The organism is Pseudomonas sp. 22085 (assembly GCF_052045815.1).
Lineage (GTDB): Bacteria > Pseudomonadota > Gammaproteobacteria > Pseudomonadales > Pseudomonadaceae > Aquipseudomonas > Aquipseudomonas glycinae.
Window position 1 is genome coordinate 122,403 of sequence record NZ_JBQEQA010000015.1, and the last position, 46,715, is coordinate 169,117.

Annotated in this window: 44 protein-coding genes (1 of these 44 only partly in view); 22 read left to right on the forward strand and 22 right to left on the reverse strand. The window is 62.1% G+C overall.

Annotated features, from left to right (window positions below; translation table 11 throughout):
- From holA to leuS, 3 genes are all read right to left on the reverse strand, one after another.
- On the reverse strand, positions 1-120 hold the beginning of the coding sequence (gene holA / locus ACTJK7_RS19480) for a DNA polymerase III subunit delta (protein ID WP_085655002.1). Its footprint begins 918 nt before the window's first position; the window shows 120 of its 1,038 coding nt (coding positions 1-120); the start codon lies at positions 118-120; its stop codon lies off the left edge, out of view.
- A gap of 39 nt (positions 121-159) precedes the next feature.
- Positions 160-765, reverse strand: coding sequence for an LPS-assembly lipoprotein LptE (locus tag ACTJK7_RS19485; RefSeq protein ID WP_064382174.1), 606 nt, complete (start codon positions 763-765; stop codon positions 160-162).
- Between the two features lie 87 nt (positions 766-852).
- Positions 853-3,459 (reverse strand): leucine--tRNA ligase, encoded by a 2,607-nt coding sequence (leuS, locus tag ACTJK7_RS19490; protein ID WP_197870060.1) that lies wholly within the window; start codon positions 3,457-3,459, stop codon positions 853-855.
- Between the two features lie 254 nt (positions 3,460-3,713).
- Between leuS and ACTJK7_RS19495 the strand changes: the two genes are divergently transcribed.
- Positions 3,714-4,037, forward strand: a complete 324-nt coding sequence (locus ACTJK7_RS19495) for a hypothetical protein (protein ID WP_039771843.1) — start codon at positions 3,714-3,716, stop codon at positions 4,035-4,037.
- 105 nt (positions 4,038-4,142) lie between these two features.
- Entirely contained in the window at positions 4,143-4,922 is a 780-nt protein-coding gene (locus tag ACTJK7_RS19500) for a YdcF family protein (protein WP_108563330.1), read from the forward strand.
- A gap of 35 nt (positions 4,923-4,957) precedes the next feature.
- On the opposite strand, the gene lnt is transcribed toward ACTJK7_RS19500, so the two are convergent.
- The 5 genes from lnt to miaB form a co-directional block, all read right to left on the reverse strand.
- Complete coding sequence (gene lnt, locus ACTJK7_RS19505; protein WP_064382171.1) at positions 4,958-6,481, reverse strand: apolipoprotein N-acyltransferase; 1,524 nt, start codon at positions 6,479-6,481, stop codon at positions 4,958-4,960.
- 14 nt (positions 6,482-6,495) lie between these two features.
- Positions 6,496-7,335, reverse strand: a complete 840-nt coding sequence (locus ACTJK7_RS19510) for an HlyC/CorC family transporter (protein WP_007909641.1) — start codon at positions 7,333-7,335, stop codon at positions 6,496-6,498.
- Positions 7,336-7,340: 5 nt separating this feature from the next.
- Complete coding sequence (ybeY, locus tag ACTJK7_RS19515; protein WP_007958682.1) at positions 7,341-7,835, reverse strand: rRNA maturation RNase YbeY; 495 nt, start codon at positions 7,833-7,835, stop codon at positions 7,341-7,343.
- Positions 7,828-8,832 (reverse strand): PhoH family protein, encoded by a 1,005-nt coding sequence (locus ACTJK7_RS19520; protein WP_064382170.1) that lies wholly within the window; start codon positions 8,830-8,832, stop codon positions 7,828-7,830. The genes ybeY and ACTJK7_RS19520 overlap by 8 nt, the downstream gene beginning before the upstream one ends.
- 228 nt (positions 8,833-9,060) lie before the next feature.
- Positions 9,061-10,389, reverse strand: a complete 1,329-nt coding sequence (gene miaB / locus ACTJK7_RS19525) for a tRNA (N6-isopentenyl adenosine(37)-C2)-methylthiotransferase MiaB (RefSeq protein WP_011336083.1) — start codon at positions 10,387-10,389, stop codon at positions 9,061-9,063.
- Between the two features lie 132 nt (positions 10,390-10,521).
- Here miaB and ACTJK7_RS19530 point away from each other — a divergent pair, with 132 nt between their 5' ends.
- Positions 10,522-10,851 carry a DUF1820 family protein gene (locus ACTJK7_RS19530; RefSeq protein ID WP_027617776.1) on the forward strand — a complete coding sequence of 110 codons (330 nt, stop codon included), beginning with the start codon at positions 10,522-10,524 and terminating at the stop codon, positions 10,849-10,851.
- Between the two features lie 98 nt (positions 10,852-10,949).
- Here the strand turns inward: ACTJK7_RS19530 and ACTJK7_RS19535 are convergent, their stop codons facing one another.
- The 4 genes from ACTJK7_RS19535 to ACTJK7_RS19550 form a co-directional block, all read right to left on the reverse strand.
- Positions 10,950-11,504 carry a tetratricopeptide repeat protein gene (locus ACTJK7_RS19535; RefSeq protein ID WP_047296791.1) on the reverse strand — a complete coding sequence of 185 codons (555 nt, stop codon included), beginning with the start codon at positions 11,502-11,504 and terminating at the stop codon, positions 10,950-10,952.
- A gap of 226 nt (positions 11,505-11,730) precedes the next feature.
- Positions 11,731-13,014: a glutamate-1-semialdehyde 2,1-aminomutase gene (hemL, locus tag ACTJK7_RS19540; RefSeq protein ID WP_064599654.1), complete on the reverse strand. Its 1,284-nt coding sequence runs from the start codon at positions 13,012-13,014 to the stop codon at positions 11,731-11,733.
- Between the two features lie 10 nt (positions 13,015-13,024).
- Entirely contained in the window at positions 13,025-13,648 is a 624-nt protein-coding gene (gene thiE, locus ACTJK7_RS19545; RefSeq protein ID WP_064382166.1) for a thiamine phosphate synthase, read from the reverse strand.
- 24 nt (positions 13,649-13,672) lie between these two features.
- Positions 13,673-14,470: a hydroxymethylpyrimidine/phosphomethylpyrimidine kinase gene (locus tag ACTJK7_RS19550; protein ID WP_039771996.1), complete on the reverse strand. Its 798-nt coding sequence runs from the start codon at positions 14,468-14,470 to the stop codon at positions 13,673-13,675.
- Positions 14,471-14,774: 304 nt separating this feature from the next.
- Here ACTJK7_RS19550 and ACTJK7_RS19555 point away from each other — a divergent pair, with 304 nt between their 5' ends.
- From ACTJK7_RS19555 to ACTJK7_RS19570, 4 genes are all read left to right on the forward strand, one after another.
- The gene (locus ACTJK7_RS19555; protein ID WP_440780325.1) at positions 14,775-17,123 is read left to right on the forward strand and encodes a 7TM diverse intracellular signaling domain-containing protein; all 2,349 of its coding nucleotides are present in this window, start codon (positions 14,775-14,777) and stop codon (positions 17,121-17,123) included.
- Positions 17,124-17,218: 95 nt separating this feature from the next.
- The gene (locus tag ACTJK7_RS19560; RefSeq protein ID WP_108563326.1) at positions 17,219-18,868 is read left to right on the forward strand and encodes an acyl-CoA dehydrogenase family protein; all 1,650 of its coding nucleotides are present in this window, start codon (positions 17,219-17,221) and stop codon (positions 18,866-18,868) included.
- A 192-nt stretch (positions 18,869-19,060) separates the two neighbouring features.
- Positions 19,061-20,560 (forward strand): AMP nucleosidase, encoded by a 1,500-nt coding sequence (gene amn, locus ACTJK7_RS19565; RefSeq protein ID WP_199912990.1) that lies wholly within the window; start codon positions 19,061-19,063, stop codon positions 20,558-20,560.
- A gap of 72 nt (positions 20,561-20,632) precedes the next feature.
- Positions 20,633-21,268: a pseudouridine synthase gene (locus ACTJK7_RS19570; RefSeq protein WP_108563325.1), complete on the forward strand. Its 636-nt coding sequence runs from the start codon at positions 20,633-20,635 to the stop codon at positions 21,266-21,268.
- Here the strand turns inward: ACTJK7_RS19570 and ACTJK7_RS19575 are convergent.
- Together ACTJK7_RS19575 and ACTJK7_RS19580 are read right to left on the reverse strand one after the other, a co-directional pair.
- Positions 21,263-21,472, reverse strand: a complete 210-nt coding sequence (locus ACTJK7_RS19575; RefSeq protein WP_003228500.1) for a DUF2788 domain-containing protein — start codon at positions 21,470-21,472, stop codon at positions 21,263-21,265. The genes ACTJK7_RS19570 and ACTJK7_RS19575 overlap by 6 nt on opposite strands.
- Positions 21,473-21,578: 106 nt before the next feature.
- Positions 21,579-22,058, reverse strand: coding sequence for an Lrp/AsnC family transcriptional regulator (locus tag ACTJK7_RS19580; protein WP_007909658.1), 480 nt, complete (start codon positions 22,056-22,058; stop codon positions 21,579-21,581).
- 455 nt (positions 22,059-22,513) lie between these two features.
- Between ACTJK7_RS19580 and ACTJK7_RS19585 the strand changes: the two genes are divergently transcribed.
- Complete coding sequence (locus tag ACTJK7_RS19585; protein ID WP_236196054.1) at positions 22,514-23,563, forward strand: DUF6515 family protein; 1,050 nt, start codon at positions 22,514-22,516, stop codon at positions 23,561-23,563.
- Here ACTJK7_RS19585 and ACTJK7_RS19590 read toward each other — a convergent pair.
- Both ACTJK7_RS19590 and ACTJK7_RS19595 read right to left on the reverse strand, forming a co-directional pair.
- Positions 23,557-24,453 (reverse strand): cation diffusion facilitator family transporter, encoded by an 897-nt coding sequence (locus tag ACTJK7_RS19590; protein ID WP_108563323.1) that lies wholly within the window; start codon positions 24,451-24,453, stop codon positions 23,557-23,559. The genes ACTJK7_RS19585 and ACTJK7_RS19590 overlap by 7 nt on opposite strands.
- A gap of 15 nt (positions 24,454-24,468) precedes the next feature.
- Entirely contained in the window at positions 24,469-24,888 is a 420-nt protein-coding gene (locus tag ACTJK7_RS19595; protein WP_108563322.1) for a polyribonucleotide nucleotidyltransferase, read from the reverse strand.
- A gap of 361 nt (positions 24,889-25,249) precedes the next feature.
- On the opposite strand from ACTJK7_RS19595, the gene hrpB reads away from it, so the two are divergent.
- On the forward strand, positions 25,250-27,769 hold the full coding sequence (hrpB, locus tag ACTJK7_RS19600) for an ATP-dependent helicase HrpB (RefSeq protein WP_440780328.1): 2,520 nt from the start codon (positions 25,250-25,252) through the stop codon (positions 27,767-27,769).
- Between the two features lie 3 nt (positions 27,770-27,772).
- Here hrpB and ACTJK7_RS19605 read toward each other — a convergent pair whose 3' ends face one another.
- A complete protein-coding gene (locus ACTJK7_RS19605; RefSeq protein ID WP_007958716.1) occupies positions 27,773-28,687 on the reverse strand; it encodes a LysR family transcriptional regulator in 915 nt (304 codons plus the stop codon).
- A gap of 239 nt (positions 28,688-28,926) precedes the next feature.
- Between ACTJK7_RS19605 and ACTJK7_RS19610 the strand changes: the two genes are divergently transcribed.
- The 5 genes from ACTJK7_RS19610 (at position 28,927) to ACTJK7_RS19630 (ending at position 34,855) form a co-directional block, all read left to right on the forward strand.
- Positions 28,927-30,420, forward strand: a complete 1,494-nt coding sequence (locus ACTJK7_RS19610; RefSeq protein ID WP_440780329.1) for an aldehyde dehydrogenase — start codon at positions 28,927-28,929, stop codon at positions 30,418-30,420.
- A 32-nt stretch (positions 30,421-30,452) separates the two neighbouring features.
- A complete protein-coding gene (locus ACTJK7_RS19615; protein WP_323150539.1) occupies positions 30,453-31,823 on the forward strand; it encodes an aspartate aminotransferase family protein in 1,371 nt (456 codons plus the stop codon).
- Between the two features lie 416 nt (positions 31,824-32,239).
- A complete protein-coding gene (locus ACTJK7_RS19620; RefSeq protein ID WP_236196058.1) occupies positions 32,240-33,217 on the forward strand; it encodes an ABC transporter substrate-binding protein in 978 nt (325 codons plus the stop codon).
- 10 nt (positions 33,218-33,227) lie between these two features.
- Positions 33,228-34,031, forward strand: coding sequence for an ABC transporter permease (locus tag ACTJK7_RS19625; protein WP_007958721.1), 804 nt, complete (start codon positions 33,228-33,230; stop codon positions 34,029-34,031).
- Positions 34,019-34,855, forward strand: coding sequence for an ABC transporter ATP-binding protein (locus tag ACTJK7_RS19630; RefSeq protein ID WP_085612572.1), 837 nt, complete (start codon positions 34,019-34,021; stop codon positions 34,853-34,855). The genes ACTJK7_RS19625 and ACTJK7_RS19630 overlap by 13 nt, the downstream gene beginning before the upstream one ends.
- 2 nt (positions 34,856-34,857) lie before the next feature.
- On the opposite strand, the gene ACTJK7_RS19635 is transcribed toward ACTJK7_RS19630, so the two are convergent.
- Both ACTJK7_RS19635 and ACTJK7_RS19640 read right to left on the reverse strand, forming a co-directional pair.
- Positions 34,858-35,934 carry an endonuclease/exonuclease/phosphatase family protein gene (locus tag ACTJK7_RS19635; protein WP_440780330.1) on the reverse strand — a complete coding sequence of 359 codons (1,077 nt, stop codon included), beginning with the start codon at positions 35,932-35,934 and terminating at the stop codon, positions 34,858-34,860.
- A gap of 74 nt (positions 35,935-36,008) precedes the next feature.
- On the reverse strand, positions 36,009-36,683 hold the full coding sequence (locus tag ACTJK7_RS19640; RefSeq protein WP_108563717.1) for a YciC family protein: 675 nt from the start codon (positions 36,681-36,683) through the stop codon (positions 36,009-36,011).
- A 178-nt stretch (positions 36,684-36,861) separates the two neighbouring features.
- Between ACTJK7_RS19640 and ACTJK7_RS19645 the strand changes: the two genes are divergently transcribed.
- The 3 genes from ACTJK7_RS19645 (at position 36,862) to ACTJK7_RS19655 (ending at position 38,883) form a co-directional block, all read left to right on the forward strand.
- A complete protein-coding gene (locus tag ACTJK7_RS19645) occupies positions 36,862-37,620 on the forward strand; it encodes a DUF2076 domain-containing protein (RefSeq protein ID WP_108563316.1) in 759 nt (252 codons plus the stop codon).
- A 137-nt stretch (positions 37,621-37,757) separates the two neighbouring features.
- Positions 37,758-38,237 carry an NYN domain-containing protein gene (locus tag ACTJK7_RS19650; RefSeq protein WP_007958730.1) on the forward strand — a complete coding sequence of 160 codons (480 nt, stop codon included), beginning with the start codon at positions 37,758-37,760 and terminating at the stop codon, positions 38,235-38,237.
- Positions 38,238-38,277: 40 nt separating this feature from the next.
- Complete coding sequence (locus ACTJK7_RS19655; RefSeq protein ID WP_108563315.1) at positions 38,278-38,883, forward strand: 3'-5' exonuclease; 606 nt, start codon at positions 38,278-38,280, stop codon at positions 38,881-38,883.
- A 164-nt stretch (positions 38,884-39,047) separates the two neighbouring features.
- On the opposite strand, the gene ACTJK7_RS19660 is transcribed toward ACTJK7_RS19655, so the two are convergent.
- Positions 39,048-39,500 (reverse strand): Lrp/AsnC family transcriptional regulator, encoded by a 453-nt coding sequence (locus ACTJK7_RS19660; RefSeq protein WP_064382148.1) that lies wholly within the window; start codon positions 39,498-39,500, stop codon positions 39,048-39,050.
- A gap of 164 nt (positions 39,501-39,664) precedes the next feature.
- Between ACTJK7_RS19660 and yedA the strand changes: the two genes are divergently transcribed.
- Both yedA and ACTJK7_RS19670 read left to right on the forward strand, forming a co-directional pair.
- Entirely contained in the window at positions 39,665-40,615 is a 951-nt protein-coding gene (gene yedA, locus ACTJK7_RS19665; protein WP_085655030.1) for a drug/metabolite exporter YedA, read from the forward strand.
- 52 nt (positions 40,616-40,667) lie between these two features.
- Complete coding sequence (locus tag ACTJK7_RS19670) at positions 40,668-42,008, forward strand: DEAD/DEAH box helicase (RefSeq protein ID WP_221615898.1); 1,341 nt, start codon at positions 40,668-40,670, stop codon at positions 42,006-42,008.
- Between the two features lie 51 nt (positions 42,009-42,059).
- Here the strand turns inward: ACTJK7_RS19670 and ACTJK7_RS19675 are convergent, their stop codons facing one another.
- Together ACTJK7_RS19675 and ACTJK7_RS19680 are read right to left on the reverse strand one after the other, a co-directional pair.
- Entirely contained in the window at positions 42,060-43,319 is a 1,260-nt protein-coding gene (locus tag ACTJK7_RS19675) for a TIGR03862 family flavoprotein (RefSeq protein WP_440780331.1), read from the reverse strand.
- 175 nt (positions 43,320-43,494) lie between these two features.
- Positions 43,495-44,415, reverse strand: a complete 921-nt coding sequence (locus ACTJK7_RS19680; RefSeq protein WP_011336057.1) for a histone deacetylase family protein — start codon at positions 44,413-44,415, stop codon at positions 43,495-43,497.
- 82 nt (positions 44,416-44,497) lie between these two features.
- Between ACTJK7_RS19680 and ACTJK7_RS19685 the strand changes: the two genes are divergently transcribed.
- The 3 genes from ACTJK7_RS19685 to ACTJK7_RS19695 all read left to right on the forward strand — a co-directional run bounded on the left by ACTJK7_RS19685 (position 44,498) and on the right by ACTJK7_RS19695 (position 46,633).
- Entirely contained in the window at positions 44,498-45,067 is a 570-nt protein-coding gene (locus ACTJK7_RS19685) for a GNAT family N-acetyltransferase (RefSeq protein WP_108563314.1), read from the forward strand.
- Between the two features lie 106 nt (positions 45,068-45,173).
- Positions 45,174-46,043, forward strand: a complete 870-nt coding sequence (tesB, locus tag ACTJK7_RS19690; protein ID WP_039771793.1) for an acyl-CoA thioesterase II — start codon at positions 45,174-45,176, stop codon at positions 46,041-46,043.
- Complete coding sequence (locus ACTJK7_RS19695) at positions 46,040-46,633, forward strand: HAD family hydrolase (protein ID WP_108563313.1); 594 nt, start codon at positions 46,040-46,042, stop codon at positions 46,631-46,633. The genes tesB and ACTJK7_RS19695 overlap by 4 nt, the downstream gene beginning before the upstream one ends.
- Positions 46,634-46,715: the final 82 nt, after the last annotated feature.

A 46,715-nucleotide genomic window follows, 5' to 3' on the forward strand; every position in this document is an offset into this window, starting at 1 on the left:
AGCGGAGCGAATGGCGTCGGCGGCCTCCTGACACAGCAGCGGATCATCGCCGCTGATGATGTAGACCGGCGCGAGGGCGCCTTGCAGGTGTTTGCCGAGTTGGGCGGGAGCGAGCTTCATAAGAAACGGCGAACGGGGCGCCTGAGCGCCCCGTACGTCTTACTGCTGCGGCAGTTCGAGCGGCGACTGACGCGGGGTTTCCGCTTCAGCCTTCTGCGCCGCTTCGAGGGCGTCGGCCTCTGCCTTGGCCCGAGCGTTGGCGGTCTGCTGCAGGGCATCCAGCTGAGCCGGAGTCAGCTGTTGCAGGCGCAGCATCATGCGCTGTACCAGCTCGCGGCGTGTCTCGTTGCGTGCATCGTTGGCTTCCTGGTCGGAACCCACCAGGTTGTTGCCGTCGTGGATGAACACTTTCTGCACTTCAAGCTTGTCGCTTTTGAGCAGCAGGTTCTTGTCGCCACGGATGTCGTAGCTGAGCACGGTATTTACCTGATACTCGCCAGTACGACCGGCGCCCGCGTAGCTGAGGATGCGCTGGCTTTCCTGCTCATCGGACAGGTAAAGCTTGTACGGCGCACCGGAAACGACCTTGACGCCGCTGGCCTCCAGCACCTGACGCAGTTGCGTCACGGTTTCGCCGTAGGCGTTGCGGGCGCTCAGATCAAGTTCCTTGATCGTCAGTTCGGTGGTGCCGGTACCACGCAGCTGGAAACCGCAGGCGCTCAACAGGACGGCGAGGCCCATCACCAGCAGATTGCGTTTGATCATTGTGTTGCTCCCCTTGAAACCATGTGGGCCGACTCTGTGGCCCGAAAGGTTTTACTGGGCGTCAGGCACACCTGACGCCCGATCCAATTAGCTGGCGACGATATTGACCAGTTTCCCGGGCACTACGATCACTTTGCGAATCGTCAGGCCGTCAACGAAACGCAGCACGTTCTCGTTGGCGCGGGCTGCCGCTTCGACTTCTTCACGGGTCGCGGCAGCCGGCATTTCGATCTGGCCGCGCAGTTTGCCGTTGACCTGGATGACCAGTGTCAGGCTGTCCTGAACGAGTGCGCTTTCATCCACCACTGGCCAGCCGGCGTCGATCACAGGATCGGCGTGGCCCAGTTGATTCCACAGTTCATGGCAAATGTGCGGGGTGATCGGAGCCAGCAACAGCGTAACGGCTTCCAGACCTTCCTGAACCAGCGCGCGATCCTGTTCAGTGGATTGTGCTGCTTTTTCCAGCACGTTCATCAGCGTCATCACCTGGGCGATGGCGGTGTTGAATTTGTGGTTCTGGCCAACATCGTGGCTGGCCTGCTTGATGGCCTGGTGGATCGCGCGACGAACGGCTTTCTGCTCGTCGTTCAGGCCGGCGATGTCCAGTTTGCCCGGCAGGCCCTGAGTGACGTGAGCCTGAGCCAGACGCCAGACGCGCTTGAGGAAGCGGTGCGAGCCTTCAACGCCGGAGTCGGACCACGCGGCGCTCATGTCGGGCGGCGAGGCGAACATCATGAAAAGGCGGCAGGTGTCCGCGCCGAACTGGTCGATCATCGATTGAGGGTCGACGCCGTTGTTCTTCGACTTGGCCATTTTCTCGGTGCCGCCGATTTCCACCGGCAGACCGTCGGTTTTCAGTCTGGCGCTGGTGACGTTGCCCTTGCCGTCGCGTTCGAGATCGACGTCCGCCGGGTTGAACCAGGTGTAGGCGCCGTTGGCTTCGCGGCGATAGTAAGTCTCGGCAATCACCATGCCTTGAGTCAGCAGGTTCTTGAACGGCTCGTTGGAGCTCACCAGGCCTTCGTCGCGCATCAGCTTGTGGAAGAAACGCGCGTACAGCAGGTGAAGAATGGCGTGTTCAATGCCGCCGATGTACTGATCCACCGGCAACCAGTGGTCGGCCGCGGATTTTTCCACCAGACCGCCTTCGAAGTGCGGCGAGGCGTAACGGGCGTAGTACCAGGACGACTCGACGAAGGTGTCCATGGTGTCGGTTTCACGCTTGGCAGGCTGACCGCATTTCGGGCAGGTGCACTCGTAGAACTCGGGCATGCGCGCCAGCGGCGAACCGGCGCCGTCCGGCACCACGTCTTCCGGCAGGACGACCGGCAGCTGGTCTTCCGGCACCGGCACGTCACCGCAGGCGTCGCAGTGAATGATCGGGATCGGGCAGCCCCAGTAGCGCTGACGGCTGATGCCCCAGTCGCGCAGGCGGAACTGGGTGCGCGAGGCGCCGAGGTTTTTCTTGATCAGCGCGACTTCCATGGCGTCGAACGCGCCAGCGAAGTCCAGGCCGTCGAATTCGCCGGAGTTGATCAGCGTGCCGTGCTCGCCGTAGGCGTCTTGCCAGGGCGCCGGGTTGGTGTCACCGGAGCTGGTGCGCACCACGGATTTGACCGGCAGGTTGTACTTGTGGGCGAATTCGAAATCGCGCTCGTCGTGCGCCGGCACAGCCATGACCGCGCCGTCGCCGTAGTGCATCAGCACGTAGTTGGCGACCCACACCGGCAGTTTTTCGCCGGTCAGCGGGTGCTCGACGAACAGGCCGGTCGGCAGGCCTTTCTTCTCTTGAGTGGCGACGTCGGCTTCGGCGACGCTGCCGCCCTTGCATTCGGCGATGAACGCTTGCAGCTCAGGGTTGTTTTTCGCGGCAAGAGCAGCCAGGTGGTGCTCGGCAGCCACGGCGACATAAGTCGCGCCCATCAGGGTGTCCGGACGTGTGGTGAAGACTTTCAGGGTGCCGCTTTCGCCGATCGAATCGACGTTGTACGGGAACTGCACTTCCATCCCGCGCGACTTGCCGATCCAGTTGCGCTGCATGGTCTTGACCTGCTCAGGCCAGCCGGTCAGTTCGTCGAGGCTCTCCAGCAGTTCATCCGCGTAGGCGGTGATCTTGAAGTAGTACATCGGGATTTCGCGTTTCTCGATCAGCGCGCCGGAACGCCAGCCGCGACCGTCGATCACCTGCTCGTTGGCCAGTACGGTCTGGTCGATCGGGTCCCAGTTCACGGTACCGTTCTTGCGGTAGATCACGCCTTTTTCGAACAGGCGAGTGAACAGCCATTGTTCCCAGCGGTAGTAATCCGGTTTGCAGGTGGTGACTTCCCGCGACCAGTCAACCGCCAGACCAAGGCTGCGCAGCTGGGATTTCATGTAGGCGATGTTTTCGTAGGTCCACTTGGCCGGGGCCACGTTGTTCTTCATTGCGGCGTTTTCCGCCGGCATGCCGAAGGCGTCCCAACCCATCGGTTGCAGAACGTTCTTGCCAAGCATGCGCTGGTAGCGGGAGATCACGTCGCCGATGGTGTAGTTGCGCACGTGCCCCATGTGTAGCTTGCCGCTGGGGTAAGGGAACATCGACAGGCAGTAGTAAGTCTCCTTGCCTGGTTGTTCACTGACTTCAAAGGACTTTTGCTCGTCCCAGAACGATTGGGCGGCGGCTTCGATTTCACGGGGCTGATATTGTTCGTGCATGGCTACTTTTGTACTGGATAGGGGTGGCCTAATCCTCTTCAATGCGACGTCCCGGGCATGTCGGACGAGCTGGAAGTGGAGTTACAGGAAGCGCCGTAGCATACATGACCGCGCTTGGCCTAGGGAAACCCTGATTGCAGCCGTTTGACTGGCCGAAATCGCGGCGAGGGCCGTTGGTCGCGGCGCGCAGCCGGTTTGTGCAGCGAAGCTAAGCTCTAACTGGGGAGTGAGTCTTATCTTCAATGAGGTGAGGGATGGTGGAGTCACAGCAAAAAAACGTTACCAAGCCCGAGTTGTACGAACGGTTGATCGATCGTCTGGGGATGGCCCTGGACGCGGCAAAAACCGCTGGCCGGCTGCGCGACGAGCGCCCCCTGGAGCTGGAATTGCGTGGCTTGAGTCCCGCCGAGTTCAAACTGGTCAAGGCCTATCTGGATCGCAGTGAGCGTGAAACCCACGGATACCTGTCACAAGCAGTGAAACAGCTCGATGCTGCCCATTCGGCCAAGGTCATCTGGCTCAAGGACAAGGCACCCGGCAGAGATGCCGTCAAAGTGCGGACTCTGCAGGCCAAGTAAACGCATGGCAGGTCAAAAAGCGGATCTTTTTCAACGGGATCCGACCCTACTGGTTGTCGCGGTGTATCAACCCACTTAGGCTTCGGGCATCTTTGGAGATGCTCGATGCCTTTTCGTTATTTCATTAAACAACTTCTGTTGCCGCCAGGCGTTCTCTTGTTGCTGCTGCTCGTCGCCTGGTGGCTGCGACGTTCGCGGCCGCGACTGGCCGGGCTGTGCTTTGCCCTGGGTTTTGGCGGCTTCTTGCTGATGAGTCTGCCGGTGGTCGTGCAATGGGGAGCCAAGGCCCTGGAGCGCGAGCCGCCGCTGGCGCGGGATTCATGGGCAAGTCTGGCGCAACGCGCCGATGCGATTGTGGTGCTGGGCTCCGGTCGCGAGCGCGGCGATCTGGCCTGGGGCGAAGATCAACCGACCGGTGTCGGGCTTGAACGGCAGCGTTACGCGGCGCGACTGGCCAAGGCCTCGGGGTTGCCGATTCTGACCAGCGGTGGCCTGCATTACGGTACGCCGCCGACCGAAGCCAAACTGATGGCCGATTCGTTGCGCGATGACTTCGGTGTGACGGTGCGCTGGCAGGAAGGGGAGAGCCGCACCACGTGGGAGAATGCTGCCTTCAGCGCCAGGATACTGTTGCCCGAAGGCGTCAAACGCATCGTGCTGGTGACTCAGGCCTGGCACATGCCGCGTGCGGTGTGGAGCTATCAACAGGCCGGGTTCGAAGTCGTGCCGGCGCCGGTCGGTTTCCTCGGCACGGACAATGCGCGACCGTTTGGCGGCTGGCTGCCGGAATTCAAGTCGATCTGGCAAAGCGGGCAGTTGATGAACGAGGCGGTGGGGCAGATCGGCTATTCGCTGTTCTACCGAGGGGGTGACAGCATCGATTGATCACTCCCGCGCTGAACGCGGGAGTGAGCGGGTTTTCAGAGGGTCTTGGATATCCGGTTGGTCATCAGCGCCCAGCCAAACAGCACCACGCACAGGATGATCAGCGGCCACGAGCGCCATTGCAGGTACGGTGTGAGGTCATGCATCGGCACCACTTCGCCGTACAGCACGCCCTGTTCGAACTGCGGGATACGCTCGGTGATCTGCCCGAAAGGGTTGATCAGCCCGGTCACGCCGTTGTTGGTCGCGCGAATCATCCAGCGCCCGGCTTCAAGTGCACGCATCTGCGCCATTTGCAGGTGTTGCAGGGGGCCGATGGAGGTACCGAACCAGGTGTCGTTGCTGATCGTCAGCAGCAGATCGCTGCGTGCCGCCAGGCCAGCGGCGAATTCCGGATAAACCACTTCGTAGCAGATGAATGGCGCGATCTGATACCCCTTGGCCTGTAATAACGCCTGATCGGAAGGGCCACGGGCGAAGTCGGACATCGGCAGGTCGAAGAATGCGATCAGCCCGCGCAGGATGTCCTGCAGTGGTACGTACTCGCCGAACGGCACAAGCTTCTGTTTGAGATAAGTGCCATCGCCTTCGCCGACCACAGTGATGCCGTTGAAGAAGCGTTTTTCGTGACGGACCGTTTCTCGGATCGGCACACCGGTGATCAGCGCCGATTTACGCTCGGCGGCGAAGTTGCCCATCATGGTCAGGTAGCCCTCCGCGGACTCCTTGAGCACCGGCACGGCGGTTTCAGGCCAGATCAACAGGTCGACCGGTTTGGAGCGGAAACTCAGGTCGCGGTACAGCGCCAGCTGCGCGTTGAGCTCGGCCGGGTCCCATTTCATGCTTTGCGCGACGTTGCCCTGGATGGCGGCAACGGTGAGAGGCGCGCCGGCCGGGCTGGTCCAGGCATGGCCCTTGAGCGCAATGCCTGCCGCCCATGGCCCGATCAGCAATACCAGGCCGGCAGCGATGAAGACTTTGCGGCGGGTTTGCAGCAGGCGCGGTGCGTTGTAGATCAGTGCAGCGGTCAGCGCGAGAACGAACGACACCAGCCACATCCCGCCCACTGGCGCGAGTCCGGCCAGTGGGCCGTCAAGCTGGCTGTACCCGGAATACAGCCACGGGAAACCGGTGAGGAACCAGCCACGGAAAGCTTCCTGGCCGACCCACAGCGCCGCAAACGCCAGTGCGTCAGCCACCGGCGCCTCGTTACGCCGCAACCAGCGTGCCCACAGCCAGGCGGGCAGGGCGAAGAACCAGGCAATCGCCGCCGTGAAGATCAGCATCAGGAAACCGGCCAGCAGCACCGAAGCGCCGCCGAAATGGTGGATGCTGTAATAGATCCAGCTGGTGCCGGCGCCGAACAGGCCGAAACCGAAGCACCAGCCACGGCCCAGCGCCTGGCGCGGGCTCAGCTCGCGCAGGCCTGCATAGAACAGGCCGACTGCCAGCAAGGCCAGCGGCCAGAGATCGAACGGTGCCAGCGCGAAGGTGGTGATTGCACCGGCCGCCACGGCCAGCAGATTACCGGGCCAGCCGGGGCGGGTTGTCCAGCGCATTTCAGTCCTTAAATTTACCGGGCGATTGGCGTGAGTCGCAGCAAGTGAATCCGACGGCTGTCGGCGTTCAGGATGCGGAAACGATAGGCGCCGATTTCAGTGATTTCGTTGCGTTTTGGCAAGTGCCCGAACGCGCTCATCACCAGCCCGCCGACGGTGTCGAACTCGTCGTCGGAGAATTCGCTGTCGAAGAACTCGTTGAAGTTCTCGATCGGCGTCAGGGCCTTGATCAGGAAATCACCGCTGGGCAGCGGCTTGATGTAGCTGTCTTCTTCGACGTCGTGCTCGTCTTCGATGTCGCCGACGATCTGCTCGAGCACGTCTTCGATAGTCACCAGACCGGCCACGCCACCGTATTCGTCGATGACGATGGCCATGTGGTTATGGTTGGCGCGGAATTCACGCAACAACACGTTCAGACGCTTGGACTCCGGCACGAACGTGGCCGGGCGCAGCAAGTCCTTGATGTTGAAGCTGTCGCCGTTCTCCTTGAGGATCAGCGGCAGCAGATCCTTGGCCAGCAGCACGCCCATCACGTCGTCATGGCTTTCGCCGATGACCGGGTAGCGCGAGTGGGCCGAGTCGACCACGGCAGGGAGGAATTCGCGGGGAGTCTGGGTCGCCTTGATGCTGATCATCTGCGAGCGCGGCACCATGATGTCGCGAACCTGCAGGTCAGCCACCTGGATGGCGCCTTCGACGATGGCCAGCGCTTCGCTGTCCAGCAGTTTGTTCTGATGTGCATCGCGCAGCAGCTCAAGCAGCTCCTGGCGGTTCTTCGGCTCGTGGGCAAAAGCCTGGGTCAGTTTACCCAGCCATGACTTTTGCCCGTTGCTCGATCGATCTTCGCTCATAGCGATTACTCTGAATCCTTTGTTGTAACAGTAGGGGATGTTTCGGTTTCGTCGTCCGCGTACGGATCGGGATAACCCAATTCGGCAAGCAACTCGCGTTCCAGTGCTTCCATTTCCTCGGCTTCCTCGTCATCTATATGGTCGTAACCAAGCAGATGCAAGCAGCCGTGAATGACCAGATGTGCCCAGTGAGCCTTTAGTTCCTTGCCCTGTTCGGCGGCTTCGCGCTCGACCACCGCCACGCAGATCACCAGATCGCCCAGCAGCGGAATATCGAGAAACTCGTCGGGCACTTCGGCGGGAAAGGACAGGACGTTGGTCGCGTAATCCTTGTGCCGCCAGGTGTGATTCAGTTCGCGGCCTTCTTCCTCGTCGACCAGACGAATGGTCATTTCCGAGTCGGCTGTGCGCTGGCGCAGGGCCAGTTCGCACCATTGGCGGAACTCGGCTTCGGTCGGCGCAGACGCTTCGGTCGCGATTTGCAGGTCAAGCTCAAGCATCGTGGCGAGTATCCTTTGGCGCTTCATCGGCCAAACGCGTCTCGAAGCGCTCGTAGGCTTCGACGATGCGTTGCACCAACGGATGGCGCACCACGTCTTTGGGCTGGAAGTGGGTGAAGCTGATGCCCGGCACATCTTTCAGGACTTCGATGACGTGATGAAGTCCGGATTTGGTGCCGCGCGGCAGGTCGACCTGGGTGATGTCGCCGGTGATCACGGCCGTAGAGCCGAAACCGATCCGGGTCAGGAACATCTTCATCTGCTCGACGGTGGTGTTCTGGCTCTCGTCGAGAATGATGAAGCTGTTGTTCAGCGTGCGACCGCGCATGTAGGCCAGCGGCGCGACTTCGATCACCTGACGTTCGATCAGCTTGGCCACGTATTCGAAACCGAGCATTTCGTAGAGCGCGTCGTAGAGCGGGCGCAGGTACGGGTCGATCTTTTGCGACAGGTCGCCGGGCAGGAAGCCGAGTTTTTCACCCGCTTCGACCGCCGGACGAACCAGCAGGATGCGCCGGATCTGCTCGCGCTCCAGCGCATCGACGGCGCAGGCGACAGCCAGGTAAGTCTTGCCGGTACCGGCCGGGCCGATGCCGAAGTTGATGTCGTTGCCGAGAATTTCCTTCACATAGCGCAACTGATTCAAGCCGCGTGGGCGAATCATGCCTTTCTTGGTGCGCAGGGCGACGGAGGCTTCGGCGGGGGCGGGGTTGTCCAGTTGCTCGACGGCCGATTCCTGGAGGAACAGGTGAACCGTATCCGGCGACAGCTCTGAACCCTTGGTTTCCCGGTACAGGCGGCGAATCAGGTTTTCCGCGGAAGTGGTGTGCTTGGGTTCGCCGATCAGCTCGAACTGATTGCCGCGGTTGCGGATCTCGATGGCCAGGCGCTGTTCGATCAGCCGCAAGTGCTCGTCGAACTGCCCGCACAGATTGGCGAAGCGGCGAGCCTCAAAGGGCTCGAGGATGAAACGATGTGGTTCGATGGGTGCGTTCAAGGTCGTATTTAGCCGCCCTGGGGCAATTGGGATGAATTGAAGGATAACGCCAGCGGCGTGGGTGCGAAAGCTCTTAAATGGATGAGCCTGTTCTCAAGAACAATGCAGGCCACTGTGGGAGCTGGCTTGCCAGCGATGAGGCCATCAGCCCCGACCAATATGTCGCCTGTCGTACCGCTATCGCTGGCAAGCCAGCTCCCACAGAATTCTCAGTGTTTCTGATATTTGTTACTGGATCAGCGAGCCGCGCAGCGAGTGCGGTTGCGCCGCGTCGATGTGGACGTCGGCGAACTGGCCGATCAGGGTCGGATTATCGCAGCGGAAGTTGACGATACGGTTATTCTCGGTGCGCCCTTGCAGCTCGCCCGGGTCTTTCTTCGAATAATCTGTCACCAGAATCCGCTGGACCGAACCGACCATTTGTCGGCTGATCTCGAACCCTTGCTGGTTCAAACGGTGCTGCAAGGCGTTCAGGCGTTCTTTCTTCAGTTCTTCCGGGGTGTCGTCGGCCAGATCGGCGGCCGGGGTGCCCGGGCGCTGGCTGTAGACGAACGAGTAGGAAAAGTCGAAACCGACGTCGGCAATCAGCTTCATGGTCTGTTCGAAATCTTTCTCGGTTTCCCCCGGGAAACCGACGATGAAGTCCGAACTGATGCAGATACCCGGCACGGCGGCGCGCAGTTTGCGCAGCTTGGATTTGTACTCGAGCGCCGTGTGGTTGCGTTTCATCGCGGCCAGGATCCGGTCCGAACCCGACTGCACCGGCAAGTGCAGGTGCTTGACCAGTTCCGGTACTTCGGCGTGGGCCTGGATCAGGCTGTCGGAGAATTCCAGCGGGTGCGAAGTGGTGTAGCGGATGCGGTCGATGCCGTCGACCGCCGCGACCACGCGGATCAGTTCGGCCAGGTCCGCCAGGCGACCGTCGTGGGTCAGCCCGCGATAGCCGTTGACGTTCTGCCCCAGCAGGGTCACTTCACGCACACCGTTTTCGGCCAGGTGGATGATCTCGGCGATCACGTCGTCGAACGGTCGGCTGACTTCTTCGCCACGGGTGTAAGGCACCACGCAGAACGTGCAGTACTTGCTGCAGCCTTCCATCACCGACACGTAGGCGCTCGGGCCGTCGATGCGCGGCTCGGGCAGGTGGTCGAACTTTTCGATTTCCGGGAACGACACGTCGACTTGCGGCAGCTTGCTGATGCGCGCGGCGTCGATCATTTCCGGCAGGCGGTGCAGGGTCTGCGGGCCGAACACCACGTCGACGTACGGGGCGCGATCACGGATCGCCGCACCTTCCTGGCTGGCCACGCAACCGCCGACGGCGATCACCATGTCCGGGTTGGCCAGTTTCAGTTCGCGCCAGCGTCCGAGCTGGGAATACACCCGGTCCTGGGCGCGTTCGCGGATCGAGCAGGTGTTGAGCAGGATCACGTCGGCATCTTCGGCGCGCGCCGTGACTTCCAGGGCCTGGTGTTCGCCCAGCAGATCGACCATGCGCGAGCTGTCGTACTCGTTCATCTGGCAACCGTGGGTTTCAATGTAAAGCTTCTTGGCCATGGAATAGGGTCGTCACGTGGTTCAAAGAACCGCGCATTATAGGGAACATGTCCTCAGGTTCCTACCGCTGTGCGTCCGGTGGCTATGCTATAGTTCGCGCCCTCATTTTTACCCCGATGTCGTCCGCCCGCCATGACCAAACGCGAAGCTCCAATCTACAAGGTGATTTTCCTCAACCAGGGCCAGGTGTTCGAAATGTACGCCAAGCAGATCTATCAAAGTGATCTGTGGGGCTTCCTGGAAGTGGAAGAGTTCGTCTTTGGCGAGCGCACGCAAGTGGTCGTCGACCCGAGCGAAGAAAAGCTCAAGGCGCAGTTCGAAGGCGTGGTGCGCAGCTTTGTGCCGATGCACTCGATCGTGCGCATCGACGAGGTCGAGCGTCTGGGCACGCCGAAGATCAGTGAAGCCCGTGGCGGCGTTGGTAACGTGATGCCGTTTCCGATGCCGATGCCTGAGAAGTAAAACCGGACTTTATGAAAGTGATCGTTCCCATGCTCTGCGTGGGAATGCCGCCTTCGACGCTCCGCGTCGGTGACGCAAAGAGCGAGAGCTATCGTTAGTCAGGGAAGGGGCGAAAACGGCGTACGCCCGTCGGCGTTCTGCAGTTCCATCAGGTATTTACGGAAAATTTGCCCGAGCACCTGGGTCGCGGTTTCCAGGTCTTCGCGGGACATCTTTTCGGACACTTCGTCGGCGGTGTCGAGCGCGTCTTCGGCGCCGTTGACCGCCGCCATCTTCAGCACGATGTAGGCCTGAATGTTGTTGGCCTGCACGCCTTCACCGTGGAAGAACATGGTGCCGAGCTTGAATTGCGCCTGGGCATGGCCTTGCAGCGAGGCCTTTTCGAAATAGCTCAAGGCTTGATTGAGGTCGCGCGGCGCGTTCTTGCCGTCGTAGTAGAACTCACCCAACTCGTATTGCGCTTGCGCATCCCCCTCATCCGCCGCCTTTTGGCAGGCAGCGAGGGCCTGCGTGACATCTTGCGGCTGAGTATTGAGGGTGCAGCGACCCATCGCCGGGATCAACAACGAGTTGCCGCCTGCTTGTGCATGTGCGAGCAGCGGCTGAAGGAGCAACAGGCAGCCCAAGGCAAGGGTGCGGCCGGTGCGGTTCATGGGAATCGACTTACCTCTGAAGGGCGCGCGGACCCGTCGAGGGATCCAATAAGCGCGCATTATGAAATAAGCAGGGCCATCCTTACAAAGTCTTTACTCGATTTTCTGCTGCGCGGGAAATATATCGCCCACTTTATGGGAGATTTTTGGCAGGCGTGTCGGAAAAGGCGCGCGGATGTAGGAGAACGCTGACGCTGGCAATGGCCAACGTCAGCGGCAGGGCGTTTTATTTCAATTTAGCGAAGGCGCGTTCGGCGGCGTCGAGGGTCAGTTTCAACTCGGCTTCGCCGTGGGCGATCGAGGTGAAACCGGCTTCGAAGGCGCTCGGTGCCAGGTACACGCCACCTTCCAGCATCAGGTGGAAGAAGCGGCCGAACAGCGCCGCATCGCTGGCCATCACGTCTTCAAACGTCACAATGTCGTCGGCACCGCTGAAGTACAGACCGAACATGCCGCCCGCCTGGGTGGTCACGAACGGAATGCCGGCGGCATCGGCGCGCTGTTGCAGGCCGTCGAGCAGGCGCGTGGTGTAGTCGGTCAGCTCGGCGTGGAAACCCGGACGGCTGATCAGGCGCAGGGTGGTCAGGCCGGCGGCCATTGCCAGCGGGTTACCCGACAAGGTGCCTGCCTGATAGACCGGGCCCAGCGGTGCGATGCGCTCCATGATCGAGCGCTTGCCGCCGAAGCAGCCGACCGGCATGCCGCCACCGATGATCTTGCCGAAGGTGGTCAGGTCCGGGGTTACGCCGTAGTAAGCCTGGGCGCCGCCGAGGGCGACGCGGAAACCGGTCATCACTTCGTCGAAAATCAGCACCACGCCGTGCTTGTCGCACAGGCTGCGCAGGCCTTCGAGGAAACCCGGCGCCGGCGGTACGCAATTCATGTTGCCGGCCACGGGCTCGACGATGATGCAGGCGACGTCCTGTCCGACTTCGGCGAGCATTTTTTCAACCGCGTCGATGTCGTTGAACGGCAGGGTCAGGGTGTGTTTGGCGAACGCTGCGGGTACGCCGGCAGAGCTTGGTACGCCCTGGGTCAGCGCGCCGGAACCGGCCTTGACCAGCAGGCTGTCGGAGTGACCGTGGTAGCAGCCTTCGAACTTGATGATGCTGTCGCGGCCGGTGAAACCACGGGCCAGACGGATTGCACTCATGGTCGCTTCGGTGCCGGAGCTGACCATGCGTACCATCTCCATCGACGGCACCAGCGAGCAGACCAGGTCGGCCATCTCGGTTTCCATCGCGGTCGGCGCGCCGTAGGACAGGCCGTGCTGCAACTGGTTGCGCACCGCATCCAGCACGTCCGGGTGGCTGTGGCCGAGGATCATCGGGCCCCAGGAACCCACGTAATCCACATAACGCTTGTCGTCTTCGTCAGTGACGTAGGCGCCTTCGGCGTGCTTGAAGAACAGCGGCGTGCCGCCAACGCTCTTGAACGCGCGCACCGGCGAGTTCACGCCACCGGGAATGTGTTTCTGGGCGTTGGCAAACAGAGTTTCGGAACGAGACATGATCGGGCTCTCAGACTTTTAGTAATTCATTGAAGGCGCGGGCGCGGCGGGTCACTTCGGCGCTGCTGTCGGCGCCGAACAGGCCATGGACCACGGCCAGCAGATCGACACCGTGGGCCACCAGCGGCGCGGCGTTGTCGAGGGTGATGCCGCCGATCGCGCAGATCGGCAGGTGCAGGGTGCGCTTGGCGTCGTCGAGCAGATCGAGGCTGCAACTCGGTGCACCGGGTTTGGTATTGGAATTGAAGAAGCGACCGAAGGCGACATAACTCGCGCCCTCTTTGGCGGCCTGTTCGGCCAGTTCAAGCTGTGCGTGGCAGGTCGAACCGATAATTGCTTTCGAACCGAGCAGGGCGCGGGTTGGCGACAGCGGGCCGTCGGTCTGGCCCAAGTGCACGCCGACGTTCAAACGCGCGGCCAGTTCGGCGTCATCGTTGATGATCAGTTGCGTCTTGTAGCGTTCGCACAGATCGCGCAGGGCTTCGGCCTCACGCAGACGGCGGGCTTCGTCGCTGCTCTTGTCACGGTATTGCAGCAGGGTGACGCCGCCTTCCAGCGCCGCCTCCACGTAGGACAGAAACTTGCCGGCCAGCAACTGGCTGTCGGTGATGGCATACAGGCCACGTAGTTTCATCGCGCAGACCTCAGGCTCGAAACATCAGGAACAGAAATCCAGCGGCAGGCGACGCGGCACGAACTGGCCTTTGCCCAGTTGTTCGGCATCGCGCAGGGTGCGCCAGGTGTAATCCAGCGCGGTACGCACCGCGCTGGCAAGGTTTTCGCCCAGTGCCAGGCGGCCGGCGAGGGTACTGGCCAACGTGCAGCCGGAGCCGTGATAGCTGCCCGGCAGGCGCTGGCACTTGAAGGTTTCGCGCAGGCCGTCGCGGCTGTACAGGCGATTGTGGATTTCGGTTTCGTCGCCGTGACCGCCAGTGATCAGCAGGTTCTTGATGAACGGCAGGAGTTTTTCAGCGCACTCGTCCGCGGTGCCTTCCGGCAGTTCGGCAAGGATCCGGGCTTCGGGAAGGTTGGGGGTGGCGATGATCGACAGCGGCAGCAGGCGTTCGCGCATGGCGTAGCCGACTTCGTCCTTGCCCAGGCGTCCGCCGCCGCCGGCACGCAGCACCGGGTCGCAGACCACTGGCAAGTGCGGGTGCGCCTGAAGCAGTTCGACGACGGTGTCGACCATTTCCAGGGAACCGAGCATGCCCAGTTTCACCGCCGCGACTTCGGAGTCGTTGAGCACGGCATTGGCTTGGGCCAGTACCCACTCACGGTCGAGGACGCGAAAGTCAGTGACGTTGACCGTGTCTTGCACGGTCAGGGCGGTGACGGCCGGAGCCGCATGGCAACCCTGAGCGAGCAGGGCTTCGATATCTGCCTGCAAGCCGGCGCCACCACTGGGATCGTGGCCGGAGAGACAGAGGACAACGGGGCGTGAGCTGTAGATATTCATGGTGCGCGAGCTTACCACCAAACCTGTTTTTCGGGTGTTGTGGCGCAGCGCGCGGCCGATGACATGGGTACGGGGAACGGCATCGGTTGTCACAATCTGACCGAGTCAACAGCTCTAGCCCGGCGTTCTGCTCTGGAACGCCCGTTCTAGAGCCTTTGTAGGAAAAATTTCCATGGTGCTCAATGGCCATCAACGGCTATGCTAGAGTGGATCCAAACCAATAACAGGTAATACCGGTTTTACGTCATCTCAAAGGGAATGGGGGGCTTCCTGACACAACCGGCCAAGCCACGCTGGGGCTTCAATGCGCTATTTGTTGATGATGTTGTTCTGTTTGCCCCTCCTGGCAAACGCCGTCGAATTCGACGAGTTCACCCAGAGCCTCCCGCTGGGTCGATCCCTGCAAGTGTTCGAAGACCCGAGCGGTCAGGCGAGCATTGCCGACGTCCGCGCGCAAGCCGCCGCCGGAAACTTCAAACCCCATGATAAAGCCACGCTCAATGCCGGTTATTCGCGCTCGGCGTTCTGGCTGAAGATCGACCTGCATTACCGCCCGACCAACCCGTCGGCGCAACGCAGCTGGCTGCTGGAACTGGCGTATCCGCCGCTCGATCATCTCGACCTGTATCTGCCCGATGCGGCCGGTGACTATCGTCTGGTGCGGCAGACCGGGGACGCCTTGCCGTTCGCCAGTCGTGAGATCCGCCAGAACAATTACCTGTTCGACCTGGCGTTCAAGCCGGATCAGCAACGAACCGTTTACCTGCGGTTGTCCAGCGAAGGCTCGATCCAGGCGCCGGTGACGTTGTGGTCGAGCACCGCGTACCTCGAAGACCAGCCGGTGCGCCTGTACGTGCTGGGGGTTATCTATGGCGTGCTGCTGGGGATGCTGGTCTATAACCTGTTCATCTACCTCAGCGTGCGCGACACCAGTTACCTCTATTACATCTTCTATATCGCCTCGTTCGGCCTTTATCAGCTGTCGGTCAATGGCGCGGCGGTCGAGTATTTCTGGCCGGACAATCCATGGTGGGCCAACGCCGCCACGCCATTTTTCATCGGTTGCGCGGGGCTGTTCGGCAGCCAGTTCGCCCGCAGTTTCCTGCAGACCAGGAACCACAGCCGCTGGCTCGATCGCCTGCTGATCGCTCTGATCGTTTTTGGCGCCGTGGTGATCGGCCTGTCGTTGATGACCAGTTATGGTCTGGCCCTGCGCTTGGCGACGACCCTGGCCCTGACCTTCACCGTAGTGATCTTCGCCGCCGGGATCCTGGCCTGGTGGCGCGGCCTGCGGGTGGCGCGTTATTTCATCATTGCCTGGTCGGCGTTCCTGATCGGCGGCATCGTCAACACCATGATGGTGTTGGGCCTGCTGCCGAATGTGTTCCTGACCATGTACGCCAGCCAGATCGGTTCGGCCATCGAAGTGGCGCTACTGTCACTGGCGCTGGCCGACCGCATCAACGCCATGCGCGAACAACAGGCGCAGACCTTGTTCGACGCCGGCCAGAAACTTGAAGTGCTGAACCAGCAACTGGCCCACAGCAACAAGCTCAAGGACGAATTCCTCGCGACCCTCACTCACGAACTGCGTACGCCGATGAATGGCGTGATCGGCTCGCTGGAGCTGATGCAGACCGTCGAACTCGATCCGGAACTGGAGCAATACCAGCAGACCGCCGCCGGTTCAGCGCGGGACATGATGCGCATGGTCAACGGCATCCTGACCCTCACCGAATTGCAGGCTGGCAAGCTCAAGGCAACGGCGGGCAGTTTCAGCCTGCGCGGGGTGGTCGAGGCGTTGCGGATGCAGTTCGATGGCAACGCTTCGAGCAAGTCGCTGGACTTCAAGGTCGACGTGCAGCCGACCCTGCCGGATCGCCTGCATGGCGACAGCGCCAAACTCGCGCAATGCCTGGAATGCCTGCTGGACAACGCGATCAAGTTCACCCGCGTAGGCGGCCTCGCCTTGCGGGTCACCGGCAAACCGTCGACGGACAATCGGCTGGCGCTGTCCTTCGCGGTGATCGACACCGGCATCGGTTTTACCGATCTGGGCGAGGCCACGCTGTATCAGCGGTTCTTCCAGCTCGACGGTTCGATGACCCGCGAATACGGTGGGCTGGGCGTCGGTCTGGCGATCTGCCGTCAATTGGTGGAATTGCTCGGTGGCAAGCTCACGCACCGTTCCGAACCGGGGAGTGGCAGCCGCTTTCAACTGGATGTCGAGTTTGAGTTGCCGGAAGTGGAAGCCGTGCCCGCGTTCAGCCGCGACACCGTGCGCGCGCCGCAGGATTGCACCGTTTTGCTGGTGGACGACAACAGCGTCAATCAATTGGTGATGCGCGGCATGTTGCTCAAGCTCGGTTTCCGGGTGCGCACCTCCGACCACGGCGCGGCGGCGCTCGACTGTTTGCAGCGCGAGCGCTTCGATGCGGTGCTGATCGATTGCCAGCTGCCACCGCTCGACGGGGCATCGCTGTGTTGCCAGATTCGTGAACTGCCGGGATGCGCCCATCTGCCGGTGTTCATGATCGCGCTGGGGGCGGATCGGGAGCATTGCGCGTCGGGTGGCTCGATCGACTATCTGAGTAAACCGGTGAAATTCGAGGATCTGCAGGTTGCGATGCAGCGACGGGTGTTGAGTTGCTGACAGGGTGAAAGCGCCGGCAATTAGGCCGATATGACACTTTGATCGGTTCCGGGGCGGTGCTTAACTGAAGCTCTGGCCGATCAAGGAGCCCCGTCATGAACCTGCATCAGTTCGCCGAAACCCACGAAGTCACCAACCAGCCACCGTCGCTGGACGGCACCAACCTGTACCGCATTGACCTGCCATTGCAGGAGTGGTCGCGGCGGTTCGGCGCCGGCTGGGCCGAGTCGCGGATCGATGCTTACGGCGCGCTGGCCGGCGGGCCGCTGATGGAGGCCGGATTCCTCGCCAACCAGAACAAACCGGTGTTCGCCAGCCATGACCGCTACGGTCATCGCATCGATCTGGTGGAGTTTCATCCGGCGTATCACGAGCTGATGCGCACCGCCATTGAGCATGGTCTGACGTCGTTACCCTGGGCTCATCCACAGGACGGCGCCCATGTCGCCCGCGCATCCATGAGCTATCTGCACAGTCAGGCCGAGGCCGGCAGTGGTTGCCCGTTGACCATGACCTTCGCCAGCGTGCCGGCGATGCGTTTGCAGCCGAATCTGGCCGAGCAATGGCTGCCGAAAATCCTCGCCACCGAATACGACCCGCGCAATGTCGGCATGGCCCACAAGGCCGGCGTCACCATCGGCATGGCGATGACCGAGAAACAGGGCGGCACCGACGTGCGCGCCAACACCACCAAGGCTTATCCGGTCGGCGCCAGCGGCCCGGGCCAGGCCTATGAATTGGTGGGCCACAAGTGGTTCTGTTCGGCGCCAATGTGCGATGCGTTTTTGACGCTGGCACAGACCGACAAGGGTTTGAGTTGCTTTCTGCTGCCGCGCCATCGCCCGGACGACACGCGCAACCAGTTCTACATCCAGCGTCTGAAGAACAAACTCGGCAACCAGTCCAACGCTTCCAGCGAAGTGGAGTTCCGTGGTGCGCTGGCGTGGATGGTCGGTGAGGAAGGGCGCGGTGTGCCGACCATTATCGAGATGGTGGCCATGACCCGTTTCGATTGCATGGTCGGCTCCAGCTCGCTGATGCGTCAGGCGCTGACCCAGGCCAGCCATCACTGCGCCCATCGCAAGGTCGGTGGCAAACTGCTCAGCGAACAACCGCTGATGCAGAACGTGCTGGCCGATCTGGCGCTGGAAAGCGAAGCCGCGCTGGCCCTGAGCCTGCGCATGGGCAAGGCGCTGGATCATCTCGATGACCGCCATGAAGCGCAGTTCGCCCGACTGGTGACAGCGGTGGGCAAATACTGGATCTGCAAACGTGCGCCGGGAATGATCAACGAAGCCGCCGAATGCATGGGCGGTGCTGGCTATGTCGAGGAGAGCATCCTGCCGCGGCTGTACCGCGAGGCGCCGGTGAACTCGACGTGGGAAGGCTCCGGCAATGTGCAATGCCTCGACGTGTTGCGCGCCTTGTCGAAAGAGCCGGGCGTGCTCGATGTGTTGTTCAGCGAGTTGGGCGACGGTCATGGCGACAAGCGACTGGCCGCGCACATTCAGCAATTGCAGGCGCAGTTCAAGGACACCAGTGACATTCAGTACCGCGCTCGGCAACTGACCGAAGACATCGCTTTGGGACTGCAAGCGAAGCTGCTGCTGGAGGCCGGGAATTCGGCGGTCAGCGATGCTTTTATCGCCAGTCGCCTGAACGGTGGCGGGCGGGTCTACGGCGCGTTGCCGCGCGGGCTGGATGTCGAAGCCATCGTTGCCCGCTCTACGCCGCAAGGTTTCTGATCCAGATCGCCCGGACACAACAAAACCCTGTGGGAGCTGGCTTGCCAGCGATGACGGCCTGTCAGTCAACTTTGATGTTGAATGTGATGGCCTCATCGCGGGCAAGCCCGCTCCCACAGGGATCTTCATTGTTTGAAAGATTAGGGTGAACCCACAACGCCACTGTTTCCGTGACGCCACGATGCAGGCAAGATGAAGCTCTGCAAGTCAGAACACAGGAAGCTGATCGTGACCGAAGCGTTTATTGTCGTTCAAACCGCCGAACAGGCCGTGGATCGTCTCGCCGAGCTGCATGAGCGGGCCACCACGGCGCTGAACTCGGCGCTCAAGCGTTATCTCAAGGATCGCGTCGAGCCCGACGCCGAGCAACGTGCCCTGTTCCGTTATCCCGAACTGCGTCTGACCTACCACTGCCAGGGCGAAGTCCCGCAGACCACCCGCGCCTACGCCAAGGTGCAGTTGCCGGGCACCTACAGCGTGACCGTCACCCACCCGGCGGCGTTTCGCAAATACCTGCTCGAGCAGCTCACGCCGCTGATGCATGACTTCACCGTGACCGTCGAAGTCGGGGTCAGCGAGCAGAACATTCCGTACCCGTACGTGGTCGAGCAGGGCGATGAACTGGCCGGCTCCGGCGTCACCGCTGCGGTACTGGCGCGGGTGTTTCCGAGTACCGACCTGTCCGCCGCCACCGATGGAATCGCCGATGGCCTCTACGACTGGGAAAATACCGATCCGCTGCCGCTGGCGCTGTTCGATGCGGCCCGCGTCGATTTTTCGCTGCGCCGTCTGGTGCATTACACCGGCAGCGACTGGCGCCATGTGCAGCCGTGGATTCTGTTGACCAACTACCACCGTTACGTCGACCAGTTCATCGTCCATGGTCTGGAACAACTGCGCCGCGACCCGCGTTTCGTGCGCATGGTGTTGCCGGGCAACGTGATCATCGAAAAAGGCATGGATCACGGCGAAGCCTCGGCGATTGCCGCCGGCGTGGTCTGGCACCGCTACCAGATGCCGGCCTATCACCTGATCGCCAGCGATGGCCACGGCGTGACCCTGATCAACATCGGTGTCGGCCCGTCCAACGCCAAGAACATCACCGACCACCTGGCCGTGTTGCGTCCGCATTGCTGGCTGATGATCGGTCACTGCGGCGGCCTGCGTCAGTCGCAGACCATCGGCGACTACGTGCTGGCCCACGCTTACATGCGTCGCGACGGGATTCTCGACCGCGTAGTGCCGCCGAACATTCCGATCCCGGCCCTGGCCGAGGTGCAACTGGCGCTGCAACAAGCGGCGGCCAACATCACCGGGGAAAAAGGCGAAGAGCTGAAGAAGCGCCTGCGCACCGGCACTGTGCTGACCTACGATGACCGTAACTGGGAATTGCGCTGGGCTCAGGAACGACCGCTGATCAACCTGTCCCGCGCCGTGGCCGTGGACATGGAAAGCGGCACCATCGCCGCCCAGGGATATCGCCTGCGGGTGCCGTACGGCACGTTGCTGTGCGTTTCGGACAAGCCGCTGCACAGTGAAATCAAGCTGCCGGGTTCGGCCAACGCGTTCTACGAACGTGCGGTCAGCCAGCATTTGAAGATCGGTATCGAAGCAGTGGATCTGCTGCGCACCGAACTCAATTCGCTGCACTCGCGCAAACTGCGCAGCTTCGACGAACCGCCGTTCCGCTAACGGTTTGTCGTGGTCATTTGGCGGTCGGGGCACTAGCATTAGCAGCCCCGACCGTTAGATGTTCTTTTCGCCATGTCCCGTCCCCAACGTCCACCTTCCCGCCGCCCCGGCGCGAAGCCAGCTTCTTCAGCCCCGCGCCGTGTCGCCAAGGCACCGCCCGCTGAGCCGAAGCTGATCCTGTTCAACAAACCGTTCGATGTGCTGACGCAATTCAGCGACGGCGAAGGGCGGGCGACGCTCAAGGATTACATCGACGTTCCGGGCATTTATCCGGCCGGACGGCTGGACCGCGACAGCGAAGGTTTACTGCTGCTGACCAACGACGGCCAGTTGCAGGCGCGGATCGCCGACCCCAAGCACAAGCTGGCGAAAACCTATTGGGTGCAGGTCGAAGGCGTGCCGACGGCCGAGCAGTTGCAGCGTCTGCGCGACGGCATCGAATTGAATGACGGCATGACCTTGCCCGCGCAAGCGCGGCAACTGGATGAGCCCGAGCTGTGGCCGCGCAATCCGCCGGTGCGCTTTCGCGCAACCATTCCGACCACCTGGCTGGAACTGGTGATTCGCGAAGGGCGCAACCGCCAGGTGCGGCGGATGACGGCGGCGGTCGGGCTGCCGACGTTGCGGCTGGTGCGGGTCAGGATTGGTGACTGGACGATCGAAGGGCTCGATCAGGGCCAGTGGAAAGAAGTGCCGGCGCGCTTATAAGGCGCCGGACTCGATCAGGCCTATCACCACGCTCTTGATGATGAACGCGGCCACGCCCAGGCCCAGCACGAAGAACAGAATGAACGAGCCAAAGCGCCCGGCCTTGGACTTCTTCGCCAGATCCCAGACGATGAAACCCATGAAAATGATCAGGATGCTGACCAGACCGGTCATCATCCATTCTTCAAATACTGCTGGATCCATCGGGCATCTCCGGCGCTACGCGGCTGAAAGGGCGGCCGGGAGTATACGCCAGCGGCGAACGACGCAGCATTGACCTGCGTCGGTGTGCCGCAGTCATTCGTCGATTTCAGCTGCGCAGATGAGTCAGCGGCAATTCAGTGCTGTTGAGCACCTGATTCAACACAAAGCTTGAGCGCACGCTGGTCACGCCTTCGATCCGGGTCAGATGCCCCAGCAGCAGCTTCTGATAATGATCCATGTCCGGCACCACCACTTTCAGCTGATAGTCGGCATCCACGCCGGTCACCAGGCTGCATTCCAGCACCTGCGGCAAGGTGCGGATCGCCGCTTCGAAATTCTCGAAACGCTCCGGCGTGTGCCGGTCCATGCCGATCAGCACGTAGGCGGTCAGGCTCAGGCCAAGCATCTTGCGATCGAGCAGGGCGACCTGACGGGAGATGTAACCGTCGTCCTCCAGTTGCTTGACCCGGCGCGAGCACGGGGAGGGCGACAGACCGATGCGCTCGGCCAGTTCCTGGTTGGAGATGCGGGCGTCGCGCTGCAATTCCGCCAAAATACTCAGGTCGTAACGGTCGAGTTTGCTCATCAAACGGTCCTTTGTCTTAACTATTGCGGCGGATTATCTATCCAGGGTTAAAAATTGCGCAAGTGATGTTTATTTGAGCAATCTTCGCAATCATCTGTCGCGGCTCCGGGCCTATTCTTATCACCAGAATCACTGCTCGGTAACACAGTCCAATGCGGCCCGCCCAATCCGGCCCGCCGCGGCCGCCACCCCCACCGGGGTCGTGCCGGCCCCCGAGCTGCACACTGTCCAGAAGACGGCGTGAGGTGAGCCGACGTCAAAAGCGTCGAGCCAGGACGAAGTTCTCTAGAAGGGAGGCCGACGGGTCTCCCTTTTTTCTTGCCCGCGATTTGGCCCCTCTCGCTCAATAAATAAATGACGTGACTGATAACCTGTAGCAGAACCCGGTGTGCCCATCCCCGGTCTTAGCTACAAGCCCTCTTAATTTCAGGCGCTAGTGCGCAGTGAGGAATTTCATGAAGTCGCGCATCTGGCGTCTGGCCAGTGTTGGTTTGCTGTGTATGAGTGTCGGTGCGCAAGCGCTGGCGGATGAGCCGCAGAATCGCGGCCCCGACGGCGGCGGACGCGGGCCGGAGCATCAGGGCAACAATCAGGGGCATGGCGGCGGTGATCAGCAGCGCGGCCAGAACAATCCGCAGCGGCAGAACAACGACATCATTCGTGGCGACAACAGCCGCCAGTTCGAGCACAACGGGCAGCAGAATCACGGCCAACCGAACAACGGCCAGTGGCAGAACCAGAACCAGCCACGTCCGGCCTATAACCCCAACCCGGTGCGCCAGCCGCCACCGCCGCCGCAATTGCCGGCCAACGATCTGCCGATCCAGCCGCGCCCCGACACCGTGCGCCAGACCCAGGAACCGCGTCAGGGTTACTACCGCGACGAGCGCCCGCAGAATGGTTATCACCAGAACTGGCAGACCGGCAACCGCCCCAACGACAACCGCTGGCCGGGTCGCCCGGATGGGCATGGCAACGGCTGGGGCCCCGGCCCGCAATACCGGCCGGGCCATGTGATCGATCGTTTCCCGGATCGTGACTACCGCGTGCCGTATCGCGGCCAGGACTATTTCTACTCCGGCGGCTACTGGTATCGCCCGCAAGGCCCGCGCTACATCGTGGTTCAGCCGCCACGCGGGATTCGCATCCAGTACCTGCCGGATTACGCCCGTGAAGTGTGGATCGGCGGTTCGCTGCTGTTCCTCGCCGCCGGTTCGTACTACGCCTATCAGGAAGCAACGCAGGATTACGTGGTGGTCGAGCCGCCGGTACAGCAGCCACCGCAGCCGACCGGCAATGGTTATGACGTGGAGGCGTATCCGGCCAACGGTCAGTCACCGGAGCAGGTTCAGCGCGATGGTTACGAGTGCTATCAGTACGCGGTGCAGCAGAGCGGCTTCAATCCGCGCACCGCGACTTATCAACCGGCGCCCGAAGTGGTGCAGGCCTACCGCCAGGCCCAGGGCAATTGCCTGAGCAGTCGCGGTTATCAGGTCAACTACTGAGCCCGAGCGGCTTTGACCACTTCCTGCGGGTCGGCGTGAACCAGCACTTCGGCCCGTGGGTAGGCTTTGTGAATGGCATCCGCCGCCTGATCGCTGATGCCGTGGGCGACTGACAGCGTCAGCTCCCCCGGCAATTCCAGGTGCAACTGCACGAACCAGTGATTGCCGGAAATCCGCGTACGCAAATCATGCGCGCCCAATACGCCCGGCACGCCGCACGCCAGTTCGAGCATGTGCTGACTGACATCCGCCGGCAGTTCTTCATCCATCAGCACCGAAAAGCTTTCCCGGGCGATCTGGATTGCGCTCCACAGAATGTATGCCGCGATCCCCAGACCAAACCAAGCATCCAGTTGCTCGAAACCCAATCCGGCCAACACCAGCGCAATCAGAATGCTGCCGTTGAGCAACAGGTCCGAACGGTAATGCAGCGAATCCGCCCGCACGGCGTTGGAGCCGGTCTGCTTGATGACCCGATGCTGCAACATCAGCAGCGCCGCCGTCAGCACCAGGGAAAACACGATCACCCCGATGCTCAGCCATGGCGCACCAAGCGGCTCGGGATTTTTCAGGCGCTCATAAGCCTGAAACGCGATCAGCACCGCACTGCCGCCAATGAACAGCGCCTGCGCCATGCCCGCCAAGGACTCGGCCTTGCCGTGGCCATAACGATGATCGTCATCCGCCGGGCGCAACGCGTAATGCACCGCCAGCAGATTGAGCAACGAAGTGACGCCATCGAGGGCCGAGTCGGTGAGGCCGGCGAGCATGCTCACCGAACCGCTCAGCCACCAGGCGATGGCTTTGGCGATGATCAGCGTACAGGCCACCGCCACCGAGGCGCGGGTCGCCAGCCGCAGCAGGCGGGCGTGTTCGGGGCTTGTGGTCATGGGTGCGTCAATTCCTTATGCGGCAGGTTGCAGGCCGAACATCGCCAGTTGCTGGGTGCTGCCTTTGTGCTGGATCAGGCGCGGGTCGTCCAGCGGCAGATTGCGGCCCAGCTCGGTTTCGAGAATAGCCTGCAACTTCAGGTTATCGACCTGGCCGTCCGGGCCAATGGCTTGCTTGAGCCTGGCCGGATCGACCTGCGCCGTGTGGCCCGGTTCGAAGTAGATCGCGCCGGTGGCGAAGTCCACGGCAAACGCAATCACGCCGGGAAGGATATAGAACAACAGGCCCACGGCATCGAGCACGGCGATCGCCGGGTCGATCTTGCCGTCGATCTGGCCGCGCCGGTCGGGATAGAAAATCGAACCGCACGCGGTGATCTGAGTGAGCAGGGTGGTAACCAGTACACCGCCGATCAGGCGAAAAGGTAAGCGCATGGGAATCTCCTGAGTCATCTGTTAACGAAGCGTCATCGTGTGAAGTTAAGACCCTGACGAACGCTCAGCAGTTCGCCGTTATACTCGCGGCGGCAGGGCGTGCCCACAGTAAATTGCGGCCCCGTCTCACCCCTATCGAAATACGTTGAGGATTGAAGTTGTTTTCTCCAGATCCATACCGCGTGATGGCTACCGAATTCTCTCGGGGTTCGGCCCTCCGGGCTAAAGCTGTGAGCGCGCCATGCTGCGTTGCGGGACTTGGTAAGGAAACGACCCTTACCTGCGTCCCGCGCCTTGCCTGGCACGCTCACAGCTTTAACGCGACTCGCAATTTACTGTGGGCACGCCCTGGGGAGCCAGCATGATTTCTTTGCCGATCGACGAAGTTTTACCCGCCCTGCGTGAAGCGTTGGCGACACGCCACGAAGCCGTGCTCGAAGCACCACCCGGCGCCGGTAAAACCACCCGCGTGCCCTTGGCCCTGCTCAATGAAGCATGGCTGAACGGGCAGACCATTCTCATGCTCGAACCGCGTCGACTGGCCGCGCGCGCAGCGGCGGAACGGCTGGCCAGCGAGCTGGGCGAGAAGGTCGGTGAAACCGTCGGTTATCGCATTCGTCTCGACAGCAAGGTCGGCCCCAATACGCGCATCGAAGTGGTCACCGAAGGCATTCTCACCCGGCGTTTGCAGGACGACCCGGCGCTGGAAGGCGTGGGCCTGCTGATCTTCGACGAATTTCACGAACGCAGCCTCGACGCCGATCTGGCGCTGGCCCTCAGTCTGAACGGTCGCGAGCTGTTTCGAGCTGAACAACCGCTGAAGATTCTGCTGATGTCCGCCACCCTTGAAGGCGAACGCCTGGCCGGGCTGCTCGACGACGCGCCAATCCTGCGCAGCGAGGGCCGGATGTTCCCGGTGACGATGCGCTGGGGCCGGCCGTTCCAGCCCGGCGAATACATTGATCAACGCGTCACGCAAACGGTGCTCGAAGCGCTGCACGATGAAACCGGCAGCCTGCTGGTGTTCCTGCCGGGGCAGGCGGAAATCCGACGTGTCCATCAACAACTGGCGGACGCCATCGGTGAGCGCAGCGACGTGTTGCTCTGCCCGTTGCACGGCGAACTCGACCTGAATGCCCAGCGTGCCGCCATCGACCCGGCGCCGGCAGGCCAGCGCAAAGTGGTGCTGGCCACCAACATCGCCGAGACCAGCCTGACCATCAACGGCGTGCGTGTGGTGATCGACGCCGGGCTGGCGCGAGTGCCGCGTTTCGATCCGGGCAGCGGCATGACCCGCCTCGATACTCAGCGCATCTCCAAAGCCAGTGCCACCCAGCGCGCGGGCCGGGCGGGGCGTCTGGAACCGGGCGTGTGTTATCGCCTGTGGTCGCAGGATCAGCATGAACAATTGGCAGCTTATGGCAGTGCGGAAATTCTGTCGGCGGATCTTGCGGGACTTGCCTTGCAACTCGGACGCTGGGGCGTGGCGCCGAGTGATCTGATCTGGCTGGACGTGCCGCCGGCCGCTGCTTATGCACAGGCTCAGGACCTGTTGCAGCGCCTCGGTGCACTGGACGGTGAAAGCCTCAACCGTCACGGGCAGGCCATGGCTGAATTGCCGGCGCACCCGCGCATCGCTCATTTGCTGTTGCGCGGTCAGGCGCTGGGTCTGGCGAACATGGCATGCGATGTTGCAGCGCTACTCGGTGAACGCGACATTTTGCGCGGTGCGGGGGCGGATCTGCACAGTCGTCTGGTGTTGCTGTCCGGCGAAGAACGCGCGGCACGTGGTGCTCAGGGCGGCGTGCAGCGCGCCCGGCAACTGTCGCGGCAATATCGCGGCTACCTGCGTGGGCAACCGAGCGAACCGGTCGCCGACCCGGATCACCCGCGCTGGCTCGGCGCCCTGTTGGCGCTGGCCTACCCGGACCGCGTCGCTCAGCAGCGGCGTGCCGGTGGTGCCGAATATCGTTTGGCCAACGGCCGTGCGGCGCTGTTCGCCGAAGCCGACAGCCTGATGAAAGAACCGTGGATCGTGATCGCCGACCTTGGCAGCCGTCAGGGCCAGCGTGAGGAACGGATTTATCTGGCGGCAGATTTCGATCCGGCGCTGTTCGATTCGGTGCTGGCCGAACAAGTGCACAACGTCGATCAACTGGACTGGGACGAGCGCGAAGGCGTGCTGCGCGCCGAGCGTCAGCGCAAGGTTGGCGAACTGATCCTCAGCCGCGAGCCGCTGACCGGTCTCGACGAAAACGCCCGCAGTCAGGCGCTGGTCAATCTGGTGCGGCGCAAGGGGCTGGAGCTGCTGCCGTGGACCCCGGAACTGCGCCAGTGGCAGGCGCGAGTCGCGTTGCTGCGTCAGCTCGACCTGGACGCCAAGGGCGACAGCCAATGGCCGGATGTCAGCGACGCCACGCTGCTGAAAACCCTTGAAGACTGGCTGATGCCGTACCTGGGCAAGGTCTCGCGCCTCAGCCATTTCGCCAACCTCGACCTGTCGAGCATCGTCCGTAATCTGTTGCCATGGCCGCTGCCGCAACAGCTTGACGAACAGGCACCGCATCACCTGAGCGTGCCGTCGGGCTCGTCGATTCGCCTCGACTACAGCGAGCAACCACCGATTCTCGCCGTGCGCTTGCAGGAGCTGTTTGGCCTCGCCGACACACCGCGCATCGCCGGCGGCCGGCAAGTGGTCAAGCTGCACCTGCTGTCGCCCGCACGGCGTCCGGTGCAGGTCACGCAGGATCTGGCCAACTTCTGGCGCAGCACTTATGCCGAGGTGAAGAAGGATTTGAAGGGACGGTATCCGAAACATTACTGGCCGGATGATCCGCTGGTGGCCGAAGCCACCGCGCGGGCCAAGCCGCGCGGTACATAAGGGTCAGCGACTGGCCTTCGCGGTCAGCTGCTCCCGACAATAATCGGCAAACAACTGCGCCGGTTTGGTCAGTTGCCCGCGTTTGAGCCATGCCGCTACCAGTCCTGAACCGGTGACATCTTCGACGATGTCCACGCACACGACTTTCTTGCCGTCGTAGGTGCATTCCGAGTGCGGGCGGGTCACCAGGATCGAGAAGCCGAAGCCCTGGCCGACCATGCCGCGCACCATTTCGATCGAGGGCGAGCTGAACTCGATGCGTGGCGACAGCCCGAGTTCTTCGAACAGGCTGACGAAGTAGGTGCGGCTCGGTTGCACGTCCAAAAGGATCATCGGTTCCAGGCACAAGTCCCGCAGCGAAACCTGCTTGAGCTGGGCGAAGCGGTGATCCGCCGGGAGCAGGGCGTAAGGCCGTTGGGCCGGCATCAAGGGTTCGGTTTCGATGGTGGCGTCGAGGTCGTGCTTGTACAGGATTGCCAGGTCGAAGGTACCCGAAGTCAGGCCTTGCACCAGTTCCTGTTGTTCGCCGTCGCGGATGCGGATCTTCACCCCCGGATACAGCGCCGAGAAGCCGGCAATCAGTTGCGGCAGGTACAGCGGCGCGACCGTTTCAAAACAGCCGATATCGATCTGCCCGGCCACCACGTCGTTGTCGGCGAGGGCGTTCTGTTCGAACTCTTTGGCCATGCGCAGCAGTTCCTGGGCCTTGCGAAAGAACCGTGCGCCGCTCGGTGTCAGGGACACGCCCTGAGCGTGATGGCGGATCAGCAGTTGCACGCCGAAGCTGTCTTCCAGCCCCTTGATCGCCGTGGAAATTGCCGGTTGCGCGATGTACAGCTTGCGCGACGCTTCGGCGACGCTGCCGCATTCGACGGTGGTGATGAAGTATTTCAACTGACGCAGGTTGTAAGCGGCCACGGTGAACCTCAAAGCGAACGGATTGCACATCCAAGCAATTTGTACGCCGCCGGCCTCCGTTCTGTCGGCGGTTTTTTTGTCCCTGAACAATAGCCCCATACGCGCGTGAAGGGGCCCTCGGCTGGTTACCTTTTTTATTGTCTGCGAAGACATTTTTACTGGTTTTAGCGCGCACGGGCCTGAGCGACTATCGACCCCACACTGTTCTCAGAAGAATAAAGGTCCAAGGAGCAACCACCGTGTTCGAGCTTGCAGACTGGCAGCGCAAGGCCGCTGAATTGAGCTATCCGTACCAGGCCGTGATCGACGGAAAATTGCGTGCGGCGCAGTCGGGACAGACATTTGCCGCGATTGACCCGGCCACCGGCCAACTGCTGGCAAACGTCGCCGCTTGCGGTGAAGAGGATGTCGATGCGGCGGTGCAGAATGCGCGGCAGGTGTTTGAAGCTGGCACTTGGGCCGGGCGTTCACCGACCGAGCGCAAGCAAGTGCTGCTGCGGCTGGCGGATCTGATTCTGGCCAATCGCGAAGAGCTGGCGTTGCTCGATTCGCTGAACATGGGCAAACCGGTGATGGACGCTTACAACATCGACGTGCCGGGCGCCGCCGGGGTGTTCCGCTGGTATGCCGAAAGCCTCGACAAGCTCTACGATCAGGTTGCGCCGAGCGCGTCGAACGTGCTGGCGACCATCACCCGCGAAGCGCTGGGCGTGGTCGCCGCCGTGGTGCCTTGGAATTTCCCGCTGGACATGGCCGCGTGGAAACTCGCCCCGGCGCTGGCGGCGGGCAACTCGGTAATCCTCAAACCCGCCGAACAATCGCCGTTTTCCGCGTTGCGTCTGGCTGAGCTGGCGTTGGAAGCCGGGCTGCCGGCCGGCGTGCTGAACGTGCTGCCGGGGCTCGGCGAACAAACCGGTAAAGCCCTGGGCCTGCACCCGGATGTCGATTGCCTGGTGTTCACCGGCTCGACCCAGGTCGGCAAATATTTCATGCAGTACTCCGCGCAGTCGAACCTCAAACAGGTGTGGCTGGAATGCGGCGGCAAGAGCGCCAATCTGGTGTTCGCCGACTGCCAGGATCTGGATCTGGCGGCGCAGAAAGCCGCGTTCGGGATCTTCTTCAATCAGGGCGAAGTCTGCTCGGCCAACTCGCGGTTGCTGGTGGAACGCTCGATTCATGACGAGTTCGTTGAACGGCTGAAGGCCCAGGCCGAGCGCTGGCAACCGGGGAATCCGCTGGACCCGGCAAGTGCGGCCGGGGCGATCGTCGACACCCGTCAGACCCAAAGCATCCTTCGTTTCATCCATCAAGCCGAGCGCGAAGGCGCGACCCGCGTCTGCGGCGGGCGGCAACTGAGTTTCAACGGCTCGGACAACTTCATTCAGCCAACGATTTTCACCGACGTGCAGCCGCACATGACCCTGTTTCGCGAAGAAGTGTTCGGCCCGGTGCTGGCGGTGATGCCGTTCGATGATGAGGCCCACGCCTTGCAACTGGCCAACGACAGCGTCTACGGTCTGGCGGCCTCGCTGTGGACCGATGATCTGCACCGCGCGCACCGGGTGGCGCGGCAATTGCGAGCCGGTACGGTGTCAGTCAACAGCGTCGATGCGCTGGACGTGACCGTGCCCTTCGGCGGCGGCAAGCAATCGGGTTTCGGCCGCGATCTGTCGCTGCACTCGTTCGACAAATACACCCAGTTGAAAACCACCTGGTTTCAACTGCGCTCATGACAGCCGCTCACAACAAGAAAGGAGATCCGGCGATGACCACCTCACGTGAAACCCGCGACTACCAGGCCGCCGATGCAGCGCACCACATTCATGCGTTCGTCGACCAGAAGGCCCTCAACGACGAAGGCCCACGGGTGATGGTGCGTGGTGATCGCCTGCACCTGTGGGACAACGATGGTCGGCGTTACCTCGACGGCATGTCCGGGCTGTGGTGCACCAACCTCGGTTACGGGCGCAAGGATCTGAACGCGGCGGCGAGCCGGCAACTGGAGCAGTTGCCGTACTACAACATGTTTTTCCACACCACCCACCCGCAGGTGATCGAGCTCTCCGAGCTGCTGTTCAGCCTGCTGCCGGGGCACTACAGCCACGCGATCTACACCAACTCCGGCTCCGAGGCCAACGAGGTGCTGATCCGTACCGTGCGCCGTTACTGGCAGGTGCTGGGCAAGCCCGAGAAGAAAATCATGATTGGCCGCTGGAACGGCTATCACGGTTCGACCCTGGCCGCGACGGCCCTCGGCGGCATGAAATTCATGCACGAAATGGGCGGGATGATTCCTGACATCGCGCACATCGACGAGCCGTACTTCTTCGCTCACGAAGGCAACCTGACGCCGGCTGAATTCGGCCTGCGGGCGGCGCAGCAACTGGAAGCGAAGATCCTCGAACTGGGCGCGGACAAGGTCGCCGGGTTCATCGCCGAACCGTTCCAGGGCGCGGGCGGGATGATCTTTCCGCCGGAAAGCTACTGGCCGGAAATCCAGCGCATCTGCCGCCAATACGACGTGCTGCTGTGCGCCGATGAAGTGATCGGCGGCTTCGGTCGCACCGGCGAATGGTTCGCTCACGAGTACTTCGGTTTCGAACCGGACACCCTGTCCATCGCCAAGGGCCTGACCTCCGGATACATCCCGATGGGCGGGCTGATCCTGTCGAAGAAAATGGCCGACGTGCTGGTGGAGCGGGGCGGTGTATTCGCGCACGGCCTGACCTATTCCGGGCACCCGGTGGCGGCGGCGGTGGCGATTGCCAACCTCAAGGCCCTGCGCGATGAAGGCGTGGTGACGCGGGTCAAGGACGATATCGGCCCGTACCTGCAACAGTGCCTGCGCGAGGTGTTCGGCAATCACCCGCTGGTGGGCGATATCCAGGGCACGGGCATGGTCGCGGCGTTGCAACTGGCCGAAGACAAGGCCACGCGCAAGCGCTTTGCCAATGAGAACGACATTGCCTGGCGCTGCCGTACGATCGGTTTTGAAGAGGGGGTGATCATTCGCTCGACACTGGGGCGGATGATCATGGCGCCGGCGTTGATTGCCAGTCGTGAAGAGATTGACGAACTGGTGGGCAAGACCCTGAAAGCGGTTGATCGTACGGCGCAGGAATACGGTCGCCTCTAACTCCCCAGATCGCTCGTTCCGTGTCCTGATCGTTCCCACGCTCTGCGTGGGAATGCCTCAAGGGACGCTCCGCGTTCCAGCTCTCGAATGGGACGCAGAGCGTCCCGGGCTGCATTCCCACGCGGACGGTTCGACGCCTCGACGTGGGAACGATCTCCGCCAGACTTTTTTCCAATCTGCACCCACCTCGGGCATCCCCGCCCGACGCGCCCTTTCGCGGTGCGCACTACCCAGTTTTTTCATCGTTCGCGTCTAACTATTTCCTCGTTTTCCTGACGCCAAGCCTGGGTCAACATCGATTTCGCCAGCCAAGGCATTGCCCGCCAGAGTCCAGCAGAGACCGCAGCGTGCATCCGCGCCGACGAGGCTGGGCGTACTGCCCATGACAACTAAATCAACAGCGTTGGGAGTGCTCCATGAACAAGTCCTTGTTTACCCGTCTTGCAGGTCCTCTGGCGATTTCCGCCCTCACCGTCACCGCCGCCCAGGCCGGCACCTTGTCGATCGGCCACACCACGTGGGTCGGTTACGGCACCCTGTATCTGGCCCAGGATCTGGGCTACTTCAAGGAAAACGGTCTGACCGTCGAATTGCCGGTGGTCGAAGAAGCGTCGATGTACATGGCCGCCCAGGCGTCCGGGCAATTGTCCGGCTCGGCCTCGACCATCGACGAAGTGCTGAAGTACCGCCCGCAGTTCTGCTTCAAGGCCGTGGCCGCGCTGGATGACAGCCATGGCGGCGATGGCGTGCTGGTCGGCAAGAACGTGAAGAGCCTGCAAGAACTCAAGGGCCAGGCCGTGGCCGTCAACGAAGGGTCGACCTCGCAGTTCTGGCTCTCGTACCTGCTGAAAAAGAACGGCATGAGCATGAGCGACATCACCGTGCAGAACATGACCGCTGACGATGCCGCCACCGCGTTCATCGCCGGTCGTGTGCCGGCCGCCGTGACCTGGGAGCCGCATCTGTCGATGGTGCGCGACAAGCAGCAGGGCAAGGTGCTGATCGACAGCAGCAGTACGCCGGGGGTGATCGTCGATGTGGTGGCGCTCAACTGCACGGTGATCGAGAAGCAGCCGGAGGACGTCAAGGCGCTGGTCGCCGGCCTCTACAAAGCAGTGCAGTTCACCAAGGACCATCCACAGAAAGCCTACGAAATCATGGCCAAGGGCGTCGGCGGTTACCTGTCCGATCCGAAGGAACTGGCCGCCGCCGCGCAAGGCGTGCGCTTCTACGATCAGGCCATGAGCGAAAAACTCCTTGGCTCGCCGGGCAAGCCGGGTGACAGCGCACCGCTGATCAAACTGGCCAACGAAACCGCCAGCGAATTGCAGGGCAAGCCCTACAACGTCAGCAACGACGATCTGGTGGATAACCGTTTCGTCAGCCCGCTCTAGGAGACTGCTCATGTTCAAGCGCAATTCATGGCTGAGCCGCTGCATCACGCCGAAGACCGGTTTGCCGGTGCCGGTGGTGTGGAGCGCCAGCGGTCTGGCCTGGGTGTTGCTGGTCGGCCTGTGGGCCGGGTTGTCCTACGGCGGCATCGTGCCGGGGATGTTCCTGCCCACACCGGGCGCGGTGGTTGAAGCCGCGGTGCGCCTGAGCCGCGACGGCACCCTTGGCCAGCATGTGTGGGCCAGTGTCGAAGTGGTGATGGTCGGTTTCATCGTGTCGTCGCTGGTGGCGGTGCCGCTGGGTTTGCTGATGGGCAGCTTTCGCATCGTCCAGGCGTTCCTCGAACCGCTGGTCAATTTCATCCGCTACCTGCCGGTGACCTCGTTCGTGCCGCTGTTCATCCTGTGGATCGGTATCGGTCTGGAGCAGCGGGTGTCGGTGATCATTTTCGGCGTGTTCTTCCAGCAACTGGTGATGATCGCGGATGTGTCCAAAGGCATCTCCAAGGACTTGATCAACGCCTCCTACACCCTCGGCTCCAACCGGCGTGACGCAGTGCTGCATGTGATCGCCCCGGCGTCGCTGCCCGGTGTGCTCGACACCCTGCGGGTGACCATGGGTTGGGCCTGGACCTATCTGGTGGTCGCCGAACTGGTCGCCGCTTCCAGTGGCCTCGGTTACTTGAGCCTCAAGGCCATGCGCGGCTTTCAAGTCGATGTGATTTTTCTCGCCATCGCGATCATCGGCCTGCTCGGCCTGGTCACCGATCAACTGTTCCGCTTCTTGCGTTTGAGGATTGCCGCATGGGCTCAGTAACCGCTGCCAACCGTCGTTTCATCGAGCCGGTCGCTGCACCGGCACTCGCTGCGCCAAGGTTGCAGGTGGACAAGGTCAGCCTGCGCTACACCAAACCCGGTGGCGGTACATTCACTGCGCTGGAAGAGGTGTCGTTCGAGGTGCCGGATCAGCAGTTCGCGGTGCTGGTCGGGCCGTCGGGCTGCGGCAAGTCGAGCTTGCTGTACCTCACCGCCGGCCTGGCCGAGCCGACTTCCGGCGAAATCTACGTCGGCGGCCAGCAAGTTCAGGGTCCCGGCGCGGATCGCGGGATGGTGTTCCAGAGCTACACGTTGTTCCCGTGGCTGACGGTGCGGCAGAACGTCGAATTCGGCCTCAAGCGTCGGGGCATGCCGGCGGCGCGGCGCAAGGAAATTGTCGATCACTATGTCCACGAAGTCGGCTTGTCAGGATTTGCCGACAACTACGCCAAGCAACTGTCCGGCGGCATGATGCAGCGGGTGGCGATTGCCCGGGCATTGGCCAACGATCCGCAGATCCTGCTGATGGACGAACCCTTCGGCGCCCTCGACAGCCAGACCCGTCTGCAAATGCAGCAGCTATTACTGCGGGTGTGGGGCAACAGCAAGAAAACCGTGCTGTTCGTCACTCACGACATCGACGAGGCGATCCTGCTCGGCGACCGGGTGTACGTGATGGGCGCCAGGCCTGGGCGGATCAAGCAGATTCTGGATGTGCCGATCGAGCGCCCACGCACGCTGGACATGGTGATGGAGCGCTCGTTCATCGACATGAAGCGGCAGATCTTCGGGCTGTTGCACGACGATCTCGAAGAGGCTCATTGAGGTCAGTTGGGTGGCAGGAGGAACCGCGCAATGACCGGCAAATGATCGGAAATGCGCAAGGTGTCGTCCTGCCGCACCGTGGCTTCGACCCGTTTGATCTTCGGACTGTAGAACAGGTAATCGACCGTGCGGTCCGGGCCGTTGAGGCCGGGGTCGTTGGGGTAATGGGTCAGCCACTTGGCGCGGTCGATGCCGCTGGCTTCGTTGTTGGTCGGGATCATCGGGTATTTGTCCCACAGCACATGCAGCGCACTGTCGGCGGAGTATGGCGTGCGCTGCTCGGTGGGCAGACGCCGGTACTGGCCGAGCGGCAGCAGGTTGAAGTCGCCACCGATGAGCCACGGCGTGCCGTGGCTTTCGTGTTTGTCGAGAACCTTGGCCACCGCTGTCACCTGCGCTTGCAAGGTGTCGTCCGGTTGGGTGGCGCGATCCAGATGGGTGTTGAACACCACCAGTTGCCCGCCATCGCTGAGCGGCAGGGTGGTGGCGAGCAGGGCATCTTTCGGCTGGAACTGACGGCTGATGAGGTTCGCCGGCTGCACCGGCAATTGCAGGCGCTCGGCGTGTTCGATGCGGAAGCGGCTGAGGGTGGCGAGTTGCCGGCCGACGCTGCCGAAGATGTGCGGATCCGGGACGAAATCGGCCTTCCAGTCGAAGGCGTGGGCGCTGCACGGGTAGAGGTCGGTCAGACGCTCCTGCAACAGCTTGAGCTGGTTCTGATAGTCGCTGGCCTTGGCGCCGTCATCCAGTTCCTGCAACAGCACCACGTCGGGCTGTTCGTCGCGGATCACCCGCGCCACCTCATCGAGGCTGAAGGCCATGTCTTCCGGAGTCGGGGCTTCGTCGTCGCCTTGCGCCAGGTCATTCCAGAACACGTAGCGCTTGCCGGCCAGGTATTGCACGTTCCAGGTCATGACCTTCAGGGCCTGGCCGGGCACCAGCGTCGGCGGTTGACCGGTGCAGCTGACCGGCAGGGTTTCCCGGGCGTCGGGGCGCCAGGTCAGGCTGTAGATCAGCGTGCCGATCAGGGCGAGGGCGAGCAGTACGGGCAACAGGATGTAGCGCAGTAGACGGGTCATGGCTCGGCTTATAGCGATACGGAAGTGGTCCCGAGCATACCCGAGACCCATCGATCACCCCAAGCTCGGTGCAGTCAGACTATTCCGTCACGTTTGTCGGGCAATTCGCTGATCAGCATGAACAGGCGGAACAGCACCACGCTGGTGAACAGTTGCAGGAAGCTGTGGCCGCTGTCGATCAGCACCGCGATCAACGGATTCTGTGGATCCGGATAAACCTGCAGGGTCAGGCCCTTGAGCAGCCACAACGGCCCCATCACACACAGGATGCACACCAGAATCCGCAGAAAATGCCCACGGCTCAGGCGCAGACTCTCCTTCATCGCCTGCAACGGACCGTAACCGCGCAGCACCAACAGGTATTCACCGAAGGCCAGAGTGACCATCAGCCACAGCCCCGGCAGGAAATACAGCGACAGCCCGAGCAGGATCAGCAAGGTGTTCAGCGCAGTGAGCACCGCGAAGCGCGGCCACAGGCGAGCGGCCATTGCCAGCAGGTCGAGGGTTTGCGGGGATTCGCCACGGGTGCGGCCATCGAGAAACAGAATCAGCGCGGCGGTGTACAGCGGATACACCAGCAGGCCGACGATCACGCTGATGGCCGAGTAACCATCCGGGTCGCTGGCATGGTCGACCACCTGTTGCAGCGCGGCTTCGAAAATCACCAGCGGCAGACACAACTGGACGATCCGGCCCAGATTGCGTTTGAAGAAATACAGGGAGTCGCGCAGCACATCGAAGGCATTCATCAGTCGGTATCGCAGGTCAAAAACAGTGGCCCACTTTAACCGATGATCCGTTTCGCTGCGCAAACGTAAACGTTCGGTAAAGGTCATTGAAACATTCTGTTGCTGCCTCCATTACAGAGGTGCGCCTTCTCCGACGTGGAGGAGGGCAACGTTATCCCCGGCAATCTACGAGGTCGCCATGAACAGCGAAGAACAAACCCTGATCGATGGACTGTTTTCCCGGCTGCAACAGGCCGAAACGGAGGCAGCCCCGCGCGACGCCCAGGCCGAGGCGCGGATCAAGGAACACCTGACGCGCCAGCCGGCCGCAGGTTATTTCATGACCCAGGCGATTCTGGTGCAGGAGGCTGCCCTCAAGAGCCTCGACGAACAAAACAAACAACTGACTCAACAGGTCAAGCAATTGCAGGCCGAACTGCAATCGGCCAAGGCGCAGAGCGCGCCGCCGGCCTCCAGCGGTGGTGGCTTCCTGTCGAGCATCTTCGGTGGCAGCAGCTCGCGCCCGGCGCCGACCCAGAGCGCCCCGGCGTCCACCGGCGGCTGGCGTGAGCCGGCACCGCAGCAGAACTTCGGTGCGCCCGCGCCACAACAGAACTTCGGCGCGCCACCTCCGGGTTATGGCCAGCAACAAGCGGCCCCGGCAGCCGGCAGCAGCTTCCTCGGCGGCGCCCTGAAAACGGCGGCCGGTGTGGCCGGTGGCGTGATGCTGGCGCAAGGCATCAGCAGCCTGTTCCATCACAACCAGCAGCCGGAAGAAATCGTCGAAGTCATCAAGGAAGAGCCGGCCCAGGTCAACGACCAGAGCAACAACGGCTGGGGCGATGACCAGCGCATGGCCAACAATGACTCCTACGGTAATGACCAGAGCGGCTTTACCGACACCGACTACAGCGATGACAACTCATCGTTCTTCGATGACGACGATTCCTTCGTCTGATTCACCATTCGTCCGGGGCGCCTGATCGCCCCGGGCCGATTATTCGCGGAACCTTCCTTCGGGCTGGCATACTGAGCGCCTTTTTCGGGCCTGGTGCCTGATCCGGCTCATGCGCGTCAGCGCTCACAGGAACTCCGGTGAAAAAAATCGCAGTGTTCGCCGATGTGCAGAACCTCTACTACACCGTGCGTCAGGCCTATGGATGCCACTTCAATTACGCGGCGCTGTGGGCGGATGTCAGCCAGCACGGGCAGATCGTCGAGGCCTACGCCTATGCGATCGACCGGGGCGACAGCAAACAGCAGCAGTTCCAGCAGATCCTGCGCAACCTCGGTTTCACCGTAAAACTCAAACCCTACATCCAGCGCAGTGACGGCTCGGCCAAGGGCGACTGGGACGTGGGCATCACCCTCGACATCATGGACGCCGCCGACCACGTCGACGAAATCGTCCTGGCCTCCGGTGACGGCGACTTCGACATGCTGCTCGAACGCATCATCAACAAACACGGCGTGCAAGCGGTGGCCTACGGCGTTCCCGGCCTGACGGCCAACTCGCTGATCCGCGCCGCCAGCCGTTATGTGCCGATCGAAGGCGCACTGCTGTTGAAAAACTGAGCGTTGCTCAAGAATTGATTTGAACGGAGTTGAACCCGGTTTGGAACGCATTGCAGTCATCGACTTTGAAACCACCGGCATCTCGCCGAGCAGCAGCTGCCGGGCCACGGAAATTGCCGTGGTCATGCTCGAAAACGGCCGCATCGTCGAGCGTTACCAGAGCCTGATGAACGCCGGCGTCCGCGTCCCGGCCTTCATCGAACAACTCACTGGCATCAGCAACGCCATGCTGCGCACCGCGCCTTCGGCGGAAAAGGTGATGAACGAAGTCAACGAATTCGTCGGCTGCACACCCCTGCTGGCGCACAACGCCGCGTTCGACCAGAAGTTCTGGGACTTCGAACTGGGCCGGATCAAACGCACCCGTTTGCAGAACTTTGCCTGCTCGCTGCTGCTGGCTCGGCGCTTGATGCCCGCGGCGCCGAACCACAAGCTCGGTACGCTCACCACGTTTGCCCAGTTGCCGCATACCGGCCAGGCGCACCGGGCGATGGCGGATGCGGAGATGGCGGCGAATTTGCTGGCGCATCTGGCGGATGAGTTGCGGGGCAAGCATGGGGTGCGGGAGCTATCGCACGACTTGCTGTGCAAGTTGCAGAAAGTCCCGGCTGCCAAGGTCGGCGAGCACCTGCAACGCTATCGCTGATTTTCAGGCAAACACATTTCCCTGTTGATCGTTCCCACGTCGAGGCGTCGAACCGTCCGCGTGGGAATGCAGCCCGGGACGCTCCGCGTCCCTTCCAAAGCCGAACGCGGAGCGTCCGTTGAGGCATTCCCACGCAGAGCGTGGGAACGAGCGGGACGGGAAGGTTACTTTCCGTTCCCTTCGATATGCCCCAACGGCACCCGCTTCTCTATCGCACTCGACAACACGATCGACGTTTTGCTGAACCCGAATTTCGCCACCCGGTTGATCAGCTCTTCCAGCTCGGTCATCGAGCCCACGGCGGCCTGCATGATCACGCACGGGTCGCCGGTGACGCGGTGGCATTCGGTCAGTTGCGGAATTCTGATCAGTTCGTCGTACACCTTCGGATTGCCGTGCTGGTTCAGGCGCAGTTCGATGACGCACTGGATCGGCAGGCCGAGCTTGGCCATGTCGACTTTGGCCGAGTAGCCGGTGATGACGCCGCTGGCCTCAAGTTTGGCCACGCGCTCGGCGACGGCGGGGGCGGAGAGGTTCACTTTGCGGGCGAGGTCGGCGTAGGACGCGCGACCGTTTTCGAGCAGGGCGCCGAGCAGCATGCGGTCGTATTTGTCCAAGGTCGGACTCCTGAAAATGCCAGACTTTCGAAATCGCGGTTTTGGCCGTCGATCTCCGTGTTTTCAAAAGTGTACCGGCGCTATAAACAGGTTTTGTAACTTATTTTTAGCGGTTGGCCTTTCTAGAATAACCCATCCCCTGAGTCTGACTTTTCGAGCTGCCCATGTCTGCCTTGCGCCGTTTTTCCTTGCCCTTGATCGCTGCGTTTTTTGCGTTGTACGTGATTTGGGGATCGACCTATCTGGTGATCCGCATCGGCGTCGAATACTGGCCGCCGCTGATGCTCGGCGGTGTGCGCTTCGTGATTGCCGGCACGCTGATGTACGCGTTCCTGCGCTGGCGCGGGGCACCGGCGCCGACCTGGGCGCAGTGGAAAGCGGCGGGGATCATCGGGATTTTGTTGCTGAGCTTCGGCAACGGCGCGGTGACGCTGGCCGAGCACAGCGGCGTGGCGTCGGGTGTTGCTGCGCTGGCGGTGGCGACCGTGCCGCTGTTCACTTTGCTCTGCGGTTATCTCTGGGGGGCGCGCAACACCCGCCTGGAGTGGGCCGGGGTGGTGATGGGGATTATCGGTATCGCGATGCTCAACATGGGCTCCAACCTGCAATCGAGTCCGCTGGGCGCGGCGTTGCTGATTTTCGCGGCGGCGAGCTGGGCGTTCGGTTCGGTGTGGAGCAAACATCTGCCGTTGCCTCAGGGCGCGATGGCCAGTGCCGTGGAGATGTTGGTCGGTGGCGTGGTGCTGTTGATCGGCAGCGCGGCGAGCGGTGAACACCTGCAGGCCATGCCGCCGCTGGAAGGCTGGCTGGCGCTGGTGTATCTGATCTTCTTCGGCTCGATCATCGCCTTCAACGCTTACATGTATCTGTTGAAAAACGTTCGTCCGGCGGCAGCCACCAGTTATGCCTACGTCAACCCGGCGGTGGCGGTGTTGCTGGGGATCGTGTTTGTCGGCGAGACCATCGGCATCGAAGAAGCGCTGGCAATGCTGGTGATCATTGGCGCGGTGGTGCTGATCAGTCTGCCGCAGTGGCGGCGTCCGGCGCGGCCGTCGGTGGTTAGCGAGTCGGCTGCCGCAGCGAAGGTCATAGCGACGGAGCAGCGTGCGAATTAGGGTAAACTGCGCGCCATCGCACACATGCTCTGATTTTTCCTACGGTACTCCCATGACTTTCGCCACCCTTGGCCTGATCGAACCCTTGCTGCGCTCCCTCGAGAAGCTCGGCTACCAGACCCCGACGCCGGTGCAGGCCCAAGCCATTCCGGCCGTGCTGGCCGGTCGCGACCTGATGGCCGCGGCCCAGACCGGCACCGGCAAGACCGCCGGTTTTGCCTTGCCGCTGCTGCAACTGCTGGCGATGGAAGGGCCGAAAGTCACCGCCAACTCGGTGCGCGCGCTGATTCTGGTGCCGACCCGCGAGCTGGCCGAGCAAGTTCACGAAGCCGTGCGCCAGTACGCTGAAAATCTGCCGCTACGCACGTACGCAGTGTATGGCGGCGTCAGCATCAACCCGCAAATGATGAAGCTGCGTGGCGGCGTCGATCTGCTGGTCGCGACGCCGGGCCGTCTGCTCGACCTGTTCCGTCAGAACGCGCTGAAGTTCAACCAGCTGCAAACCCTGGTGCTGGACGAAGCCGACCGCATGCTCGACCTGGGCTTTTCCGAAGAGCTGGCGAACATTTACCGCGCGCTGCCGAAGAAACGTCAGACGTTGCTGTTCTCCGCAACCTTCTCCGATGACATCCGCCTGTTGGCCGGGCAGATGCTCAACGATCCGCAGAGCATCGAAGTCAGCCCGCGCAACGTGGCCGCCAACACCGTCAAGCAGTGGGTGGTGACGGTAGACAAGAAGCGCAAGCCGGAACTGTTCGTGCACCTGATGCGCAAGAACAAGTGGAAGCAAGTGCTGGTGTTTGCCAAGACCCGTAATGGTGTGGACGCGCTGGTCGAGAAACTTCAGGGCCTGGGCGTGAACGCCGACGGGATCCACGGCGACAAGCCGCAAGCGACCCGGCAGCGGGCGCTGGATCGTTTCAAACTGAGCGAAGTGCAGATTCTGGTGGCCACCGACGTGGCGGCCCGTGGTCTGGATATCGAAGACCTGCCGCTGGTGGTCAACTTTGATCTGCCGATCGTTGCCGAGGATTACATTCACCGTATCGGCCGGACTGGCCGCGCGGGTTCGACCGGTGAGGCGATTTCGCTGGTGTGCGCTGATGAAGTGAACATGTTGTCGGCGATTGAAATGCTGACTCGCAGCACATTGAAGCGTGAGATTGAGCCGGATTTCGTGCCCGAGCACCGCGTGCCGGACACCGATGCCAGTGGTCAGGTGATCAAGAAGCCGAAGAAACCGAAAAAGCCCAAGGCTTCCGGTGGCGGCGGTGGCAAGCGCAATCTGGGCAAGTGGGTGGACAGCGGCGAGACTCAGGCGCCGGAGCCTTCGATCAAGCCTGTGCGCAAGGTGCCGGTGTTCAATACCGGGCCGCGTAAGCGTAAGCCATAAGGGCAGCGGCGAGTTTCAAGCTGCAAGCTACGAGTCAAGGGCGGTTTGTCGTTAGCTTTTGGCTTGTAGCTTGCCGCTGTTGTTGAGCCACTTCAGCATTCCAGCTCCGGCCGCCCGGCCACTGGCAAAACACGCCGTCAGCAAATACCCCCCAGTCGGCGCTTCCCAATCCAGCATTTCCCCCGCACAAAACACCCCCGGCAACGCCTTGAGCATCATCCGCTCATCCATCGCCTCGAACGTCACCCCGCCGGCACTGCTGATCGCCTCATCCAGCGGCCGGGTTTTCACCAGCGTCAGCGGCAAGGCCTTGATCGCCCGGGCCAGCAGCGCCGGATCGGCGAAGGTTGCGGCATCAGTGAGTTCCCGCAACAACGCCGCTTTCACCCCATCAATCCCCACCTGACTGTGCAGATGCTTGGCCATCGAGCGCGAACCCCGTGGTTTGCTCAATGCCGCCTGCAATTTATCCACAGGGCGGCCGGGCAGCAGGTCGATGTGAATGGTCGCGGCACCGTGGACATTGATCGCCTCACGTATCGGCGCCGACAACGCGTAGATCAAACTGCCCTCGATCCCGGTCGCGGTAATCACGCATTCACCCAGACGCGGAACATCGTCGTTCAAACCGATGGCGATATTTTTCAGCGGCGCGCCGGCGAATTTGCTGACCATCACTTCGCTCCAGGCCTGCACCTCGAAGCCGCAATTGCTTGGCTGCAAGGGCGCCAATCCTACGCCGCGCTGCTCCAGCGGCAGCATCCACGCGCCGTCGGAACCAAGCCGCGACCAGCTACCGCCGCCGAGGGCGAGCAAGGTGGCGTCGGGGTTGAGGGTTTTCTCGCCTTCCGGGCTGTCGATGCGCAGCGCGCCGTTTTCATCCCAGCCGAGCCAGCGGTGACGGGTGTGGATAACCACGCCGCTGTCGCGCAGGCGCTTGAGCCAGGCGCGCAGCAATGGCGCGGCTTTCATGTCGGTGGGGAACACCCGGCCAGAGCTGCCGACGAAGGTTTCGATGCCCAGATCGTGAATCCAGCGGCACAGTGCGTCGGCGTCGAACGCGCGCAACAGCGGGGCGATGTTCGGGGCGCGTTCGGCGTAGCGCGAGAGGAAGGCCGGCCAGGCTTCGGAATGGGTGATGTTCATGCCGCCGACCCCGGCCAGCAGGAACTTGCGGCCCACCGAGGGCATGCCGTCGTACAGGTCGACGCGGACTCCGCCCTGGCTCAGCACTTCGGCGGCCATCAGGCCGGCGGGGCCACCGCCGATGATGGCGACGTGAGCGGAAGGGGCGGCGGAAGTCTGGGTCATGGCAGCGGCAATAGCGTGGCGGAATAAGCCGCGCATTCTAGCAGCAGCGGCCATCGTCAGGCCTGATCAAAAAACAACCAGCGCGCTGCAGGCCATGTTCAGCATGGTCTGTAGTCCCTTTCGCTCAGGTTATCCACAGGCCGTTCCACAGCCATTGTGGGTAACGCAGCACAACTCAATGACAACCCGATGACTGCCAGACGCGCTGCGCACTGTGATGCAGGATGCCGTGGCGGCGGGCGAGGGCGTGGCGATCCTTGCTGTAACCGCCGCCGATCACCCCGACCACCGGGATGTCGCGGCCCAGGCAGTGGCGCATCACGCTTTCATCGCGGGCGGCGACGCCTTCGTCGGTCAGTTGCAGATAACCGAGGGCGTCGTCCTTGTGCACGTCGACGCCGGCGTCGTACAGCACCAGATCCGGCTGATACAGCGGCAGCAGATAGTTGAGCGCGTCATCGACAACCTTCAAGTAGTCGGCGTCGCCCATGCCGTTGGGCAGCGGAATGTCCCAGTCGCTTTCGGCCTTGCGTGCAGGAAAGTTCTTCTCGCAGTGCAGGGAAACGGTGATCGCTTCCGGGGTGTTGTGCAGAATTCGTGCAGTGCCGTCGCCCTGATGCACGTCGCAGTCGAAGATCAGTACCCGGTTCACCCGGCCGCTTTGCAGCAGGTAGTGGCTGATGATCGCCAGGTCATTGAAGATGCAGAACCCGGCGGGGTAATCGTAATGGGCGTGATGGGTGCCGCCGGCGAGATGACAGGCCAAGCCATGTTCCAGGGCTTTTTCCGCCGCCAGAATCGAACCGCCGACCGCCCGCACCGTGCGCCGGGCCAGCGCTTCGTTCCACGGCAGACCGAGGCGCCGCTGGTCTTCGCGGGACAACTCGCCACTCATGTAGCGCTCGATATAACTGCGGTCATGGGCCAGGGCGAGAATGTCGGCGGGGCACAGTTCAGGGCGCAGCAGGTCTTCGTCGCGGGTCAGGCCGCTGTCCACCAGGTGATCGCGCAGCAGGCGGAACTTGTCCATGGGAAAGCGGTGATCCGCCGGAAATTCCGGGCTGTAGTCTTCGTGGTAGATCAGCGGCAACGGCATGGTGGACTATTCATAAAGGCTGCAGGAAAGAGTGCAAAGCCTAACAGCGATGTAGACTGACGGCATCAAGCGGAGGGGCGGGATGGAACCGATACTGGAGCTGGAAAGCGCAAGGCTGCTGATGCGCCAATGGCAGGACGAAGATTTGTCGGCGTTCGCGGCAATGTGTGCCGACCCGCAGGTGATGCGCTACTTCCCCGCGCCCTTGAGCCGGCTGGAAAGCGCCGCGCTGATCGGCCGGGTACGCGGGCATTTTGCCGAGCACGGTTACGGCCTGTGGGCGCTGGAGCGCAAGGACAGCGGCGAGTTCATCGGTTTTACCGGGCTCGGCGTGGTCGGCTTCGATGCGCCGTTCACCCCGGCGGTGGAAATCGGCTGGCGGCTGGCCAAGGAACACTGGGGCCTGGGATATGCCAGCGAGGCGGCATGGACCGCGCTGCGCTGCGGTTTCGACCGGTTGGCCCTGAAGGAGATCGTGTCCTTCACCGCGCAGAGCAATCTGCCGTCGGAAAAAGTCATGCAGGCGATCGGCATGCATCACGATCCAGCCGACGATTTTGATCACCCGAAACTGGCTGTCGACCATCCGCTGCGTCGACATGTGTTGTACCGCATCACCCGGGAGCAATGGCTGCAGACCTTGCATGGCTAAGCCGACACGGACGTTTACAATGGCGCGATCAGTGGCTCGCGCCAGAATCTGAATTGGCCGTCGCAGCCAGGACTGCGCGGCATAGCGTTGTGTGAGGAGAGTCTGAATGAGCCAAGTGTTGGAAGATCTGGTGGATCTGCTGACCCTCGAACCGATCGAGGAAAACCTGTTCCGTGGTCGCAGTCAGGATCTGGGATTTCGCCAGTTGTTCGGCGGCCAGGTGCTCGGCCAGTCGCTGTCGGCGGCCAGTCAGACCGTTGAAGAAGCGCGTCATGTGCATTCGATGCACGGTTATTTCCTGCGTCCGGGCGATGCCAAGTTACCGGTGGTCTACTCGGTGGACCGCGTGCGCGACGGCGGCAGTTTCAGCACCCGCCGCGTGACGGCGATCCAGAAAGGCCACCCGATTTTTACCTGCAGCGCTTCGTTTCAGTACGACGAAGAAGGCTTTGAACACCAGAGCCAGATGCCGCAAGTGGTCGGCCCGGAAAACCTGCCGTCGGAGCTGGAACTGACCCAGCAACGCGCGCACCTGATCCCGGAACACATGCGCGAAAAGCTGTTGTGCCCCAAGCCGATCGAAGTGCGCCCGGTCACTGAAAAAGACCCGTATAACCCGCAACCGGCAGATCCGATCAAGTACGTGTGGTTCCGTGCCGATGGCGCGTTGGCCGACATCCCGGCGCTGCACAAATATCTGCTGGCCTACGCCTCGGACTTCGGTCTGCTGACCACCTCGATGCTGCCCCACGGCAAATCGGTCTGGCAGAAAGACATGCAGGTCGCCAGCCTCGACCACGCGTTGTGGTTCCACAACGATCTGCGCGCCGATGACTGGTTGCTCTACGCCATGGACAGCCCATGGGCCGGCAACTCTCGCGGGTTCTCCCGTGGCAGCGTGTTCAACCGCGCCGGGCAACTGGTGGCGTCGGTGACCCAGGAAGGCCTGATCCGTCATCGCAAGGACTGGGCATGAGTCTGGCGGAGGTGCGGCACTGGGTGTTCGACATGGACGGCACCCTGACCGTCGCCGTGCACGACTTCGCGGCGATTCGCGTGGCGCTGGCGATCCCGCCGGAGGATGACATCCTCACCCACCTCGCGGCGTTGCCTGCCGAGGAAGCAGCGGCGAAACACGCGTGGCTGCTGGAACATGAGCGGGATCTGGCGCTCGGCTCGACCCCGGCGGTCGGCGCCGTGGAGCTGGTGCGCGACCTGCACGCCCGGGGTTATCGCCTCGGCATCCTTACCCGCAATGCGCGGGAGCTGGCCCATGTGACGCTGGAGGCCATCGGCCTGGCCGACTGCTTCGCGGTGGAGGATGTGCTGGGCCGCGATGAAGCACAGCCAAAACCGCATCCGGGGGGGCTACTGAAACTGGCCGAGGCCTGGCAAGTGCCGGCTAACGAGATGGTGATGGTCGGTGATTACCGGTTTGATCTTGATTGCGGTCGTGCCGCGGGGGCGCACACGGTGCTGGTGAACCTGCCGGACAATCCATGGCCGGAGTTGACCGACTGGCATGCGAAGGATTGTGTGGAGTTGCGGCAGATGTTGTTCGCCTGATTCATCGGTCGTCGGAGCGGGCCCCATCGCTGGCAAGCCAGCTCCCACAGGGATTTGTAGCGGATACAGAATTTGTATTCAC

What these genes read in the sequence shown, in the direction of transcription:
- ACTJK7_RS19485 (WP_064382174.1), bottom strand. Translation starts at nt 765, where the DNA reads ATGATCAAACGCAATCTGCTGGTGATGGGCCTCGCCGTCCTGTTGAGC.
- leuS (WP_197870060.1), bottom strand. Translation starts at nt 3,459, where the DNA reads ATGCACGAACAATATCAGCCCCGTGAAATCGAAGCCGCCGCCCAATCG.
- ACTJK7_RS19495 (WP_039771843.1), top strand. Translation starts at nt 3,714, where the DNA reads ATGGTGGAGTCACAGCAAAAAAACGTTACCAAGCCCGAGTTGTACGAA.
- ACTJK7_RS19500 (WP_108563330.1), top strand. Translation starts at nt 4,143, where the DNA reads ATGCCTTTTCGTTATTTCATTAAACAACTTCTGTTGCCGCCAGGCGTT.
- lnt (WP_064382171.1), bottom strand. Translation starts at nt 6,481, where the DNA reads ATGCGCTGGACAACCCGCCCCGGCTGGCCCGGTAATCTGCTGGCCGTG.
- ACTJK7_RS19510 (WP_007909641.1), bottom strand. Translation starts at nt 7,335, where the DNA reads ATGAGCGAAGATCGATCGAGCAACGGGCAAAAGTCATGGCTGGGTAAA.
- ybeY (WP_007958682.1), bottom strand. Translation starts at nt 7,835, where the DNA reads ATGCTTGAGCTTGACCTGCAAATCGCGACCGAAGCGTCTGCGCCGACC.
- miaB (WP_011336083.1), bottom strand. Translation starts at nt 10,389, where the DNA reads ATGGCCAAGAAGCTTTACATTGAAACCCACGGTTGCCAGATGAACGAG.
- ACTJK7_RS19530 (WP_027617776.1), top strand. Translation starts at nt 10,522, where the DNA reads ATGACCAAACGCGAAGCTCCAATCTACAAGGTGATTTTCCTCAACCAG.
- ACTJK7_RS19535 (WP_047296791.1), bottom strand. Translation starts at nt 11,504, where the DNA reads ATGAACCGCACCGGCCGCACCCTTGCCTTGGGCTGCCTGTTGCTCCTT.
- hemL (WP_064599654.1), bottom strand. Translation starts at nt 13,014, where the DNA reads ATGTCTCGTTCCGAAACTCTGTTTGCCAACGCCCAGAAACACATTCCC.
- thiE (WP_064382166.1), bottom strand. Translation starts at nt 13,648, where the DNA reads ATGAAACTACGTGGCCTGTATGCCATCACCGACAGCCAGTTGCTGGCC.
- ACTJK7_RS19550 (WP_039771996.1), bottom strand. Translation starts at nt 14,470, where the DNA reads ATGAATATCTACAGCTCACGCCCCGTTGTCCTCTGTCTCTCCGGCCAC.
- ACTJK7_RS19555 (WP_440780325.1), top strand. Translation starts at nt 14,775, where the DNA reads ATGCGCTATTTGTTGATGATGTTGTTCTGTTTGCCCCTCCTGGCAAAC.
- ACTJK7_RS19560 (WP_108563326.1), top strand. Translation starts at nt 17,219, where the DNA reads ATGAACCTGCATCAGTTCGCCGAAACCCACGAAGTCACCAACCAGCCA.
- amn (WP_199912990.1), top strand. Translation starts at nt 19,061, where the DNA reads ATGAAGCTCTGCAAGTCAGAACACAGGAAGCTGATCGTGACCGAAGCG.
- ACTJK7_RS19570 (WP_108563325.1), top strand. Translation starts at nt 20,633, where the DNA reads ATGTCCCGTCCCCAACGTCCACCTTCCCGCCGCCCCGGCGCGAAGCCA.
- ACTJK7_RS19575 (WP_003228500.1), bottom strand. Translation starts at nt 21,472, where the DNA reads ATGGATCCAGCAGTATTTGAAGAATGGATGATGACCGGTCTGGTCAGC.
- ACTJK7_RS19580 (WP_007909658.1), bottom strand. Translation starts at nt 22,058, where the DNA reads ATGAGCAAACTCGACCGTTACGACCTGAGTATTTTGGCGGAATTGCAG.
- ACTJK7_RS19585 (WP_236196054.1), top strand. Translation starts at nt 22,514, where the DNA reads ATGAAGTCGCGCATCTGGCGTCTGGCCAGTGTTGGTTTGCTGTGTATG.
- ACTJK7_RS19590 (WP_108563323.1), bottom strand. Translation starts at nt 24,453, where the DNA reads ATGACCACAAGCCCCGAACACGCCCGCCTGCTGCGGCTGGCGACCCGC.
- ACTJK7_RS19595 (WP_108563322.1), bottom strand. Translation starts at nt 24,888, where the DNA reads ATGCGCTTACCTTTTCGCCTGATCGGCGGTGTACTGGTTACCACCCTG.
- hrpB (WP_440780328.1), top strand. Translation starts at nt 25,250, where the DNA reads ATGATTTCTTTGCCGATCGACGAAGTTTTACCCGCCCTGCGTGAAGCG.
- ACTJK7_RS19615 (WP_323150539.1), top strand. Translation starts at nt 30,453, where the DNA reads ATGACCACCTCACGTGAAACCCGCGACTACCAGGCCGCCGATGCAGCG.
- ACTJK7_RS19620 (WP_236196058.1), top strand. Translation starts at nt 32,240, where the DNA reads ATGAACAAGTCCTTGTTTACCCGTCTTGCAGGTCCTCTGGCGATTTCC.
- ACTJK7_RS19625 (WP_007958721.1), top strand. Translation starts at nt 33,228, where the DNA reads ATGTTCAAGCGCAATTCATGGCTGAGCCGCTGCATCACGCCGAAGACC.
- ACTJK7_RS19630 (WP_085612572.1), top strand. Translation starts at nt 34,019, where the DNA reads ATGGGCTCAGTAACCGCTGCCAACCGTCGTTTCATCGAGCCGGTCGCT.
- ACTJK7_RS19635 (WP_440780330.1), bottom strand. Translation starts at nt 35,934, where the DNA reads ATGACCCGTCTACTGCGCTACATCCTGTTGCCCGTACTGCTCGCCCTC.
- ACTJK7_RS19640 (WP_108563717.1), bottom strand. Translation starts at nt 36,683, where the DNA reads ATGAATGCCTTCGATGTGCTGCGCGACTCCCTGTATTTCTTCAAACGC.
- ACTJK7_RS19645 (WP_108563316.1), top strand. Translation starts at nt 36,862, where the DNA reads ATGAACAGCGAAGAACAAACCCTGATCGATGGACTGTTTTCCCGGCTG.
- yedA (WP_085655030.1), top strand. Translation starts at nt 39,665, where the DNA reads ATGTCTGCCTTGCGCCGTTTTTCCTTGCCCTTGATCGCTGCGTTTTTT.
- ACTJK7_RS19670 (WP_221615898.1), top strand. Translation starts at nt 40,668, where the DNA reads ATGACTTTCGCCACCCTTGGCCTGATCGAACCCTTGCTGCGCTCCCTC.
- ACTJK7_RS19675 (WP_440780331.1), bottom strand. Translation starts at nt 43,319, where the DNA reads ATGACCCAGACTTCCGCCGCCCCTTCCGCTCACGTCGCCATCATCGGC.
- ACTJK7_RS19680 (WP_011336057.1), bottom strand. Translation starts at nt 44,415, where the DNA reads ATGCCGTTGCCGCTGATCTACCACGAAGACTACAGCCCGGAATTTCCG.
- ACTJK7_RS19685 (WP_108563314.1), top strand. Translation starts at nt 44,498, where the DNA reads ATGGAACCGATACTGGAGCTGGAAAGCGCAAGGCTGCTGATGCGCCAA.
- tesB (WP_039771793.1), top strand. Translation starts at nt 45,174, where the DNA reads ATGAGCCAAGTGTTGGAAGATCTGGTGGATCTGCTGACCCTCGAACCG.
- ACTJK7_RS19695 (WP_108563313.1), top strand. Translation starts at nt 46,040, where the DNA reads ATGAGTCTGGCGGAGGTGCGGCACTGGGTGTTCGACATGGACGGCACC.